Source organism: Rhizobium sp. NFACC06-2 (assembly GCF_900101425.1).
GTDB classification, from domain to species: domain Bacteria; phylum Pseudomonadota; class Alphaproteobacteria; order Rhizobiales; family Rhizobiaceae; genus Agrobacterium; species Agrobacterium leguminum.
The window spans coordinates 450,243-495,006 of sequence record NZ_FMVA01000002.1 but is presented as its reverse complement, the minus strand read 5'-3'; the positions used below and the strand labels follow the sequence as shown (position 1 = coordinate 495,006).

Sequence of the window (44,764 nt, the reverse complement as noted above, 5' to 3'; positions counted from 1 at the left end):
GGCGGTGCCGGTATTGGCGATGCGGACGGCTTTTTGTGTCGCGGCATCGAAAAGATCCAGATGTGCCTTTGAGACGTCGCATCCGATGTAAACAGGGTGTACCATGGCAAGCCTCATCCTGTGCTACGAGGTCCGCGCTCACGGCCTCCATCAACTGTTCAGGTTGGGATCATCAAGAGCGGGCGGAGGTCCAAAAGCCAGCAGGCGGTCTCTAACGACCAGGATTCCGACGGCCTTCCGCCCGCACTCTACATAGCACAAATCCAATACACAGGATTCCGGCTCAAGGCCGGAATGACGGCACTCGATATCAGCCCAGCGCCTTGAGGACCTTCGGCAGCGCCTGTTCGAACAGATCGAGCTTGTCACCCGGCCCCACGCTCACGCGAATGCAGCGGTTGAGCGGGGCGACGCCCGGCATGCGGATGAAGACGCCATGTTCCATCAGCCCATCGACGATGGCGCGGGCATAGACCCCGTCGCGGTGGCAATCGATGGTGACGAAATTGGTGGCGGAGGGGAGCGGGGAAAGGCCGTTATTGCGCGCGATTGCCGAAATGCGCTCACGGGCGTCAGAAATTTTACCAACGACTTCACGCAGATAGGCCTGATCTTTCAGGGCCGCCAAAGCGCCGGCGACCGAAATGCGCGCCATGCCGAAATGGTTGCGGATCTTGTCGAAGGCTTCGACATTGCCGAGCGTGCCGATGGCGTAACCCACGCGCGCACCCGCCAGCCCATAGGCTTTCGAGAAGGTGCGCATGCGCAGGATGTTCGGCTGGCCGATCAGCGTGTCGATCGCTGGGACGGCGCTTTCGGGCGCGGTTTCGCAATAGGCCTCATCCAGAATGAGCAGGCAGGTTTCCGGCAACGCGCGGGCAAAGGCGATCACTTCGCTCGCTTCCCACCAGCTTCCCATCGGATTGTCGGGATTGGCGAAATAAACGAGCGGCGCATTTTCCCGGATGACGAGATCGAGAAGCCCGTCAAGGTCTTCGTGATCGTCGACATAGGGTGTGGTCACGAGTTTCCCGCCAAAACCGTTCACATGGTAATTGAAGGTGGGGTAGCCGCCAAAAGAGGTGACGACAGGCGTGCCCGGCTCGACGATCAGCCGCGCGATCTCACCCAGCAGCCCATCGACGCCGCTGCCGATGGCGATATTGCCGCGTGCAACGCCATGGTGGATGGCAAGCGCTTCCTTCAGCTCATAATTTTCCGGATCGCTGTACATCCACGTCTCCGCCGCCGCATCGCGCATGGCCAGAAGCACGGAAGGGGCGGGGCCGAAGCCGCTCTCATTGGCGCCGATACGCGCTTCAACCTTCAGGCCGCGGTTGCGCTCGATGGCCTCCGGGCCGACGAAGGGAACGGTTGAGGGAAGCGAAGCGGCAAGCGGCGTGAGGCGGGAAAAGGCTGACATTGGCTGAGAGTTCCGGTACCTGTGTGTTTAAAACCCGGCTCACAATAGGTGCAAAAAAACCGGACGCAAGGCGCAGCCGGTTCCGGCACGACTGTTTTGGAACAGAATTTTACGTCCCGGCGAGGAGACGGAGAAGCCATCGGCCTGTCATGTCGGGATCATGCGTTGGTCTCGAAGCTCAGGCGTCGCACATGGTGCAGGAACTCCGCATCGATCAGCATATTGAAGCCGATCGTCACTTTTTCCTCTTCGCGGCGGATCAGCGTGCAGCCGATCTCATCGCGGATACCGAGAATTTCCAGATAGAAATTGGCCGGCATTTCCAGATCGGGACTGACATCCAGTTCCGCGCCGTAAAGGGAAATAGTCCGCACCAGGCAGCGCATGGTGTCCTTGGCGCTGAGATGATGCCCGATGAAGGTGATCTTGCCGGGCCGGTCGATCTGAAATTTCTCGTACATTTCGTCCTGGGGGACGTTCTGACGGGGATCCATATGCAAAGCCATGACAACCTCCCGGATTGCCTCTTTTGATGCCGATTTTAACGCCGCTTCCTTGCCAGGGCATGAAGGAAATCCGCGCAATTGTCTGTTCTGTGTCTCGATCTCGACCAATCTTCCCTTCGGAAGCCGATGTTTCCGCTATGGAAATGCGTTCGGCCCCATCCGGTTGCAGTCTGTGCTGATACTGCGTCACGCTTGCACGGGGCTGGTGTTGACTGGGGCCGTACTTGGCGTTACGCCTGAGCCTTGCAATATCGCTTCGCGAGGCCCGGCAGGACCGGCGCTTCGTGATTCTTCTGGGAGTGGACTGTGACGGGAAGGCTGGTAATCGTCGGGGCGGGGCAGGCCGCTTTCGCGCTGGCGTCGAAGCTTCGGGCGCTGAAGGACGAGCGCCCCATCACCATCGTCGGTTCCGAGGATGCCTATCCTTACCAGAGGCCGCCGCTCTCCAAAAAATACCTCCTCGGCGAGATGAGCTTCGACCGGCTGATGTTCCGGCCGGAGGAATGGTACGCGGAAAACAATGTCGATATCCGGCTTTCCACCTGGGTCGAGGAGATAGACCGTGCCGCCAAATCCCTGCGCATGCAGGACGGCAGCACGCTTTCCTATGACAGGCTGGTGCTGGCGACCGGGGCGGCTCCCCGCCTGCTGCCCGCCAGTATCGGCGGCGATCTGGAAGGCGTCCTGACCGTGCGCGACAAGCGCGATGCCGACCGGCTTGTGGAGGAGATGAAGCCGGGCCGCAGGCTGCTGGTGATCGGCGGCGGTTATATCGGTCTCGAAGCAGCCGCCGTCGCGCGCAAGCTCGGCCTCGAAGTGACCTTGATCGAAATGGCCGACCGCATTCTCCAGCGTGTGGCGGCGAAGGAAACCGCCGATATCATGCGCGGCATCCATCAGGCCCACGGCGTTTCCATTCGCGAAAAGACCGGTCTTGTGCGCCTTGTCGGCATGGATGGCCGGGTGGCCGCCGCCGAACTCTCCGACGGCTCGACGCTGGATGTGGATTTTGTGATTGTCGGCATCGGCGTGACGCCGAATGATCGCCTCGCTCGCGAATCGGGCCTTGATGTCGGCAATGGCATCGTGGTGGACGACCATACCCGCACCTCCGACAGCGCCATTCATGCCGTGGGCGATTGCGCGCTGCTGCCGTGGCGCGGCCAGCATGTGCGTCTCGAATCGGTACAGAATGCTGTCGATCAGGCCGAGGCGGCCGCTGCCGTGCTTACCGGGGCTGAAGCCGCCTATGATCCGAAGCCATGGTTCTGGTCGGATCAGTATGACGCCAAGCTGCAGATTGCCGGCTTCAACCTTGGTTATGACGAGACAATACTGAGGCAGGGCGCGCGTGAGGGCAGCTGGTCCGTCTGGTATTTCCGCGAGGGGCGATTCGTGGCGGTGGATGCCGTCAACGATGCCAAGGCCTATGTCGCGGGCAAGAAATTGCTCGATACCGGCGCGGAGCCGGATCGCGCCATCCTGGCGGATGCTTCCGCCGATCTGAAATTACTGCTTTCCTGAGGACATCATGCCTGCTCCCGAAAACCGTTTTAAAACCGCCATCCATGCCGGCAAGCCGCAGATCGGCCTCTGGCTCGATATGGGTGAGGCCATCACGGCGGAAATCGCCGGTACGGCGGGGTTCGACTGGCTGGTGATCGACGGCGAGCATGGGCCGAACGATCTGCGCAGCATCATCGACCAGTTGCGCGCCCTTGCCACATCGCCTGCGGAGCCCGTCGTGCGCGTGCCGGTCGGCGAAAGCTGGATAATCAAGCAGCTTCTGGATGCGGGTGCGCGCACGCTTCTGGTGCCGATGGTCGATTCGGCTGACCAGGCGAAGGATCTGGTCAGCGCCATGCATTATCCGCCGCGCGGCATTCGCGGCATGGGTGCTGCCGTTGCCCGCGCTTCCGCCTTCAACACGATAACCGACTATGCCGACAGCGCCTCGGACAGCGTCTGCCTGCTGGTGCAGGCCGAAACGCGCGCGGCGATCAACGATCTCGACAATATTCTTGCGGTGGAGGGCGTGGACGGCGTCTTCATCGGCCCGGCGGATCTGGCCGCCGATATGGGCTATCTCGGCAGGATAGACGAGCCGGAAGTGCAGGCGGTGATCGAGGCGGCCATCGTCAAGATCGTCAAGGCCGGCAAGGCCGCCGGTATTCTCACCTTCAACGAAGCCTATAATCGCCGCTATCTCGAACTCGGCGCGTCCTTCGTGGCCGTCGGCGCGGATGTGACGGAATTCGCCAGCACCCTGCGTGCGCTCTCGGCCCGTTACAAGGGCGGAGCAGCGCCCGCACCATCCCGGTCTGGCTATTAATTCAGTCGTCGTTGCTGGCGTTCAGCTTTTCCGGCGGAATGCCTTCTTCGCCGGAGGCGAGATAACCGGTGTTGATAAGCGCGGCGCGAATGATTCGCTGGATGGCCTCATCCCTGTCGACGCCGTGATCCCTCGCAAAATCCGACAGAGCCGCTTCAATATCGTCGCTGAACCGCATATCCGCCCCCATTCATCACATTTCAAACCAGTAAGAAAAGGCAAGGCAGGATAGACCCGCCTTGCCTCAATTTTAATTCGATGCCGCGATCAGCGCCAGCGATAAAGGCTGCTGTTCGACGAGTTCTGCTGCGTGCTCGCGCCAACCGCATAACCGATGGCAAAACCGAGTGCGCCAACGATCGTCAGCAGGGAAGTCGCCGTGCCGGGATTTTCCTTGACGGCTTCCACGACATTCTGGCCCTGGGCGCGGACATTATGCGCGGCCTTGCGAACGCGTCCGCGCGCCTCATCCAGAAATTCGGACGCATCCTCGCCCACGCCTTCCGCGCGGGCGGATACGGATTTGGAGAGGGACGAGATCTGCGAACGCAACTCCGCAATCTGGTTTTCGATCGTGTCTTCGACAACATTCAGTTTGGTCTGAGCCATTAGAACACCTCTTTTGTTACCGAAGGCAGAACGTGCCGACCTGCAAGAAGTTCCCGAAAGGCCCGCAAAGTTTCGCAGGAAGATGTTCAGCCAACAGGTTTTTGTGCTTCTTGGCGAAAAAGCCTTGCAATCATTTTTTTTACGCAATAATCAGGCCGCACCGGAGAGGTGGCCGAGTGGTCGAAGGCGCTCCCCTGCTAAGGGAGTATACGTCAAAAGCGTATCGTGGGTTCGAATCCCATCCTCTCCGCCACTTCGGCGCAAGACCGGAAAATTCCAGCCCCATCGTTCCCAGTACCAAGCCACCGCCGGAGCGCTTTGGCGACGGTCTCCGCATGTCGCTTGTTCTTCCGTCTGTTTCGAATTGACACGCGTGACAAATCGGCTGCTGCCGATATTGACGGGCAATCGTCAAACGCGAGGTCACGTCATCAAATCAGTTCTCACGACAAACCTGACGAGTGGCGGCGTATCGGTATCGTAACCGACATGCGGCGAGCCTTTCGAATCGTTATGCGGGGAATCGGGCGGCAAACGGCATGGGTTTTTCCATCGTTTCTTCATGCGCGCTGCGAAGGAGTGTCAGGTGCGGGGGTGTGAGGAAGCAAAAGTTTCCATCATCCTTGCCCGGCGAGGCAAGGCTTCGCCGAAAAAGCCGGTAGTTTAGAAAGACCTTGTTAACCTCGCTAACTAACGGATTTTCAAGCAATTTCTTAACGCATGGTAAAGCCGCCTGCGGCCCGGCTGCGCACTGTGTGTTGTTTCCGCAACAAACCGAAATGAAGCATATACGTAAATGCTATTTATCGGATGTTGGCGATTGCAAGCGGCGAAACCTTTTGTATTTTCACCACCAGAAGCGAGGCGGTGGATCGTTTGGCTTCTAAGAACACGGGAATGGGGCAGGGAATGCTGTCCTTCAGCGAAAGTACCCAGACCCACTTAAAAACTTTGACTGGAGGTCAACAATGAACATCAAGAGCCTTCTGATCGGCTCCGCTGCGGCTCTCGCAGCAGTATCTGGCGCTCACGCTGCCGACGCTATCGTCGCTGCTGAGCCTGAGCCCCTGGAATACGTTCGCGTTTGCGACGCTTTCGGCACCGGCTTCTTCTACATCCCCGGCACCGAAACCTGCCTGAAGTTCGACGGTTACATCCGTTTCCAGACCGACTTCGGCCGCAACAAGTCCGGCACGTCTGACTGGGATTCGTTCACCCGCGCCCAGTTCAACATCGACACCCGCACCGACACCGAACTCGGCGCTCTGCGCGGCTACATCGGCTTCCGCGGCCAGGCCGACAACGACAGCAACCGTGGCGTTGTTGTCGACCAGGCTTTCATCGAACTCGGCGGTCTGAAGGTCGGTTACTACTACAACTGGTGGGATGACGGTCTCTCCGGCGAAGTTGACGTTCTCAGCTCTAACCAGACCCGTCTGAACGCTATCCGTTACACGTACGACGCTGGCTCGTTCTACGTTGGCGTTGCAGCTGAAGAACTCGAAGCTGCTCGCGGCGGTTCCAACATCTCTGACGACTTCGTAAAGGGCGGTTTCTTTGAAGGCTCCAACAACGTTGGCGTATCCGCTATCGTTGGCGCGAAGTTCGGCGGCGTAAGCGCTAACCTGCTCGGTGGCTACGACACCGACGCTGAAGAAGGTGCAATCCGCGCTATCGTCACGGCTGACATCGGTCCGGGCACGCTTGGCCTCTCCGGCGTTTGGGCTTCTGGCGCAAACCGCTACTACGAAGAGTCCGAGTGGGCGGTTGCTGCTGAATACGCCATCAAGGCAACTGACAAGCTGACCATCACCCCCGGCTTCCAGTACTTCAACACGATCGACCTCGGCTTCGATAACGACTGGGTTGGCGATCGCGATGCATGGCGCGCTGGTGTAGCTGTTGGCTACAAGATCACCGACGGCCTCTCCACGCTCGTTTCGGTTAACTACCAGGACGTCGACGGCACCGAAGGTGTTGACACCGGCGCTGGCGACAGCTGGGTTGGTTTCGTTCGCCTTCAGCGCACGTTCTAATCTGATCTGACATTGTCAGTGATGGAAAGCCCGGCTCTCGAGCCGGGCTTTTTGTTTGAATTGCATCTTGATAGGGCAGGCATCGCCACAGCTGACGAGATCGTGGCGGCGTTCCGATTTTCCGCAGGTTTATCCTCTGAGCAGACCGCTACACATGCCCATCGATTCGCTCGGTAACGGGAGCCTTGAGTCGTCTAAGGAATCCGAATCTGCGGGTTTTTGCTTTTCGCTCAGTTTTTTCTTGCAGAGGTAGGGTCCTCTGCACATTGCAATCGTCTTTTGAACAATTTCCGGTGGCCTGATCGTGTCCAGATTCAGGTGATCTCGTGGGTTTTCTCACGGCGGATTTTTCGAGCCTCTTGTTAAGTTATTGAAAAGCATAAGTTATTAACGATTTTTTAACGAATGGGGTCCCGTCGGTTAGAATTGTAGCTATTTCGCAACAATGAAAAACTAAGGACACCTTACTGTCTTCCTTCTGTCATGATTACGATTGCCTGAGCGACCGGTTTTGGCTCTAATCAGCTTCATAAGCGGCACGCATTTCTGAAGTGCTTTCCCACCCGCTGCTTAGAAGATTAAGCGTTTGACTGGAGGTCAACCATGAACATCAAGAGCCTTCTCATCGGCTCCGCTGCAGCTCTCGCAGCAGTATCCGGCGCACAGGCCGCTGACGCTATCGTCGCTGCCGAGCCCGAGCCCCTGGAATACGTTCGCGTCTGCGACGCTTTCGGCACCGGCTTCTTCTACATCCCCGGCACCGAAACCTGCCTGAAGTTCGACGGTTACATCCGTTTCCAGACCGACTTCGGTCGCAATCAGTCTGGTACGTCTGACTGGAACTCGTTCACGCGCGCCCAGTTCAACATCGACACCCGCACCGACACCGAGCTTGGCGCTCTGCGCGGCTACATAGGTCTGCGTGGTCAGGCTGACAACGACAGCGATCGCGCTGTTCGCGTTGACCAGGCTTTCATCGAACTCGGCGGCCTGAAGGTCGGTTACATGTACACCTGGTGGGATGACGATCTCTCCGGCGAAACCGATATCCTGTCTTCGAACACGACCCGTGGCAACGCTCTGCGTTACACCTATGACGCTGGTTCGTTCTACGCAGGTATCAGCGTTGAAGAACTGGATGCCGGCCGTGGCGGCTCGAACATCTCCGGCGACTTCGTTAAGGGCGGTTCGTTTGAAGGCCCGAACAATGTTGGCGTAAGCGGTATCATCGGCGCTAAGTTCGGTGCAGTTGCTGCGAACCTGCTCGGCTCCTACGACACCGACCAGGAAAATGGTGCAATCCGCGCTATCGTAACGGCTGACATCGGTCCCGGTACTTTCGGTCTCTCTGGTGTTTGGGCTTCTGGCGCAAACTACTACTACGAAGAGTCCGAGTGGGCAGTTGCTGCTGAATACGCAATCAAGGCGACCGACAAGCTGACCATCACCCCCGGTGCTCAGTACCTCGGCACGATCGACATCGGTGCTGACAACGACTTCACTGGCGACCGTGATGCATGGCGCGCTGGTGTAACGGTTGACTACAAGATCACCCAGGGTCTGGATGCCAAGGTCGCTGTTAACTATCAGGACGTCGACGGCACCGAAGGTCTTGACACCGGCGCTGGCGACAGCTGGGTTGGTTTCGTTCGCCTTCAGCGCACGTTCTAATCTGATCTGACATTGTCAGTGATGGAAACCCCGGCAGAAATGCCGGGGTTTTTCTTTTGGATGACTAGATGGGACTGTAGGTCGTCGGACACCGCGTCGGCTTTGAAGCATCCACCAGCTGGCCTCTCGCCTATCGGCAAATCTGCCCAAGCCGTCGACCTTAGCTCCGGGACTCGTCCCAGTGATCTAATCACGTCGCATGAAATCTAAACGCCGCAAATGCTCGAGACAGGCCCGAGCATGACGGAAGAGAACTTCAGGCTTTTCAGCGGTCTGGAACGCTGGCCGGCAGGCGCTTGAATGCTCCGCTTGTCAGCCGGGGAAGCCGGCTTTACCCCGCACGCCCATGGCGCAGGTCGTCAACGATATCGGCCTGTTGTCCGAGCCTCGTCTTGTAGACCTGATAATTCTCCATCACCCGCTGCACGTAATTGCGGGTTTCGGGGAAGGGGATGCGCTCGATCCAGTCGACCACCTCGTCGATCGGCTTGCCGCGCGGGTCGCCATAGCGGGCGATCCATTCCGGCACGCGCTTCGGCCCGGCATTGTAGGCGATGAAGGTGAGGATGTAGGAACCGCCGAAACTGTCGATCTGCTCGCCGAGATAATGCGCGCCGAGCGTGGCGTTATAGCCCGCATCGGTGGTCAGCCGTGCCTGGGTATAGGGCAGGCCATGGCGTCCGGCCACGCCTTTGGCGGTTCCGGGCAGCAGTTGCAGCAGACCGCGCGCATTGGCGGCGGAGACGGCGGCCGGGTTGAAGGCGCTTTCCTGCCGGGCAATCGCGTAAGCAAGCGCCTTGCCAGAGCCGACAATATTGGCGCTGGCGGGAATGACGCCGAGCGGATAGGCCAGTGCGGCCGCATCGATGCCGCGGCTGAAAGCCGTCTTGCCGATCTGCAGCGAGACTTGATGATTGCCGTTGCCCTCCGCCCTTGCCGCCAGAATGGCAAGCTCGCCGGGACTGTCGAGCTGTTCGGCCAGCGAGCGGTAAAGGCTGTCGGCCCGCCAGCCGTAACCGGCTGCTTCCAGCCGGTCGATGGCGCGCACGGCTTCGCGGCCGGCGAAACGTTCGCGGTCGCCGCTGCTGGGGCTTGGATAGGTGACATTCAGTGTCTTGGCGCCGATTCGCGCGGCGGCAAGCTGGCCATAGAACGTGCCGGGATGAGCGGCGGCTTTGGTGAAAAAGTCGCGGGCATCCCCCGGTCCGCCGGCTTCCGCCGCCCGCCCGAGCCAATAATAGGCGCGCGACGCCGAAAGCGGCCGGTTCGAAGTCTGAAGCAGCGTGTTGAAGTGGCGTGAAGCCGTGGCCGGATCGCGCAGCGCTCTTAGCGCATACCAGCCGGCATGGAATTCCGCATCGGCGGTATCGACGGCAGAGGTGGCCGAATGATTGGCGACGATGCGATAGGCCTCGGCGAAATCGCCGAGATCGGCGACGCCGCGCGCGATGATGCGCCGCTCGTTCCACCATTCGCCCGGATTGACGAGCTTGGCCGTTTCCTTCGGGGCCTGCCTCAAAAGCACGGCGGCTTCGGAATATTTCTGCTGGTTGCGCAGGTTTTCTACCCGCGCGAAAAGATAGGCGGGGTCGCTGCGCCAGGAGGCGTCGACTTTGCCGAGCAGTGCAGTCGCAGTAGTGGATCGCTGCAACACGGCCGCCCAGGCATTGTAAAGCGACTGCGCCTTGCCGAGATCGCCGAAACGCTTCGCCTGGCTGATGCGGCTGCGATACATCAGATAATCCATGCGCGCCTTGTGGTCGGCGGGCGTCAGATAGGTGGGAAACTCGGCAAGCACACGGTCTTCCATGTCCTTGTCCATGCCTTCGCTCACCCAGAGCTGACGAATGAGATGCTGCGATTCCGCACCCTTGCCGGAGGAGGCGAGCGCCTTGGCGAGCACCACGCTGCCTTCCGCGGTTTCCGGCCGGCTATTGCCGAAGGCGGCAAGCACCTGCGATGCCGGCGGATCTTCGCGGTAAAGCGCTTTTTCGGAATTGGCGCGCAGGGTGGCAGCACCCGGCCAGCCGGAGAGCTCGCGCTGGGCTGCGGCGATTTCGGCCGAAGTGACGTCCTTCTGGCCGGAAACGGCGATTGCCCAGGTAAGGATATGGCGGTCGAGGCTGCCGGTCGGCATGGTGTTGCGCAACGCAATCGCCCGGGCCCCATCGCGGCTGGAAAGCGCGTCGAGGCCGGCCTTTAACTGGCTTGTATCGTCGGGGCGGTCGAGGCGCGGTATGGCGCCGGTGATCTCGGGCGAGGCCGGCATGAAAGCCGGAACGGTCGGCGCATTCGGCTTGACATAGGGAAGCGGTGCCGCACCTTCCGGCAGCGGCCCGGCCAATGCGTTCCAAACGGTTGCGGCAAGACCCGCCGCCATCAATCCCCAGACTGTCTTTTTCATGCCGTTCTTCATCGTGTAACGGAGTTGCCGACTTTCCTGTAATATCATTTCATTGCAGCGGGATTGCCGAAACCGGTCTGATGTCCCACCCGGAAATCTTGGGATTTCAGGCTTAATGAAATGTTAATCGCCGCCCTGCAATTCAATCAACTTTTATTCACCGTCCCGCGAGCGGCGTCTCATTTCGACGCCTGCTTTTTTTGCTTGCCGATTGCGGCCCGGAGACTGTCACACTTCCGACAATTTCGGACAAAATACCCTGCCTTTGCGCTTGTCGGCGCCAAGGGCTGGCACTAATGTGTGCCGGTTTTAACCATCGAATGCGGCCGAAGCATGAACCGGCTCGGCGCCAGGAGCTTTGCATGTTCAAGGGATCAATTCCCGCCCTCATTACCCCGTTCACGGACAATGGCGCCGTGGACGAACAGGCATTTGCCGCCCATGTGGAATGGCAGATCGCCGAAGGCAGCAACGGACTTGTGCCCGTGGGCACGACGGGGGAATCTCCAACCCTGTCCCACGACGAGCACAAACGTGTCGTCGAGCTGTGCATCGAGGTAGCGGCGAAACGGGTTCCGGTCATTGCGGGTGCTGGCTCCAACAATACCGATGAGGCGATCGAGCTTGCGCTGCACGCGCAGGAAGCCGGCGCGGATGCGCTCTTGGTGGTCACTCCCTATTACAACAAGCCGACCCAGAAGGGTCTGTTCGCGCATTTCTCAGCCGTTGCCGAAGCGGTGAAGCTGCCGATCGTCATCTACAATATCCCGCCGCGCTCGGTGGTGGATATGTCGCCGGAAACCATGGGTGCGCTGGTCAAGGCGCACAGGAACATCGTCGGCGTCAAGGATGCGACGGGCAAGATCGACCGCGTTTCCGAACAGCGCATTTCCTGCGGCAAGGATTTCATCCAGCTTTCGGGCGAGGATGGCACGGCGCTCGGTTTCAACGCCCATGGCGGCGTCGGCTGCATTTCCGTCACCGCCAATGTCGCGCCGCGCCTCTGTTCGGAGTTCCAGGCGGCGATGCTCGCCGGCGATTATGCCAAGGCGCTGGATTATCAGGATCGCCTGATGCCGCTGCACAAGGCGATCTTCATGGAGCCCGGTGTTTGCGGCACCAAATATGCACTGTCGAAGACGCGCGGCGGCAACCGCCGGGTCCGCTCGCCCTTGATGAGCACGCTGGAACCGGCAACGGAGGCGGCCATCGATGCGGCGCTGAAGCACGCCGGCCTGATGAACTGAGACAGGCCTGAAAGCGTTTAAGGCGCGCCATGAACCGCTTCGCAACAGAAGCCGTTCGGCGCGCCTTTTCTTTTCGCGGCGACAACATTAAATAGGGGTTCGAAAACCGCTCTCGGCGGTAAGCCGAAGGCGCAATAAGAAAAACAAGGGATTGAAATATCATGGCCCCCAAAGGCAGCCAGCGCGTGGTGAACAAGATCGTTGCGGAAAACCGCAAGGCTCGTTTCAACTACGAAATCATCGACACCTATGAGGCAGGGCTCGTGCTGACCGGCACCGAGGTCAAGTCGCTGCGTGAAGGCAAGGCGAATATTGCCGAATCCTACGCATCGGACGAGGGTGATGAAATCTGGCTCATCAATTCCCACCTGCCGGAATATCTGCAGGCCAACCGCTTCAATCACGAGCCGCGCCGCCGCCGCAAGCTGCTTTTGAGCAAGCGCGAGATCAACCGTCTGCGCGCCGGCATCAACCGTGAAGGCATGACGCTGGTGCCCTTGAAGATTTATTTCAACGACAGGGGCCGCGCGAAGCTGGAACTGGCGCTCGCCAAGGGCAAGAAACTGCACGACAAGCGCGAGACGGAGAAGGAACGCGACTGGAACCGGCAGAAATCGCGGTTGCTGAAGGGTGGGGCGGCCTAAGTCTCGGTGAGTTTTGCGTATAAGGCATGCCGCCTTTCGCAGCATACTCCTTCGTCATGCCGGACTTGATCCGGCATCCAGTCACAGCGCGTCTGCGCTGTGGAACGAGTCCTTTCAGCCCAAGGACTTGGGCTGGCTGGATCCCGGCTCAAGGCCGGGATGACGGGAGTGTGTTGTTGCCCGTCACGCCGCCCGATAGGTCCGCTCCACATGCGCCTTCGTCGTCGAAACGCTGAACCGGCTGACAAGCGCCGCCAGATTGGCGCTGACATCGCTCAGATTATGCGTCGCCGCATTCGTCTCTTCCACCATGGCCGCATTCTTCTGGGTCAGATTGTCCATGCTGTTGATGGCGGCATTGATTTCCTGAATGCCGACGGACTGTTCCTGCGCCGCCTTGGTCAGCGAGGCGATATGCTCCTGAATATGATCCACCTTGTTGCCGATCGTATTCAAGGATTCGCCCGTCTTGTTGACCAACGAAACACCCTGCATCACGTCTTCGGAGGACTTGGCGATCAGCGTCTTGATTTCCTTGGCGGCGGTGGCGGAGCGCTGCGCGAGTTCACGCACTTCCTGGGCGACGACGGCGAAACCCTTGCCGGCCTCGCCGGCGCGCGCGGCTTCGACACCGGCATTCAGCGCCAGAAGATTGGTCTGGAACGAAATCTCGTCGATGACGGAAATGATCTGGGTGATCTTCTGCGATGAGTCCTCGATGGCCCCCATTGCTTTCACCGCTTCCGTCACCACATCGCGCGAGCGCGCGGCTTCAACGGCCGAGCTTTCGACAATGGCCTTGGCCTCTTCGGAACGCTGCGCCGACAATTTGGAAATGGTGGTGATTTCCTCGACGGCGGCGGCGGTTTCCTCAAGGGCGGCGGCCTGCTGCTCCGTGCGGCGGGCCATGTCGTCGGTCGCGGATGTCAGTTCGCGCGTATTGCCGGAAATCTTGTTCGCCTCTTCGACGATCTGCGCAAATGCGCCGGAGAGATTGCCGACCGCCGCGTTGAAATTGGCGACCAGCCCTTCGAATTGCGGTGCGGGTTTTTCGCCGATGCTGGAGGTGAGGTCGCCATTGGCCAGCCTGTCGAGAGCGCTGTTGAGCAGTGCGAGAACGTGCTCCTGTTCCTTCTTCATCTGCGCCTGTTCGGCTTCCACCTTCTGCCGCTCGGCGGCCAGCACGTCGAGATAGACGGAGATCGAATAATCCATGTCGAGAAGGGCGGCCTTGATGGTGGCCGACAGGGCGTCCTTCACCTTTTTGGCCTTCTTTTCCATGAAAAAGCCCTTCAGTTCGGACTCGATCACCGCCTTGACGATGCCGTCGAGCATCAGGGCATAACCGCCGATGTACCATCTCGGCTCCAACCCCAGTCTCGCATGGGTGCGGCCGATGGCGGTTACGGCATCGGTATAATCCGCGTTGAATGTGCCGGAAGCGATCCTTGCCCAGTGTTTGAGTTGCATGCCCTTGGCGTGCTGCACATGCGCGTCGTTGGCGAAGAATTTCGCCGTCTCCGGTACTGAGCGAACCTTCGCGTAAAAACGATCCAGAGATGCATCGAGAGAGCCGGTGATGACGCCCTTCATGTCTGAAAGATTTTGCCGTTGCTCGTGGCCGAGCCCCAGAAAATTCAGTCTTTCGTCGAGTTGTCGGTCGGTTTTTGCTTGGCCATGCATGTCTAAACATCCTGATTTGGCACCGAAATCATATCGTTGGCGCCGTTACATCTTTTAGACACCTCTAAAATTAACCAAGTTATAATTTTGACTTATCGAATTTGATGTTTGTTAATTCTAAAAAGAATTTTTAACGCGCCGGCGTCACGCAAAACAAAAACGCGCCCGTCTGTTGGACGGACGCGTCGATGATGTCTTCGCAGCAAAAGCTGGGATCAGACCGTCTCAGGACCCTCGGCGTGCCGGGCAGGGCGCTCGTTCGGGTCACGCCCGATCTCGGCCTTTAGCGTCATCAGATCGATGAAGTGATCGGCCTGGCGGCGCAGGTCGTCGGCGATCATGGCGGGCTGCGTGGCCATGGTGGAAACCACGGAAACCTTGCGGCCCTTGCGCTGCAGCGCGTCTACCAGCGTGGTGAAATCGCCGTCGCCGGAGAAGAGCACCAGATGATCGACCGTCTCGGACTGTTCCATGGCATCGACTGCCAGTTCGATATCCATGTTGCCCTTGATCTTGCGGCGGCCGAGAGCGTCGGTGAATTCCTTCGCCGGCTTCGTCACGACCTTGTAGCCGTTATAATCCAGCCAGTCGATCAGCGGGCGGATCGAGGAATATTCCTGATCCTCGATGAGCGCGGTGTAATAATAGGCGCGCAGCAGGTATCCACGCTTTTGAAACGCCTTCAGGAGCTTGCGGTAGTCGATATCGAATCCCAGGCTTTTCGATGCTGCATAAAGATTGGCTCCGTCTATGAAGAGCGCAATTTTCTCCCGTGGATCGAACATTCCATCCCATTCCTTTTTTTGGAAAGGCCATTATCTGGCTTTTATTTCCGGTCGATAACGCAAAAAAACATGTCGTATCAACGAGCTTTGCGTATCGCCGTTGCGTTTTAAGTAAGCTACCTTCCCCCTTATTCCAAGACAATTCTTCCAGACATTTTGTTCATCAGGCGCCAAACATCGAGGATAAGGTGCCAAAAGACGCCAAAGACAGGAAAAACTTGAATTCCGCGGCCAATGGCTGTATCGGAAGCTGGAAAGCTTCGTCGCGAGAAATTCCAGGTGTTTTCCGCAAGGCACGAAGCGCAGATTCAATAGGTTAGAGCAACCCTTGTGCATCCTGAAACCGCACGGCGCTCTGATCCACGACATTACGACCCGCAAAGGACAGGCAATGGCCCGCGTCACAGTTGAAGATTGCATTGATAAAGTAGACAACCGTTTCGAGCTGGTGCTTCTCGCCAGCCACCGTGCGCGCCAGATTTCTCAAGGGTCCTCCATCACGGTTGACCGCGACAACGACAAGAACCCCGTCGTGGCGCTGCGCGAAATCGCCGACGAGACGCTGTCTCCCGACGATCTGAAGGAAGACCTGATCCATTCGCTGCAGAAGCACGTGGAAGTGGACGAGCCCGAGCCCGATCCGGTCACGCTCGCCGCCGCCGCTGCCGACAGCGAAGAAGACGATCAGCCGGAAACCGTTACTTTCGACCAGATGTCGGAAGAAGAACTGCTGGCCGGTATCGAAGGCCTTGTGCCGCCGGAAAAAAATGACGACTATTGATAGGATTTTATGATGCCTTTGGCAGGCGGCGGTTACCGTCTGTCAATAGTTGCCGTCATAATCTGATCCCTATTGATGCAGCATTGTGCGCCGACCCTCAGGTTGGCGCGCTTTCTTTTTGTGGAATATCGCATGATGCGGCAATACGAACTCGTCGAGCGGGTTCAAAAATATAAACCGGATGCGAATGAGGCCCTGCTGAACAAGGCCTATGTTTACGCCATGCAGAAACACGGCCAGCAGAAGCGGGCCAATGGCGACCCCTATATTTCGCATCCGCTCGAAGTTGCCGCGATCCTCACCGAAATGCATCTCGACGAATCGACCATCGCGGTGGCGTTGCTGCACGATACGATCGAGGACACCACCGCCACCCGCGCCGAAATCGATGAGTTGTTCGGCGAAGATATCGGCCGGCTGGTGGAGGGGCTGACCAAGCTCAAGAAGCTCGATCTCGTTACCCGCAAGGCCAAGCAGGCCGAAAACCTGCGCAAGCTGCTGCTCGCCATTTCCGACGACGTGCGCGTTCTCCTGGTGAAGCTCGCAGACCGTCTGCACAATATGCGCACCATGGAATATATGCCGGCCGACAAGCGCAGCCGCATTTCCGAAGAAACCATGGAAATCTATGCGCCGCTCGCCGGCCGCATGGGCATGCAGGATATGCGCGACGAGCTGGAGGACCTGTCCTTCCGGTATCTCAACCCGGAAGCCTATGGCACGGTGACGAACCGCCTGCAGGAACTGGAAACGCGCAATGAAGGGCTGATCAAAAAGATCGAGGACGAGCTGCGCGAGCTTCTCGTGGCGAATGGTCTGGTCGGCGCCAATGTCAAAGGGCGGCAGAAAAAACCCTATTCGGTGTTCCGCAAGATGCAGTCGAAGTCGCTTTCCTTCGAGCAGCTTTCCGATGTCTACGGTTTCCGCATTCTGGTGGATGACATTCCATCCTGCTACCGGGCGCTGGGTGTAGTGCATACGCGCTGGCGCGTCGTGCCGGGCCGCTTCAAGGATTATATCTCGACACCCAAGCAGAACGATTATCGTTCCATCCACACCACCATCGTTGGCCCGTCGCGCCAGCGTATCGAGCTGCAGATCCGCACCAAGCGCATGCATGAGATCGCCGAATTCGGTATCGCCGCCCATGCGCTTTACAAGGATGGCGAAAACGGGGAGGGCGATCTGCTCTCGCCGGAGAGCAATGCCTATTCCTGGCTGCGCCACACCATCGAATCGCTGGCCGAAGGCGACAGCCCGGAAGAATTCCTCGAGCACACCAAGCTCGAACTTTTCCAGGACCAAGTGTTCTGCTTCACGCCCAAAGGCAAGCTGATCGCCCTGCCGCGCGGCGCCACCCCCATCGATTTCGCCTATGCGGTGCACACCAATATCGGCGACACCACGGTTGGCGCGAAGATCAACGGCCGGATCATGCCGCTCGTCACCCGCCTGAACAACGGTGACGAGGTGGAGATTATCCGCTCGGGCGTGCAGGTGCCGCCTGCCGCATGGGAAGAGGTTGTAGTGACGGGCAAGGCCCGCTCTGCCATCCGCCGCGCCACCCGCATGGCCATCCGCAAACAATATTCCGGCCTCGGCTATCGCATTCTCGAGCGCACCTTCGAGCGCGCCGGCAAGGCCTTCTCCCGTGAAGCGCTAAAGCCCGTGCTGCATCGTCTGGCGCAGAAGGACGTGGAAGATGCCATCGCCGCCGTCGGCCGTGGCGAGGTTTCCTCGCTCGATGTCCTGCGCGCGGTGTTCCCGGATTATCAGGACGAACGCGTGACGGTGAAGATGACCGGCGACGATGGCTGGTTCAACATGCGCAGCGCCTCCGGCATGGTCTTCAAGATCCCCGGCAAGTCGCGCTCGGTGCTTGAGGACGATGGCGCGGCCGAAATGCTGGATGGACCGGACCCGCTGCCCATCCGTGGTCTCTCCGGCAATGTCGATGTGCATTTCGGTGCCGCTGGCGCCGTTCCGGGTGACCGCATTGTCGGCATCATGGAAAAAGGCAAGGGCATCACCATCTATCCCATTCAGGCGCCGGCGCTGCAACGCTTCGATGACGAGCCGGAACGGTGGATCGATGTGCGCTGGGATCTGGACGAGGCGAACAAGTCGCGCTTCATGGCGCGGGTGATGATCAATGCGCTGAACGAGCCGGGCACGCTCGCCTCGGTGGCGCAGTCTATCGCCACGCTCGACGTCAATATTCGCGGCCTCAACATGGTACGCATCGGCACGGATTTCTCCGAGCTGGCGCTGGATGTCGAAGTCTGGGATCTCAGGCAGCTGAACCAGCTTCTGTCGCAGCTCAAGGATCTCGATTGCGTCTCGACAGTGACGCGTGCCTTCGATTGAGGCATTTTTGATCCTTTGTAAATACTAGAAGGCCGCTGTTATGCATTGAGCGCATGGCAGCGGCCTTTTCCTGTCTCTGGTGGTGGAGGCGGTTTGCGACTATTTTCTTCTCAGAAATTGAAGAGAAGGAAACGCGGCGTGCCGGTGGATGAACACCGATGAGAAACGCCAGTTCCAAACCGAAAGGACCGAAAATCATGTTTACTCCGCTTCGCAAGATCGCCCGCGCCGTTCGTGGCAAGACCACCCAGGAACGCGAATTCGAATATCTCAGCGGCTCGGTATCGAATGTCGACCTGGAATTCCGCCAGCGCGAAATCGATCGCGGCCTGTTCCGCCGGTAATGCACTCAGCGCATGGCAGCCCATCGCCATGCGTATGAGACTCGGAGGGTGCGCGGCCGTTGTTGGCACGCTCGCCCCTGTATCCTGCAAAACTATGTGAATGCGCGCTTCAAGCGGTTGTCCCAAACTGGTTGACCAATACGCCGCAAAAAAACCCGGTTCACTCCCCTGTCGCAATAGACGACACTAAATTGGGACTGATATCGAAGGCTCGCTATTCACTGTATTCGTGACATCCCCGCGTCCGTCATGCCGGACTTGATCCGGCATCCAGCCAGCCCAAGTCCTTTGGCTGGAAAGAGTCTTCTCGCCGCGCAGACGCACGTCGGCTAGATTCCGGCTCAAGGCCGGAATGACGGACGCGGAGAATATACCTGCAAAAGAAATCGCTGCGTCATCTATGATGCTCTTGGCGCGGCCGGGGCGATGAAATAGACTGCCTCCATGCCGTTTCGCCGCCGTGAACCCGTTGGTTTTTCAGAGAAGATTCGCGACCTCTTCTGGCCGCGTACGGGTTTTTCCCGTTCGTTGCGCTATATGAAGCTGCGCCTTCTGCGGCTTTCCGCCTCTCCGCATTCGGTTGCCGCCGGTGTCGCTCTCGGTGTCGGCGTGGCGTGGACACCGTTTCTCGGCGTTCATATCATTATCGCCATGGCGCTCGGTTTTCTCATGCGCGTCAATCTCGTGGCGGCAGCGCTCGGCACCACCTTCGCCAATCCGCTGACATTTCCCTTCATCTGGGCATCCACCTGGGAGCTGGGGCACTTCATCCTCGGCCGGCAGAAGACGGAAAGCGCTGCGCATGTGGATTTCGTGGCGCTGTTCAGCCATCTCGAATTCCGGCAGATATGGACGCCGGTGCTGGAACCCATGACCATCGGCGCGCTACTTCCTGCCGTTATCAGCGCAATCATCGCCTATATCGCCGTCTATGGTCTCATCAGCGGTTTCCAGCGCCGCAAGATGGAAAATCTCGCACATCGCGCCGCCAACAAGAATGCTTCTCTGGAGATGCTGAAATGATCATTGGATTGGGCAGCGACCTGATCGATATTCGCCGCGTTGAAAAGTCGATCGAACGTTTCGGCGAGCGCTTCACCCATCGCTGTTTCACCGATATCGAGCGCGCCAAGTCCGATGGCCGCAAGAACCGCGCCGCTTCCTATGCCAAACGTTTCGCCGCCAAGGAAGCCTGTTCCAAGGCGCTGGGGACAGGCCTTGCGAACGGCGTTTTCTGGAAGGATATGGGCGTCGTCAATCTGCCGGGCGGCAAGCCGACCATGGTGTTGACCAATGGGGCAGGGGAAAGGCTGGCGGCGCTGCTGCCCGCCGGCCACCGCGCCAATATTCACCTGACGATCACGGACGATTTTCCTTACGCTCAGGCATTCGTGATTATCGAGGCGCTTCCCGTGAACGGGTAAGACCCGGTGAGGCCGCATTGGCGTCCTATTTGCGGACGTGTCACAGAAGCGCTTCCCTTCGGGCTGGAAAGGTTCTAGAGAAGTCGCAGAAATATGAAAGCGTTGCCGGCTGCGTAAAAACCGCTTGCCCGCCGCATACGCGATAAAACAACGGCCCGGCGGCTTTCGTGAAACCGAAGAAGCCGGGAAACAATCAGGCAGGTCTTTAAGTGTCGGAAAAAGCTGAAAAGAAGCAGAACGCCCTCTGGGAGAACGTCAAGGTCATCATTCAGGCGCTGCTGCTGGCCATGGTCATCCGCACTGTGCTGTTTCAGCCCTTCACGATCCCGTCCGGCTCGATGATGCCGACGCTTCTGGTTGGCGACTATCTTTTCGTCAACAAGTTCTCCTACGGCTATTCGAGATATTCGCTGCCTTTCTCGCCGAACCTGTTTTCGGGCCGCATTCTCGAATTCAGCAAGCCGAAGCGCGGCGATGTCGTGGTCTTCCGCCTGCCGCCCAATCCTGAAGTCGATTACATCAAGCGCCTCGTCGGCCTGCCTGGTGACCGTATCCAGGTGACGAACGGCGTGCTGTTCATCAACGGCCAGCCGGTGCCGAAGCAGCCCGATGGCACCTTCACTTCCGATTACCGGGCCGATCCGGGCGCCAATGTACCGGTCTTCCGCGAAACGCTCGACAATGGCGTTACCTATGACACGCTCGATCAGTCGCCTGATTCGCGCGGCGACAACACGCGTGAATTCGTGGTGCCGGAAGGCCATTATTTCATGATGGGCGACAATCGCGACAATTCGCTCGATAGCCGCTTCGACGTCGGTTTCGTACCGGAAGAAAACCTGATCGGCCGCGCCAGCGTCATCTTCTTCTCGCTGGGCAATGACACGCCGTTCAGCCTCATTTGGGAATGGCCGGCCAACATGCGTTGGGACCGCCTCTTCAAGGTTGTGGAATGAGCAAGACCAAGCCGCTTTCGGCGGACGAGATTTCCCGTCTGGAAGCGTTGATCGGATATGAGTTCAAGGAAAAGGCCCGGCTCGACCGGGCCTTGACCCATGCCAGTGCTCGCTCGGCGGCGGCCGGCAATTACGAGCGGCTGGAATTTCTAGGCGACCGTGTTCTCGGTCTCTGCGTTGCCGAATTGCTGTTCTCCACCTTCCGCAACGCCACCGAAGGCGAGCTTTCGGTTCGTCTGAACCAGCTCGTCAGCGCCGAATCCTGTGCCGCGATCGGTGACGAGATGGGCCTGCATAATTTCATCCGTACCGGCTCGGATGTGAAGAAACTGACCGGCAAGGCGATGCTGAACGTGCGCGCCGATGTCGTCGAAAGCCTGATCGCCACCATCTATCTGGATGGCGGGCTGGAAGCATCGCGCAAATTCATTCTGAAATACTGGCAGGGCCGCGCAACCAGCGTGGATGCCGGTCGGCGCGACGCCAAGACCGAATTGCAGGAATGGGCGCATGCCAGATTTGCGACCACGCCCTCTTACCGGGTTGACGATCGCTCCGGACCGGATCACGATCCCCGCTTTACGGTGACTGTCGAAATTCCCGGCGTAAAGCCGGAAACCGGTGTCGAGCGCTCCAAGCGCGCGGCCGAACAGGTGGCGGCAACAAGATTGCTGGAACGCGAAGGCGTCTGGCAGAAGACCTCCACCCGGGACTGAGCGCCCGGCGAACCGGGTGCTGAACATCGAGCGCATGACAGGCCCTTTGGCCGCATGTTGAATACCTCTGACCTTGAATGGATATCATGACCGATCACGAAAACCCCGCCATGACTGGCGAAGATGCAGCCCTTCCGACCCGCTCCGGCTTCGTGGCCCTCATCGGCCCCACAAATGCCGGCAAGTCGACGCTGGTGAACCGTCTGGTGGGCGCCAAGGTTTCGATCGTCAGCCACAAGGTGCAGACGACGCGCGCCGTGATGCGTGGCATCGCCATTCACGATAACGCCCAGATCGTTTTCATGGACACGCCCGGCATCTTCAAGCCGCGCCGCCGGCTGGACCGCGCCATGGTCACCTCCGCCTGGGGCGGCGCGAAGGATGCCGATCTCATCCTGCTGCTGATCGACAGCGAACGCGGCCTGAAGGGCGATGCGGAGACCATTCTCGAAGGTCTGAAGGATGTCCCGCAGAAGAAGATCCTCTGCCTCAACAAGATCGACCAGGTGAAGCGCGAAGACCTTCTGAAACTCGCCGCCGCCGCCAATGAGACGGTCGCCTTCGACCGCACCTTCATGATCTCGGCGACCAACGGTTCGGGCTGCGACGACCTGATGAACTATCTGGCCGCCGAACTGCCGGAAGGCCCGTGGTATTATCCGGAAGACCAGATTTCCGATCTGCCGATGCGCCAGCTCGCTGCCGAAATCACCCGCGAAAAACTGTTCCTGCGCCTGCATCAGGAGCTTCCCTACGCCTCGCATGTCGAGACCGAAAAGTGGGAAGAACGCAAGGACGGCTCCGTGCGCATCGAGCAGGTGATCTATGTCGAGCGCGACAGCCAGAAGAAGATTGCGCTCGGCAAGAACGGCGATGCGATCAAGGCCATCTCCACCGCCTCGCGCAAGGAGCTGTCGGAAATCCTCGAACAGCCGGTGCATCTCTTCCTGTTCGTCAAGGTGCGCGAGAACTGGGGCGACGACCCCGAGCGCTTCCGTGAAATGGGACTGGAGTTCCCGCGGGGCTAGTTGCCGGGCATCTCCCTCATCCCTGTGCCTGTCACAGGGATTCAGCCAGCCCAAGTCCTTGGGCTGAAAGGAGTCCTTCCCGCCGCGCAGACGCGCGTCGGCTGGATTTCTGTGACGGGCACAGGAGTGAGGAAGGAGTGCAAGGTACGCTTCACGAATCTTCACTCACCATCGGGAACCGAATAGGTTCGGGCGGGTTGTTCCAAAACAATTGGGCGCAACCTTTTTCGATGATGGATATTCATGTCGCCAAAAAAACCGAACGGAATTTCCACCACCCCGTGCCAGCAATGTCCCCTGCGCGACCTGCCGCATTTCCGGGATTTTTCCTCTTCCGAACTGGATTTCGTATCGCGTTTCAAGACGGGGGAACTTGCGGTGGAAAGCGGCTCCGTCATCCTGATGGAAGGCTCGCACAGCGCCCATCTTTACACCGTTCTGCAGGGCTGGGCTTTCCGTTACAAGACGCTTGAGGACGGCCGGCGGCAAATCCTCAACTATGTCATGCCCGGCGATCTCGTCGGTCTTCAGGGCACGGTGATGGGGGAAATGCAGCATTCGGTGGAGGCGCTGTCGCCGGTGACGCTCTGCGTCTTCGAGCGCTCCCGCCTCAACAACCTCTTCACCGATCACCCGACGCTTGCCTATGATCTCACCTGGATCGCGGCGAGCGAGGAACGCATGCTGGACAACCACCTCCTCAGCATCGGCCGCCGCACCGCGCTGGAACGCGCCGCCTATCTGATCGCGTTTCTTTATCGCAAGGCGAAAGCGGTTAACCTCATCCCCGGCGAAACACCGATCCCGGTCACCCAGCAACACGTTGCCGATACGCTCGGCCTGTCCATCGTTCACACCAACAAGACCTTGAGAAAGCTCGTCGATCGCGGTCTCATCCGCTGGACGGACAAGGGCTGTCTGGTGCTGGACGATGCCGGCTTGACCAACGTGGCGGGTTGGGAAAGCGATGAAAAGCGGCAAAGACCCTTCATCTGATCTTCCTTTGACATGTCTTTTTTAAATGACGGCGGAGCCGCAATTTGCGACTCCTGTCGTGTTATCTGACGGGAGAATCATGTCGGAGACCGTAGCTTCGAGCCGTGCGGTCCTCTTTTTTGGGAAGAAGAAAACATATGGTGCCACAACGGGTTATCATCGTTGAGGATGAATATCTGGTGGCGCTCGATGTCGAAGCGGTTCTCCAGTCCATGGGGGTGGAATCCGTCGCCATCGCCACCACGCTTGCGCAGGCGAGGCGGGCTGTCGAAGAGGAGGGCGCCGATTGCGTGCTTCTCGATGTCAGCCTCACCGACGGCAAGAGCTACGATTTCGCGCGCGGGCTGCGCGATGCGGGCATTCCCTTCGGTTTCGTCAGCGGTTATGGCGACACGACGGGTTTTCCGGAAGATCTCACGCACGCGCCGTTGCTCGGCAAACCCTTCGGGGAAAACGAAATTATCGATTTCGTTCTCAACCTCGTCGGCGTGGTTGACGGTGCCGTAAAAGAATAACGTTTTGCCGCCAGATCGGGTATGATCGGGCCTGAATCGAAATCCTGAATCGAAATTCGGACGCGTTTCATGCAGTGGCAGGAAGAGGCAATCATTCTCGGCGTCAAACGCCATGGCGAGACGAGTGTCATCGCCGAGGTGATGACCCCTTCGCGTGGCCGCCATCTGGGGCTGGTGCGTTCCGGCCGTTCCCGCAGCATGCAGCCCGTGCTACAGGCGGGCAACCGGGTGGATGTCATCTGGCGGGCGCGCCTTCACGATCATCTGGGTGAATTCCGCATCGAGCCGCTGCAATTGCGCGCCGCGCAGCTGATGGAAACGGCGACCGCCGTTTATGGCGTGCAGGCCATGGGCGCTCTGCTCAGGCTTCTGCCGGAGCGCGATCCGCACCCGCATCTCTATCAGGCGCTGGATATCATTCTCGACAATCTGCATGACCCCGTCGATGCCGGGGAATTGTTCGTGCGCTTTGAACTGGCGGTGCTGAACGAACTCGGTTTCGGGCTCGATCTTACCGAATGCGCGGCGACGGGGCTGCGCACCGACCTCATCTATGTATCGCCGAAAACGGGCAGGGCGGTGTGCCGCACGGCAGGTGCGCCCTATGCGGAGCGGATGCTGTCGCTTCCGGCTTTCTTAAGCGAAGGCCAGTCGAAGGCCGCCGATCCTGACAGCCTCGCGGCGGCTTTCCGCCTCACCGCTCATTTCCTCAACCGGCATGTCTACGATCCGCGTGGCCTCAACGAAAACGCCGCCCGCGACGGTTTCGTGCAGGCCGCGCTGAAGGCGCTTGAGCGTAGGGCGACGGATGGCAGGGGGATGCCACCCGCCCTCGATAAGGCTGTCTGACTAGGCCATTGCAGGCCTCGGAGCCGGTCGCTCCTGAATGGGCCAATGCACGATGGCCGCGAAAATCCCCATGCCGACGCCCAGCCACCAGACGAGATCATAGGAACCCAGCCTGTCGTAAAGGAAGCCGCCAAGCCAGACGCCGAGGAACGAGCCGATCTGGTGCGACAGGAACACGACGCCGCCGAGCATGCCGAGATGGCGCGTGCCGAACATGATCGCCACCAGCGCATTGGTCGGTGGCACGGTGGAAAGCCAGAGGATGCCCATGACGGCCGCAAAGATGATGACTGAAAGCGGCGATTGCGGCAGGAGCATGAAAGCGGTGACGGCAACCGAACGGGCGATATAGATATAGGCCAGCAGATAGGGTTTCGAATAACGCTGGGCGATGACGCCGGCGGCAAGCGACCCGATGATGTTGAAGAAGCCGATCAGCGCCATGGCGATGACGGCGTAGCGCGGCTCGATGCCGATATCACCGAGATAGGCCGGGAAATGCGCGGTGATGAAGGCCACCTGAAAACCGCAGACGAAAAAGCCCGTGGTCAAAAGCAGGTAGCTTTTATGGCCGAGCGCTTCTTTCAGCGCTTCGCCCGCCGTCTGCTGGAACTGCACCTGCGACTGGCTGCCGGAAGAGGAATTGCCACGCATCGGAAAGGCGAGCAGCGGCACGAGCATCATCATCGCGGCAAGCCAGACGAGGCTGTCCGACCAGCCATAGGTGGAAATCAGGCCCTGGCTGATCGGCGCGAACAGGAACATGCCGGCTGAGCCCGCCGCGGTGCCGATGCCGAAGGCGAGCGAACGCTGCTGCGGCGTGACATGGCGCGCAAAGGCCGAAAGGATGACGCTGAAGGAGCCGGCGGCAATGCCGAGCCCGACGAGAACGCCGCCGCCGAAATGCAGCCAGAAGGGCGAGGTGCCGAAGGACATGCAGATGAGGCCGGCGGCATAAAGCAGGCCGGAAAGCACCAGCACGCGGCCAGTGCCGTATTTATCGGCGATGGCGCCAAAGAAGGGCTGACCGAGCCCCCAGAAGAGGTTCTGCAGGGCCATGGCGAGACCGAAGGTGGAACGGTCCCAGCCGGTATCGGCGAGCATCGGCAGCTGGAAAAAGCCCATGGCGGAACGGGGGCCGAAGGTCATGACCGCGATCAGCGACCCGGCGGCGATAATCAGCCAGGGCATGGTCTGGCGTGTGGCTTGCGACATGAATATTCCCCCATCGCGGCGCCGCGTCCCAAAAAAATAGGGACATGGCTTGCCGCAGATTCCGCTACGATGGGATGAATATTATCTTTTGTCAGCCGGTCCCACTAGCGACTTTTCTTGACGGCCACTATTCATGGGATTGATAAGACGCTGTCAGCGCATCTTGCCTATCAGAGCCTCGTTTTTGCCGAGAATATCCTCAACGCTCTGCTGCCGCTGCTGAATATCGCCCAGGAGCGAGTCTGATTTGTCTATCGATGAGCTCAGATTCTTCTGGATTTGAAGCCAATTTATCTTTGGCGTAAAGGAATTATCCGACCCGGCGGCAGGCGTGCTGGCAAATGTTTGCACCACGGTGTTGAGTGCCGCCAGCCCCTGTTTCACTTCCTCGATGGCTTGCGTTTGCTTAGCTACGGTCGTCGCCAGTTCAATATTGGCCTTCTGGCTATTGGTCAAAATCTCCAATCCGTCCCTATTGACCTTCATGCTGGTGATGAAGGGCAGAGCGGTAAAAACGGCGCCGACAAGAGCAAGCAGGAGCCCATGTGTTTTGCCAACGGAAAAGAAGCACAGAAGCAAACCCGACACGCACATCAATATGCCTATCGTTGCTACGACGGATATATGATTATTTGAAATGACATTGAAAAAATCGACCATGGAACATCTCCTGAAAATAAACCCATGATTGATTTTTGTTATTCGAAAATCAACTTAAAACTACGGCCTCCGACTAACGCCGCTTGATCGCCCAGCCTTCCGGCCTTTCCTCGATCACCTTCGCCACATCACCGACGGACAGCCTGCCTTCGCCCCGCGGCGTCACGTTCCAGCCGAACAGCGGGCCGGGCACGCGCCGGTCGCCGGACATGCGGATGCGGCCCATGGCTTTCATGGGGGAGGGCACATCGCGGGAGCCGGTCGTCTGGTCCTGCGTGGTCATGATGCAGCGGGCGCAGGGTTTGACGAGATCGAAGCGAATGCCGCCGATCTCGATGGCCGCCCAGCGGTCCTCGGCCCATGGCTCGTCCGTATCAAGCACGATATTGGGCCGGAAGCGTTCCATGCCGACCGCGTCCTCACCATTGGCGCGCATATTGTCGTTCAGCGCGGCAAGCGAGGCGGTGGTAGTGACGAGGATCTGGTAACCGTCCGCAAAGGTGACGGGCGTTTCATTGCCGGTCCATTCCAGGCTTGCAATACGTTTCGAGGCGTCGTCGAAGAACACCAGCTTCACCTCACGCCCCAGCCATGCCGAGAGCGTCTCGTTGGTCTCACCATCGGCGATATTGGCGCTGACGATCGATTTCCACACCGCCACATCCATGCGCTCCCCGGAAGGTCTTGCGAGAACCTCGCCATTCGCTTCCCGCGAAAGCACCATGCCGCCATCGTCATGCCGGGCCAGAACCGTGGCAATTGCCGGCAATTCGCGCTGGGTGATGAAATGGCCGGTGGGATCGATGAGCATGGCGCGGCGGTCGCCCGGCAGGCCTTCTGCCGAAACAGTGCTTTCGGAGAGGGGAATGCCGCGCGCGCTTTTCAGCGGATAGATGTTTAGCTCGGTCACACGCATCTCGGGTCTCCTCAAATTTCGTCGAGAAACAGGTCCAGCACCTGTTTCAGCCGCTCATGGCGGGCCTTGGCCATCTGCCGGCCCGTCTCGGTGCGAAAGCCGTCGGCCAGCTTGAACAGCTTGGTTTCGAAATGGTCGATGGCAAAGGCGCGGTCGTCAAGCGGCCGCTCCTTCGCCAGCGGGTCGACCGGGTCGTAGAGAGCCGAACCCATGCGTCCGGCAATATAAAAGCAGCGCGCCGCTCCCACCATGCCGATGGCGTCCAGCCGGTCGGCGTCCTGAAGGATTTTCGCCTCCAGCGTCTGCGGCTCTATATTGGCGGAAAAGCTGTGGGTGGTGATGGCATGGGCGGCGGCGTCGATATCCGCCTGTTGCCAGCCGAGAGACTCGAGAATGCCCGAGGCTTTTTCCGCAGCCAGCCGTGAGGCCTGCGCGCGGAGCGGCGAGTTCTTCTCCACCGCCACGCAATCATGCAACAGCACGCTGGCGGCCAGCACGGTGCCATCGCCGCCTTCGCCCGCATGGATGCGCATGGCGTTGCGGAAGACGCGGTGAATATGGGCAAGATCATGCGAGCCGTCGCCCGTATCGGCGGCGTGCGGTATCAAATCCTGCGCAAGCGCCGCATAGGGCGCGAAAGCCTCGGCCGCGATCATGCCTGCGGCTTCCGTGTGAGGATTTTCTGGTAGAACAGGCCGATGCCGATCAGCACCGCGCCGAGACCGATGAAGGACAGGGCCCTGAGCACACCTTCTAGATTGCTCATGTCGATCAGGAAGGCCTTGGCAACCGAGATCAGCACGAAGGCGGCGGATGCAAGACGCAGGCTGCGGGCATTGAAGCGCGAGCCGAGCACGAGCAGCAACACGCCGATCAGCAGCCAGACCACCGAATAGCTATAGGTCTCGCCCTGCAGGAAGCCCTTCCAGTCGGCAATGTTCTCACCCTGCCAGAAACGGCGCACCGAAAGCGTGGCCCAGGCAAAGCCGAGTGCGGCGCCCGCCACCGCCAGCATGCTGACATAGGGCGGCGGACGTTTTCCGCGCGCATAATAGGCCAGGCCGCCATAGGCGAGCGCCGGCAACAGGTAGCCGATCAGCAGCAGGTTGAGGAACGGAATGCTGCCGGTATTTTCGCCGGTGAAATAGGGGTTGAGCGTGAAGAAATGCATCGTCAGCACATTGATGACGGCAATCACGCCGGCAATCATCGAGCCGTAGCGGAAGACGGGGCTGGGGCTCTTCAGGTCCAGCGTCATCAAGACGCCCGAGAAGCCGATGGTCAGCAGCGTGTAGATCGACTGTTCGCCAAGCGTCGGCACGCTGTCATCCAGCGTGCCGCCATTCATCGCGTGGCGGATGAGGATGGCGACGGCGAGAAGGCCCATGACGCTGGCAATTGCCTGCAGGAAGTTCTTCGCCCTGACCCCCGGCCAGTCGCGCAGCAGCCATGCCGAAGCGACAGCCAGCAGTGCGGGAATGCCGTAACCCGGCAGAAGCGCGTTGAAGACCGGCGTGGTGCCGAGGTTCTGCGGCCCGACAATGGTGGGTTCCCAGGCGATGCGGCCGAGAACGGCAACGCTCGCCACGGCCATCACCCAGGGCAGCACATCCCAGTTGCGGTAACGTGTCGCGAGCACATAAACGAAACCGATGACGGAGAGCAGCACGGTCGTCGCAAGCCCCTCCGTCAGCGTGTGCAGGCAAAGCGTAAAGGCGGCGAAGGAGCCGAGCACGAGGATGTTCAGCGGCTTGCGATAGGCTTCGTCGTTCTGCCGGTGCAGCCACTCGGCGCCTGCAAGCAACACCAGCCCAAGGCCAAGGCCATAGGCGGCGTGCAGCCAGTCACGGCCGAGATTGCCGTATTCGACAAAGCTTGCGGTTGCGAGCCAGACCGGGAAAAGTGCTGCGATACCGGCCCAGAGCTGGGCGAAATCCGCATCGTCAGCGCCTTTGCGTTTCAGGAAAGAGAAGGCGCAGAGCACGAAGACAGCCCCGAGGCCGAGCGCCATGGCGATTTCCGCCGTGTAGCCGACCGATACGGGCGGAAGGGACACGGACGTATCGTTGATAAGGCCAATGAAGTCGATGCCCTGCCGCGACATCAGCGACACGGCAGCCTGCGCACCGAGCGCTGCGATAATGGCGGGCCATACCGCATAGTGGCGGGCGGCGCCAAGGGCCGCAAGGGCGGCGATGAGCGCTGAAACGATGAGTGCCGGATGGGTGTCGATACCGCCATCGGCAAACAGGAAACCCATGGCCGGCAGGATCACGGCCATCGACACGGTGAGATTGAGAGCAAGCGACGGCCGCAGCAGAAGGCGCAGGGCGCGGATGGCGCGCCGCTCGGGAGCGGCGGTTTCGCCGGTCTCCGCAGGCGGCGTGTCGAATGTCTTTCCGGGCCAGAGGAATATGGTTCCCGCCAGCATGACGAGCAGGGCAAGCGTTGGCGGTTCGGCGCTGATCGTTTCGGAAAATCCGATATAGCCGAGCGCCCAGAGGCCGAGGCCGGCATTGGCGAGAGAGGGAACCACGGTCCAGCCCTGCCTGCGCGCCGCGGCCGCTGTTGCCAGCCAGGAGATGGTGAGGAACAGGAAGAGCGCCCAGATATTCGGCGTTTCGGTAGAAATCAGCGCCGGCGTCAGCATCGAACCGAGAAGGCCGAGACCGGCCAGCGCCTGCCCGTGCAGCAGCGAAAGCCCGATGGTGGCGAAGGCGACGAGCCCAAGCAGGCCAAAAGCCACGCCGGGGCCGATATAGCCATAAATGCCATAGGCCGCATAAACCACGCCGAACAGCGTCAAGGCGCCGGCCGCCGTCAGCACGCCCGGTATCATGGCGTTGGAATAGGTGGCGGCGATGCCCGGCACCGCCTTGCGGCGGACAGCCTCGCCGGCAAGCCCGAGGAGGAGGCCGAAAATGGCGGCGAGCGACAGCCTGACCGCCGGGCTGAGCAGCCCCGATTCGATCGAATATTTGACGAGGAAAATACCGCCGAGCGCCAGCGCCAGCCCACCGGCCCAGACGGCCCAGCGCGCGCCGAGCAGGCTTTCGAAGCTTTCCTTCGTTGCCGGTGATTCGACAGTCGTTGCGACAGGTGCGGGCTGTGCTTCTTCGCGCGCGACCTCTTCCGTGGCTGCGGCTTCTTCTGGCTCGGATGCGTATTCAGCTTGGAAGGCTGTTGCTCCCGGCGCGGTTTCGCTTTCCGTTTCCGCTGCGAAGTCTGGTTTTTCCGCGGTTTCCGCGCTCTCCGCCTGCGCCGCCACAGGAGACGTGACGCCCGCAGCCATCAGCCGCTTGAGACTGAGAACTTCCCGTTCCAGCGACTTGATTCGACTTGAATTGCGGATGCTCGCGACCAGCGTGTAGATGAAGGCCGCGACGAGGGCGAGGATAAACAGCGGGATTTCCAAACGGACTCTCCAATTACGAAGCTGTTTTTAAAGCCCTTTTGGTGAACTTATGCAAGGCCCGGTTGATGAATGGCTGGGTGGCGAGTGGGTGGCACAGGCCCGCCCGCCGTGTCAGGAAACATCCGCCAGCCAGCGCCGCGCCGCTTCGATATCGGCAACCCCGAGCTCATGCCCATCCTCAACCGTTTCCATCTCGGCTCTTGCTCCGCTCGCCGCCAGCCGGCCCTGCAATTCGTGCGCCTTGTCGAGATATTTGTCGCGTTCTCCCGCCACAAGCATGACATTGCGGCCGGAAAGATCGGACTGCGGCCATGTTTCCAGAACCGGCATCGGGCGGTAGAGCAGGGCGTCTCCGGCAAGTTCGGGATAAAGCGCGGCAAAGGCCGCGTAGAAATTTGCACCATTGGAATGGCCGATAAACCGCAGTTTCGAACGGTCGAGACCATAGGACCGTATCGCCCCCTCCACGAAGGCGGCGAATGCTTCCGTTTCCGAGACGATATCCTTCTGGTCGAAGCTGAAATCGGGATTGCGGCGGAACCAGCGGGCGATGTCCTCCTCCGTGCTGCGGCCGCGCACGCCGAGAAGCGTGGCGCGCGGCGCTGCCCGGTGCGCGAGCGGCATCAGGCTCGTTTCGCTGCCGCCGGAACCGTGCAGCAGGATGATGGTGCTGCCATCCGGCTCCTCGGGCGTATAGAAACGGTGCACGAAGGGCAGGTCGCGATAGACGATGCGCTCTTCGCCCGGCATTGCAAACTGTGGCAGGGCGACACGCACATCCGCCTCGTCCTTCATGAAGAGCGGCGGGATGAACAGTTTTTCCCCGAGCGATTCCAACGGTTCGTCCACCGTCATGCCCGGCCCGTCGGTCGCCATTTCGATCAGCACGCCGCCCGGTTCGCGGACATAGAGCGAGTGGAAATATTTGCGGTCATGGGCATTGGTGGTGCTGGAATTCAGCGATTTCAGCCCCGTATGAACCGCGTTCAGCTCGTCCATGTCCTTGGCCCGGAAGGCAATATGGTCGACGGTGCCGGTGCCCGGCGCGCTGGACCAGAAGCCGGTGGCGTCGCGCACGTCGATAATGTCGCCGCTTTCGGAAACGAGCCGGCGGATTGCGCCTGCCTGGCTTTCCTGCCGGTAACCGAAATGTTTCTCCAGAAACGCCACGGTTTCTTCCGGCACTTCGCTCAGCACCGTCGCGCCATAGATGCGGCGAATGGCGTCCTGCGCGGAAATATCGTCCGTCACATGCGGCGTGGCATCGGCAAAGGCGTGGGTGCCGACCAGCTTGACGATCAGGCCGTCAGGATCCTTCAGCCGGATGACCGGAGCGCCGAACTCATCGGAGGGGCCTTCCGCCCGGATGCCGAATTTCAGCGCCCGCGTCAGCCAGAAGCCGATGGCGGCGGGATCGATGGCCACGGAAATCTCCAGCGTCTGGCCATAACCGACACGGCCCTGGCCGCCATCTTCCCAGACGAGAAAGGTGAGAAGGGAGCCGGGCGAGGCGATATCGTCGCCATAAAGCAGGTGCAGCTGCATGGCGTCTTCGAAACCGGCCGTGCGCTTGGCCAGCCTCAGGCCCAGAAAGCCGGCGTAAAAATCCACATTCGCCTGCACTTTGCGGGTAATCATGGTGATGTGGTGTATGCCCAGTGCAGAATTCATCTTGCCGTCCCGCTGTTTCGCCTGCTGTTCGTGGCCCTATTTGTCGCACGCTGCCCCTGATCCGCAACCCCGGCAAATGAGAACGCTGTGTTCTCTGCGTGAACGATCCCGCTTTCGCTTCGTTGCATGCGCGATGGGCAAAATGCCGGCTTTTTGCCTGCCTTGTGCGCGTTTGTGCATATAAAATAAGCATACAAAATAACGGCTATTTTGTATGCAATTTTATCTTGCCTTGAGGGTTGGAATTGGGTCTTATGCAACCAATCCAACAAAACTATCAGGGGGAATAGATGATTTTAACGCGCAGGTTGTTGACCAGGGCTCTGGCCATTGCCGCCATCGGTGTAGCCGCTGGTTTTTCGCTGCCGGTCGTAGAGGTGCGGGCCGAAACGCCGGTGAAATTCACGCTCGACTGGAAGTTCGAAGGCCCCGCCGCCGGTTTCCTGCTGGCGCTCGACAAGGGTTACTTCAAGGCTGAAGGTCTCGATGTCACCATCGATAGCGGCAACGGCTCGGTGGAAGCCATTCCGCGCGTGGCGACCGGCGCCTACCAGATGGGCTTCGGCGACATCAACTCGGTGATGAAGTTCCTCGACGAGGATCCGAGCCAGAAGATCAAGGCCGTTTATATGGTCTATGAGCGCCCGACTTTTGCCGTGGTGGGCCGCAAGTCGCTCGGTGTCACCGGCGATCCGAAGTCGCTGGAAGGCAAGAAGCTCGGCGCGCCGCCGCCGGATGGCGCGTTTGCGCAATGGCCCGCCTTCAAGCAGGTGGCGGGTCTCGATGACAGCAAGATCAAGATCGAATCGATCGGTTTTCCGGTGCGTGAGCCCATGCTCGCCAAGGGCGATGTCGACGCCGTTTTCGGCTTTGCCTTTTCGGTGATCCTCAACCTCAAGAAGCAGGGCATCGCCGATGACGATATATCGACCATCCTGATGGCCGAGCACGGCTTGAATCTCTATGGCAATGCGGTGCTGGTAAACACTGATTTCGCAGAGAAAAACCCGGATGCCGTGAAGGGCTTCCTGAAAGCGCTGGCCAAGGGCTTCGCCGATTCCGTCAAGAACCCCGAAGAGGGCGTGGCGGCCGTGCTCAAGCGCAACGAGACGCTCGACAGCGCCATCGAGCTTGAACGCCTTAACATGGCCAACAGCATGAATATCAAGACGCCCTATGTGGTGGAAAACGGCATGGGCGGCGTCGATCCGGCCCGGCTTTCCGCCTCCATCGAGACGCTGAAAGTTTCTCTCGGCCTGAAGGGCAACGTCAAGGCGGAGCAGGTCTTCGATGCGACCTACCTGCCGGCCAAGGAAGAACGCATGCTTCCGTAATGGACGAAGTGAGCGGGTGCGGCATGCTTCTTCTCCCCGCCGGGGAGAAGTCCGCGGCAGCGGGATGAGGGGGCAAGCTCTCGGTCTATCGCTGGCGCTGCCCCCTCATCCGACCCTTCGGGCCACCGTCTCCCCGGCGGGGAGAAGAAACAAGCCGCAACGCTGCAGGGTTCAACCGCCCGATCAGCAACTTAAAACGGGAACAGCAATGTCACATCTCGTGGAAATAGACAGTGTGGACATGCGCTATGGCGGCTCCGCCGGCACGCTGGCCGTATCCGGCTTGAATCTCACGGTCGACAAGGGTGAATTCGCGGCCGTGGTCGGACCCTCCGGCTGCGGCAAGTCGACCCTGATGAAGCTGGTGACAGGGCTGCACATTCCGCAGAAGGGCAATGTCATCGTTGCCGGGCGGCAGGTCACGGAGCCGGTTTCCATCGTCGGCATGGCGTTTCAGAACCCGACGATGCTGCCGTGGCGCACCACGCTTGAGAACATCCTGCTGCCGCTGGAGATCGTCGAGAAACATCGTCGACGCCTGCGCGCCCACAAGGCGGAGTATGTCGCGAAAGCCGAGCGCCTTCTGGAAATCGTCGGCCTGAAGGGGTTCGGTTCGAAGTATCCGTGGCAGCTTTCCGGTGGCATGCAGCAGCGCGCCAATCTTTGCCGGGCCCTGATCCACGAACCGGAACTGCTGATGCTGGACGAGCCTTTCGGTGCGCTCGATGCCTTCACCCGCGAGGAATTGTGGTGCGTCATCCGCGACCTGCACGCCGCGCAGCGCGTCACCATCATCCTCGTGACCCATGATCTGCGCGAGGCGACATTTCTGGCCGACAAGATTTTCGTGATGAGCGCAAGGCCGGGCCGGGTGTTGGCGGAACACCGCGTGCCGTTTGCCCGCCCGCGCCAGCTCGATATCATGTATGACAAGGGTTTCAACGACATGGTGCAGGAACTGCATGGCGAGATCGCGCAGGCGAGGGTGGCGGCATGAGCGCGATCATGGAAGGCACCGTCGCGGCCGAGCCGCGCAAGCCGCTGATTGCCCGCGTCAACTGGGTGAAAGCCGCCCCCTGGCTTTATACGCTGGCGCTTTTCGTGTTGTGGGAACTGTTGGTCTACGCGCTGAAAATGCCGCCCACCATTCTGCCGTCACCGGTAAGGGTCGGACAGGCCATTGTGCAATATTGGTCGCCGATCTGGAAGAACTCGCTGCAGACGCTTTATACCACGACGCTGGGTTTCGCCATTGCGGTGGCCGCCGGTCTCGCCATCGGCCTTTTCATCGGCTGGTCCAAAACCATTTATGCCGGGCTTTATCCGCTGATGATCGGCTTCAACGCCATCCCGAAAGTGGCGCTGGTGCCGATCCTCGTCATCTGGTTCGGCATCGGCACGGTGCCCGCCGTGTTGACCGCCTTCCTGATCTCTTTCTTCCCCATCGTCGTCAACGTCGCGACCGGGCTTGCCACCATAGAGCCGGAAACGGAAGATGTGCTGCGGGCGCTTGGCGCAAAGAAGATGGACATCATGCTGAAGGTCGGCATTCCGCGCTCCATGCCCTATTTCTTCGGCTCGCTGAAAATCGCCATCACGCTCGCCTTTGTCGGCTCGGTCGTGTCGGAAACAGTCGCCTCCAATTACGGCCTCGGCAACATGATGAGTTCGGCGCAGAGCCAGTTCAATGTGCCGCTCGTCTTTGCCGGCCTGCTGATGCTCGCGGTGGAAGGCATCGTCATGTATGCGATCATGGCCTGGCTTGAAAAGCGCATGACCGGCTGGGCGCATCGCTCCACCATGGGGCAATAAGGAATGCGGCACGGGCATGAAGACTATGCCCGTGCCGGAATGTCGTGCGAAGTTAATGCGCCGCCATTTCTTCCACGATATCGCCGCCGTCCATCAGGAACGGGTAGTAGGTCGGCCAATTGGTCACTTCGTCCAGCAATGCCTTGCGGTCGTTGCCCCAGTAGAGATGGTAATGGCCGGCCTTGACCGGGGCGATGGAGTGGTCGCTGAACTGGATGAATTGCGGTGCGGCCTCATCGCCGCCGGTTTTCTTGAAGATGTAGCGGACACCGCGATTGCCCTTCTTGTAGGTCAGGATTTCATGGCCATCGCTGACATAGGTGCCTTCAGCGGGTTTGCCGTCCTTATAAAACGCCACGCTGTCGCTCTTGATGACGATGCGGTTCACATCGGTCTTGTAACCGATCTCGTAATAGGCGCGGTACTCCGCCGCCGTCTTGTCGCCATGCGCCGCCTTTTCGGCCATGACGGAATCGAGCGAGCCGTTCAGCAGATAGGGATAGACCGACTGCCAGTCGCCTTCCCAGTCGGAAAGCGTGCGCGCCTTCACCTGCGCATCCTCGAAATAACCCTTGTAAATCTGCTTTTCAGCCTCGGTCATCTGGTGGCCGTGATCGTGCCCATGGTCGTGGCTGTGGGCTGCGGATTTGTCGCCACCGGCAGCCATTGCCGCTGTCGCCGCCAGCAGCATGGAACCAAGTGCGACGGCGCCGGTGACGCGGGTGAGTATCTTCTGCATTGTTTCGGCCCTCTCATATCGACAAAGATAGTTACGTAATAACATTACGTATCGACCTATAGAGGCCGCATTCGCGGGATGCAAGTGCGCACTGCAACGTGGCGCAACGAAAAAGCGCGGTGGCTGTTGCAGCCACCGCGCTTGAAAAGAGAGGGAGACGTGAGGTCTCAGGCCGGCTGGGCGCTCACTTCCGCCTTGCGCTCGTCGAAGGCGAGTTTCATGGCTTTCGTCACATCGCGGGTCGTCGCGAAATAAGTGTCGCTGCGCACCCAGTAGCGCAATTTGACGGTGGCACTGTCGGCGCTGACCGAATCGACGAAGGTGACGGGGGCGGGATCCAGCAAAACCCGGCTCTCCGAACGCACGACTTTCATCAGCATATCCTGCGCGGCCGCCAGATCCTCATCATTCTTGACTGTCAGGCTGAGTTCGTGACGGCGCGAGGGAAAGCGGCTGTAATTGGTGATGGGCACGTTCCAGAGCGTGGAGTTGGGCGCGAGACGGTAAAGTCCGTCGCTTGTCTTCAGCTCGGTCGCAAACAGCCCGATCTCGATCACCGTGCCGCTGACCGTGCTGGTCTCGATATATTCGCCGACGCGGAAGGGGCGCAGCACCAGAAGCATGATGCCGGCGGCAATATTCTGCAGCGTGCCCTGCAACGCAAGGCCGATGGCCAGACCGGCGGCGCCAAGGGCGGCAAGAATGGAGGCCGTCTGCACCCCGAACTGGCCAAGCACCATGACCAGCACCAGAATGAGAACCACGTAGCGGATGGCGCCGGCGAAGAAACCGGCGAGTGTCGCATCGAAACCGCGAATGCGCGACAGGCCCTGAAAAGCCCAGCGTTGCAGGAAAGTGGCGGCCAGCCAGCCGACGATCAGCAGCAGAAGCGCACCGACGACCGAGAAGGAATATTGCACCGCAAGCGCGCTTGCCTGCTGCAACGCCGCCTGCGATGCGACGATGATATCCGTTGCCTGTTGTTCCATGAATTATCCTGTGATTTTCATTGCTCTTCAGGGTTGGTAACGACTGGACGCCGTGAGGGTTCCGACAAAACGGCCTCAGTTGCCAAGCGGCAGCACGAAGGGCACGTTACCATCCGTATCCGCGCCTCTGCCGATTTTTTTGATCGCCGCCACCAGCCGGCCCTCGCGCCCGAGCAGACAGTCGCCGATGGCGATGATGCGGGCATTGGGCGTGGCATAGGGCGAGACGGCGCGCAGGCGCAGCGCAAGTTCCATCTCATCCTGGTCCGGATAAAGGCTGAGCGCGGCGATGACGGCGGCGGCGGGTGAGCGGGAGACGCCCATCCAGCAATGGATGAGCAGCGGCGCGGACTGGTCCCATTGCCGGGTGAAATCGATCAGCTTCAGCACATGCGCATCGTCAGGCGCGATGAGATCGGCGGTGCCCTTGAATGCGATGTCGTTCATGGCGAGCGTCAGATGCCGGTCTGCCGCAATGACGGCGGGGCGGTGAAAGGACTGCTCTTTGGCGATCAGCGTCACCATTTCGCGGGCCTTGTGTTTGACGGCCATCTCCGCGATCCGCGATAGCGGCGATACGACAATGGCCGTCATGGCGCGCTCCCCGTCTTGACCGCACGCAGCGCCTCGATCGCCTCGAAACGGTCGATGAACAGCTTCTGCGCTTCGGTTGAGGGCAGGGGCGTCATGTCGAACATGTCGCGGGTGATGCCGCGCGGCAGGCCGAAGAATTTCTGCGCCTCGGCGGTGGAAAACCCGGCAAGCTCCGTCGCCTCGAAAAAGGCGGCGACCGTATCGGCCTTCTTGATGCGATCCTTCAAGTCGCGCGACGCATGCGGCGGCAGGCCGAAACGCAGATGCACGGCGGCTTCCAGCCGTTTTTCCACGGTCTTGTAACCGCCGCCGACCACGGATTTGAACGGCGAGATCATGTCGCCGATGACATATTCCGGCGCGTCGTGCAGAAGCGCCATCTGCATGTCGTCAGGCGTCGCGCCCGCGCACATGCGGCAGAAGATGGTCTCGACGATGAGGCAATGCTGGGCGACGGAAAAGGCGTGGTCGCCGCGCGTCTGGCCGTTCCAGCGGGCGACACGGGCAAGGCCATGGGCGATATCGGCGATTTCCACATCGAGCGGCGAAGGGTCGAGCAGATCGAGCCGCCGGCCGGACAGCATGCGCTGCCAGGCGCGCGGGCTTTTTGCGGGCGCCACTCTCAGTCCTCCGCCCGCGCCGCCGGATCGGCCGCCGGGAAGGAGAGGCCGCTCCAGACCGGTAGGGCCACGGTCACCGGAACAGTCTCCGCCAGAAGCGGCGTGCCGGATGCGAGCGCATCGGCAATGCGGTCGATCCGAACGATGGCAAGCGCCCTGTTGTCGCAAACGGTTCCGAGCGCGCCGACCGGTTTTCCATCGGCGGTAATCTCCGTCCCACTGGCGGCAAGCGCGCCTTCGGCCGAAACGGTGACGACGCGGCGTCTTGCCGTGCCGCGATGTTTCATGCGCGAGACGACTTCCTGACCGACAAAGCAGCCCTTCTTAAAGGAAACGCCGTCATTCACATCCATCAGCACATCGTGGGGAAAAGCATCCTGCAACACATAGTCCCGGCCGGATTCGGCAATGCCATGCTCGATACGGAGCGCATCATAGGCCGCGATGTCGCCGGATGCGGACGCGCCCGGTATACGGTAAAGATCGATGCCAGCTTTGCCGAAACGACCATCCCGAATGCCTGCCGTCGGCGCAGTCTCGTTCCAGAAAACACTCACGCCTTCGACAGCCTCGGCTTTGAGGTCGACCGGTGCACGCAGCTTGTACATGGTCAGGCGGCGCAGCAGCGCGTCCTGTTCGGCAGCGCCCGTCTCGATCAGATAATCCCCGCCATCGCGCCAGATCATGAAATCGAACAGGATCTTGCCCTGCGGCGTCAGAAGGGCTGCGGCCCGTGCTTCGCCTTCCGGCAGGTTTTCAACGTCTGCGGTGATAAGGTTGTTCAGAAATTCCTCGGCGCCGGTGCCGGAAACCCGGATCAGGCGGCGGTCGGCAAGAAGGGCGGAAGGCATGGCGTCACCGTTCGGTTCGTCGAGACTCTGTGATCTCCGGCAAAAGCAGATGCGCTTTGCCGGAATGCACATTCCGCACAGTTAGGATTTTTGCCAGAGAACGGCAAGCACCGCGATGCGATCAATCGCCGGCGGTGAAGAACTTCCACTTGCCGTCGGGCGAAATGCCGACCCGGTAGAAGCTGTAATTGCCATATTCCTGCATGTCCGCCAGATCGCCCGCGGTGATGATGCGCAGAAGCTCCACCTTTTCCGGCGCAGTCAGCGTATTCAGCGGCTTTCCGGCGAAATAGGGGAAAACATAGGCTTCGTCAGGCGTGCCGGCATCGATATGGGCATATCCGGTCGACAGCAGGTCGATGATGATCGCCAGCACTTCCAGACCGTCAGGATCGCCGGAATAGCTTTTCAGCGCCGCAATCGGGTCTTCGCCGTCATTGCCGTCGATGCGGAATTCTTTCTGGCCGGCGGCGATGAAGGGCCGCAGCTTTTCGATATCGCCGGAGGCGGCGGCTTCGATGATCTGCTGGCGCAGCTTGCGCACGGGTTCCGGCGCCTTGGAAATGTCGTGCTCGATCACAACGGACATTTCCGGCGTGTTGTCGGGCTTGGAGGATTGCTGGTTCGACTGGTTGGCGGAACGGTCCACCAGAGGGTCGGGCAGGGGAATGCCTTCCGAATCGCCTTCGATCTCGTCCGGCTCCGCGGGCTGGGCCTGCTGCGGCTCACCGCCATTCTCAGCCTTCGGCTCGCTTTCGGTGTTCTGCGCCGGCTTCAGCTCGGAAAGGGCAAAGGCGCGGTCTGGCATGCCAATCGGCCCGGCGGTCAGGGCAAGCAGGATGGACAGCAGGGCGGAAGAGCGCAAAAGCCCCTTGCTCAGGCAAGACATGATAGACCCCGGCTTTACTGTATTACCCGCTGCGGCGAAAATTCGCCCTGAAGCATGCGCTGGCGCAGCGATTCCAGCATTGCTTCAGCGCCGGCCTCGCCATGGATACGGATGGTTTCGCGCATGGCCAGAGCGATGGCGGCATCGGCGATGATCTCCGGCTCGATGCCGTCGGCCATGCCGTCAGCCCATGCCTCGTTCTGGTGTTCCAGAGCGACCTGCATCTTTTCATGCACGATCATATCGTCGATTTCGTTACGGCTTGTCTGCATCTTTCATCCTCGACAGGGCGGGCAAGTCCTTACCACCCTGTTAACAACACTAGCAGCCTTTTATCAAAACGGCACGGCCTGCGGCGAAAAGAGGTTAATAATCCTCTAATTTCCGAACCGGGACGCGATTTCCTGCGCGAGTGTTGCCCCTTCGTTACGGTAGTTCTCTTCTGCCATGATGGCGGCGCGTGTGCAACTGGTGTGGATGGCCGCAAAGGAGCGGTATCCACGGTTGAATGCAGCCGTCATGCGCTGACGTCGTTCAGGTTCGTTGGCCGTGTCCGCAGCCAGAAGATCGCTCATCGATCTGCGCCAGTCCTCCGGTCCGGAAGAAGGGCACAGGGTTCTGAGATATTGCACCGCGCCCAGTATCTCCGACAGCCGTGCGAGCTTGTCGTCATAAGGAGCGGGCTTGGGCGGCGCGGCTTCCGCCGGACGCACCTCGGAACCGGGTTTTGAAGGCTGCGCATAAGCGACGCCCTGCTGCCCGGCGGTGGCAAGCATTGTCAGAAAAAGAGACAGGAAGATGGTTGGCCGTATCAAAATTCTATTCTGCCCCACACATACTCGTGAACTATTGGCTCGTGAACTGTTGGCTCGCGACCATCCGGCGGGCGGATCGGCCCTAGATAATAGCGATTCTGGCTGGCTGGCAATCATGCAAGCAGGCGCTCGGCGCATTCGACGACGCTTTCCGGCACCGGCAGAAGGCGGATTTCCGCCAATGTGTACCAGCCCGCATCCGCCGCATCGTCACCCACAGTCACGAGCGGATCGGCGTCGGTTTCCACGGTGAAAACCGACAGGAAATAATGGCTCGTCAGCAGGCCTGCCGCATCTCGCGAGGGAAGATCGTATGTCGCGAAAAGCTGCGGCCGGCGAGCGACGATGCCGGTTTCTTCCTGCAATTCGCGCAGCGCCGTTTCGGCCGGCGTTTCGCCGTCTTCGCCGCGACCGCCCGGAAAGGCGAACATGTCCTTCGAAGGCGGGTTGATGCGGCGCACGAGAAGCAGCCGGTCGCCGTTCCTGACAATGGCGGAGGAGGCGGGGCGGGGCTTGATACGGAGGGTCATGAATGGTTTCGCTTGTTTCGGCCGTTGCCGGCCTGTCTATAGTGGTACGTGGCTCGGAAAAATCGATTCCGGTTTCCGTGCCGATGCTTATAGTCCGGAACTGGCGCGATTGTGCATGTTAAAGACGGTGGAATGAAGGTCTATCTTATCTATGTTCTGGCGGCTCTTGCCGAAATTGCCGGTTGTTTTTCCTTCTGGGCCTGGCTGAAACTCGGCAAGACCGGGTGGATATTGCTGCCTGGCATGGTGGCGCTGGCCGCTTTCGCGTGGCTTCTGACGCTGGTGCCGACAGAGGCGGCGGGCAGGGCCTATGCCGCCTATGGCGGGATTTACATTGCCGCTTCGCTCTTCTGGCTCTGGGGCGTGGAAGGCCATGCGCCGGACCGGTGGGATATTGCCGGCGGCGCCGTCTGCCTTGCCGGCACCGCCATCATCCTGTTCGGGCCAAGGGGTTGAGGAGAAAAGCATGTGCGGACGTTTCGTGCTGAAGGCGACGCCGGAAGAGATCGCCGATTATCTCGATCTGATCGGCCTTGAGGATTTTCCCGCCCGTTTCAACATCGCGCCGACGCAGCCCATTCTGGTCGTGATGGAGGGGGAGCGGCAGGAGCGCGGCAGCAACCTGCCCAATCGCCGGGCCGTGCTGGTCCGCTGGGGTTTTCTGCCGGGCTGGGTGAAGGATCCGAAGGATTTTCCACTGCTTATCAACGCCCGTTCGGAAACCGCCATCGGCAAGGCCTCCTTCCGCGCCGCCATGCGCCATCGCCGTGTGCTGGTGCCCGCCACCGGCTTTTACGAATGGCGACGCCCGCCGAAGGAGGAGGGCGGCAAACCGCAGCCCTATTTCATCCGCCCGAAAAGCGGCGGCATCGTCGCCTTCGCCGGTCTTATGGAAACCTGGTCTTCCGCCGATGGCTCGGAGGTCGATACCGGTGCGATCCTCACCACCGCCGCCAATGCCGCGATTGGCCGTATTCACGACCGCATGCCTGTTGTCATCGCGCCCGAGGATTTCAGCCGCTGGCTGGATTGCAAGACCCAGGAGCCGCGCGAGGTCGCCGATCTGATGCGGCCGGTTCAGGATGATTTTTTCGAGATGATCCCGGTATCGGACAAGGTGAACAAGGTCGCCAATGTCGGCGCGGATCTCATCGAACCGGTGCCGGAAAGCGCGCCGCTGGCGAAGATCAAGCCGGCGAAGGACGAAGGGCAGATGTCATTGTTTTGACGGCACCCGAGAAAATCAGCCGTTCCGCCCGATCTTCTGCAGGCCTTCCTGGATCATGATGTCGGAATAAACGCGGTTGCGGCCATTCGCCTTGGCGAGATAGAGCAGCTGGTCCGCTGCATTCAGCTGGTTGTCGAAGGGCTCGCCCTTTTCGATCTCCACGACGCCGAGCGAAATCGTCAGGGCGAGGCTGCTGCCGCTCAGCTGCCGGCCGTTCTTTTCCACCTGTCCGCGCAACTCCTCGCAGAACTGATAGGCGGCGCGCGCATCCAGCCCGCGCAGGAACACGGCAAATTCCTCGCCGCCGAGGCGCGCGGGAATATGGCGTTGCTCGCCGCACATGTCATGCAGCAGTTCGGCCAGCTTTTTCAGCGCCCTGTCGCCGGCGTCGTGGCCCAGCGTGTCGTTGATCTTCTTGAAATGGTCGATGTCGAGAATGGCGACGGCGCCGCTCTCGTCATTGCCATTGATGACATCCATCAGTGCCCGCGTGCGCTCGAAGAAGGAGCGGCGGTTCGGCAGGCCGGTGAGGTGGTCGCGTTCGGCCAGTTCGCGCAGGCGTTTGAGCTGCTTCAACGTCTCGATATTGTTATCGATGCGGCACTGCAATTCTTCCGGCACGAAGGGGCGATAGACGAAATCCGAGGCGCCCGCCTTGAGAAAACTTGCCGAAAGCAGCCGGTCTGTGGAGGAGGATATGCCGATCACCCGCAGGTCTTCGGATGAGCGGCTGTCGCGGATGCGGCGCGTCAGCTCATAGCCGTCCATATCAGGCATATGGTAGTCGGTGATGACGAGCTGGATCGTCGGATCCTGCGACAGTATTTCCAGCGCCTGCTTGCCCGAATGGGCCTCGCTGACCCGAAAATTCTGCCGCTCCAGTATTTCCACGAGACCGGAACGCGCCGTGCGCACATCATCGACCACCAGGACAGAAAAAAGCTTGTTGCTCAAAATCCGCTGGACGGTTCGAACCACCGCATCGACGGTGCGATGGCCGTCCTTGACTATGTAATCGATGATCTTCTTCTCGGCATAGCGCTTGCGCGCCTCCTCATCCACCGTGGCGGTGAAAACGATGGCCGGCACCTTGCGCTCGGATAGAAGTGCGAGAATCTCGCCCTTCGGTGCATCGGGCAGGTTGAGGCCCGTCAACGCCAGCGTGAAATT

The 44,764-nt window shown here is 60.1% G+C and carries 45 protein-coding genes and 1 tRNA gene (1 of these 46 running past the window's edge); 23 read left to right on the top strand and 23 right to left on the bottom strand.

All coding sequences use genetic code 11. The features are described 5' to 3' along the window. Positions 1 to 310: 310 nt before the first annotated feature. Positions 311 to 1,423, bottom strand: coding sequence for a pyridoxal phosphate-dependent aminotransferase (locus F3H58_RS06850; RefSeq protein WP_149741630.1), 1,113 nt, complete (start codon positions 1,421 to 1,423; stop codon positions 311 to 313). A gap of 158 nt (positions 1,424 to 1,581) precedes the next feature. Then, complete coding sequence (locus F3H58_RS06845) at positions 1,582 to 1,929, bottom strand: hypothetical protein (RefSeq protein ID WP_035240153.1); 348 nt, start codon at positions 1,927 to 1,929, stop codon at positions 1,582 to 1,584. 306 nt (positions 1,930 to 2,235) lie between these two features. On the opposite strand from F3H58_RS06845, the gene F3H58_RS06840 reads away from it, so the two are divergent. Both F3H58_RS06840 and F3H58_RS06835 read left to right on the top strand, forming a co-directional pair. Continuing rightward, positions 2,236 to 3,453, top strand: a complete 1,218-nt coding sequence (locus F3H58_RS06840) for an NAD(P)/FAD-dependent oxidoreductase (protein WP_149741629.1) — start codon at positions 2,236 to 2,238, stop codon at positions 3,451 to 3,453. 7 nt (positions 3,454 to 3,460) lie between these two features. Next, a complete protein-coding gene (locus F3H58_RS06835; RefSeq protein WP_149741628.1) occupies positions 3,461 to 4,261 on the top strand; it encodes an aldolase/citrate lyase family protein in 801 nt (266 codons plus the stop codon). A 1-nt stretch (position 4,262) separates the two neighbouring features. Here the strand turns inward: F3H58_RS06835 and F3H58_RS27150 are convergent, their stop codons facing one another. Next, on the bottom strand, positions 4,263 to 4,439 hold the full coding sequence (locus tag F3H58_RS27150) for a hypothetical protein (protein WP_188128807.1): 177 nt from the start codon (positions 4,437 to 4,439) through the stop codon (positions 4,263 to 4,265). An 89-nt stretch (positions 4,440 to 4,528) separates the two neighbouring features. Then, complete coding sequence (locus tag F3H58_RS06830) at positions 4,529 to 4,870, bottom strand: hypothetical protein (protein ID WP_149741627.1); 342 nt, start codon at positions 4,868 to 4,870, stop codon at positions 4,529 to 4,531. Between the two features lie 162 nt (positions 4,871 to 5,032). Between F3H58_RS06830 and F3H58_RS06825 the strand changes: the two genes are divergently transcribed. The 3 genes from F3H58_RS06825 (at position 5,033) to F3H58_RS06810 (ending at position 8,577) form a co-directional block, all read left to right on the top strand. After that, positions 5,033 to 5,123: transfer RNA gene (locus F3H58_RS06825), tRNA-Ser, on the top strand. A gap of 715 nt (positions 5,124 to 5,838) precedes the next feature. Beyond that, entirely contained in the window at positions 5,839 to 6,906 is a 1,068-nt protein-coding gene (locus tag F3H58_RS06815) for a porin (RefSeq protein WP_149741626.1), read from the top strand. 603 nt (positions 6,907 to 7,509) lie between these two features. Beyond that, positions 7,510 to 8,577 carry a porin gene (locus F3H58_RS06810; RefSeq protein ID WP_149741625.1) on the top strand — a complete coding sequence of 356 codons (1,068 nt, stop codon included), beginning with the start codon at positions 7,510 to 7,512 and terminating at the stop codon, positions 8,575 to 8,577. Between the two features lie 331 nt (positions 8,578 to 8,908). On the opposite strand, the gene F3H58_RS06805 is transcribed toward F3H58_RS06810, so the two are convergent. Next, complete coding sequence (locus F3H58_RS06805) at positions 8,909 to 10,981, bottom strand: lytic transglycosylase domain-containing protein (RefSeq protein WP_188128806.1); 2,073 nt, start codon at positions 10,979 to 10,981, stop codon at positions 8,909 to 8,911. Positions 10,982 to 11,343: 362 nt separating this feature from the next. On the opposite strand from F3H58_RS06805, the gene dapA reads away from it, so the two are divergent. Continuing rightward, the gene (gene dapA, locus F3H58_RS06795; RefSeq protein WP_003524121.1) at positions 11,344 to 12,228 is read left to right on the top strand and encodes a 4-hydroxy-tetrahydrodipicolinate synthase; all 885 of its coding nucleotides are present in this window, start codon (positions 11,344 to 11,346) and stop codon (positions 12,226 to 12,228) included. Positions 12,229 to 12,389: 161 nt separating this feature from the next. Continuing rightward, on the top strand, positions 12,390 to 12,872 hold the full coding sequence (gene smpB, locus F3H58_RS06790) for an SsrA-binding protein SmpB (RefSeq protein WP_078054125.1): 483 nt from the start codon (positions 12,390 to 12,392) through the stop codon (positions 12,870 to 12,872). 183 nt (positions 12,873 to 13,055) lie between these two features. Here smpB and F3H58_RS06785 read toward each other — a convergent pair whose 3' ends face one another. Both F3H58_RS06785 and F3H58_RS06780 read right to left on the bottom strand, forming a co-directional pair. Continuing rightward, positions 13,056 to 14,555 carry a globin-coupled sensor protein gene (locus F3H58_RS06785; protein WP_149741624.1) on the bottom strand — a complete coding sequence of 500 codons (1,500 nt, stop codon included), beginning with the start codon at positions 14,553 to 14,555 and terminating at the stop codon, positions 13,056 to 13,058. Between the two features lie 215 nt (positions 14,556 to 14,770). Beyond that, complete coding sequence (locus tag F3H58_RS06780) at positions 14,771 to 15,340, bottom strand: LabA-like NYN domain-containing protein (protein WP_004440903.1); 570 nt, start codon at positions 15,338 to 15,340, stop codon at positions 14,771 to 14,773. A 391-nt stretch (positions 15,341 to 15,731) separates the two neighbouring features. On the opposite strand from F3H58_RS06780, the gene rpoZ reads away from it, so the two are divergent. The 11 genes from rpoZ to recO all read left to right on the top strand — a co-directional run bounded on the left by rpoZ (position 15,732) and on the right by recO (position 25,316). After that, positions 15,732 to 16,121 (top strand): DNA-directed RNA polymerase subunit omega, encoded by a 390-nt coding sequence (rpoZ, locus tag F3H58_RS06775; protein WP_003521126.1) that lies wholly within the window; start codon positions 15,732 to 15,734, stop codon positions 16,119 to 16,121. A 132-nt stretch (positions 16,122 to 16,253) separates the two neighbouring features. After that, the gene (locus F3H58_RS06770; RefSeq protein ID WP_065654813.1) at positions 16,254 to 18,488 is read left to right on the top strand and encodes a RelA/SpoT family protein; all 2,235 of its coding nucleotides are present in this window, start codon (positions 16,254 to 16,256) and stop codon (positions 18,486 to 18,488) included. Between the two features lie 197 nt (positions 18,489 to 18,685). After that, on the top strand, positions 18,686 to 18,832 hold the full coding sequence (locus F3H58_RS06760; RefSeq protein WP_003496944.1) for a hypothetical protein: 147 nt from the start codon (positions 18,686 to 18,688) through the stop codon (positions 18,830 to 18,832). A gap of 444 nt (positions 18,833 to 19,276) precedes the next feature. Further along, entirely contained in the window at positions 19,277 to 19,855 is a 579-nt protein-coding gene (locus F3H58_RS06755; RefSeq protein ID WP_078054123.1) for a DUF2062 domain-containing protein, read from the top strand. Further along, positions 19,852 to 20,256: a holo-ACP synthase gene (acpS, locus tag F3H58_RS06750; protein ID WP_003521129.1), complete on the top strand. Its 405-nt coding sequence runs from the start codon at positions 19,852 to 19,854 to the stop codon at positions 20,254 to 20,256. The genes F3H58_RS06755 and acpS overlap by 4 nt, the downstream gene beginning before the upstream one ends. A gap of 209 nt (positions 20,257 to 20,465) precedes the next feature. After that, on the top strand, positions 20,466 to 21,212 hold the full coding sequence (gene lepB / locus F3H58_RS06745) for a signal peptidase I (RefSeq protein WP_149741622.1): 747 nt from the start codon (positions 20,466 to 20,468) through the stop codon (positions 21,210 to 21,212). Further along, complete coding sequence (rnc, locus tag F3H58_RS06740) at positions 21,209 to 21,928, top strand: ribonuclease III (RefSeq protein ID WP_149741621.1); 720 nt, start codon at positions 21,209 to 21,211, stop codon at positions 21,926 to 21,928. The genes lepB and rnc overlap by 4 nt, the downstream gene beginning before the upstream one ends. Positions 21,929 to 22,005: 77 nt before the next feature. Beyond that, positions 22,006 to 22,956 carry a GTPase Era gene (gene era / locus F3H58_RS06735; RefSeq protein WP_162934056.1) on the top strand — a complete coding sequence of 317 codons (951 nt, stop codon included), beginning with the start codon at positions 22,006 to 22,008 and terminating at the stop codon, positions 22,954 to 22,956. A gap of 243 nt (positions 22,957 to 23,199) precedes the next feature. Then, positions 23,200 to 23,952 (top strand): Crp/Fnr family transcriptional regulator, encoded by a 753-nt coding sequence (locus F3H58_RS06730; protein WP_065654134.1) that lies wholly within the window; start codon positions 23,200 to 23,202, stop codon positions 23,950 to 23,952. A gap of 137 nt (positions 23,953 to 24,089) precedes the next feature. Then, positions 24,090 to 24,467, top strand: a complete 378-nt coding sequence (locus F3H58_RS06725; protein ID WP_149741620.1) for a response regulator — start codon at positions 24,090 to 24,092, stop codon at positions 24,465 to 24,467. Between the two features lie 69 nt (positions 24,468 to 24,536). After that, positions 24,537 to 25,316: a DNA repair protein RecO gene (recO, locus tag F3H58_RS06720; RefSeq protein WP_149741619.1), complete on the top strand. Its 780-nt coding sequence runs from the start codon at positions 24,537 to 24,539 to the stop codon at positions 25,314 to 25,316. On the opposite strand, the gene F3H58_RS06715 is transcribed toward recO, so the two are convergent. The 6 genes from F3H58_RS06715 to F3H58_RS06690 all read right to left on the bottom strand — a co-directional run bounded on the left by F3H58_RS06715 (position 25,317) and on the right by F3H58_RS06690 (position 33,193). After that, a complete protein-coding gene (locus F3H58_RS06715; RefSeq protein ID WP_188128805.1) occupies positions 25,317 to 26,531 on the bottom strand; it encodes an MFS transporter in 1,215 nt (404 codons plus the stop codon). It lies immediately after the preceding gene. Between the two features lie 153 nt (positions 26,532 to 26,684). Beyond that, the gene (locus F3H58_RS06710) at positions 26,685 to 27,191 is read right to left on the bottom strand and encodes a hypothetical protein (protein ID WP_078054121.1); all 507 of its coding nucleotides are present in this window, start codon (positions 27,189 to 27,191) and stop codon (positions 26,685 to 26,687) included. Between the two features lie 73 nt (positions 27,192 to 27,264). Then, positions 27,265 to 28,107: an MOSC domain-containing protein gene (locus F3H58_RS06705; protein ID WP_149741617.1), complete on the bottom strand. Its 843-nt coding sequence runs from the start codon at positions 28,105 to 28,107 to the stop codon at positions 27,265 to 27,267. Between the two features lie 11 nt (positions 28,108 to 28,118). Further along, positions 28,119 to 28,763 (bottom strand): HD domain-containing protein, encoded by a 645-nt coding sequence (locus F3H58_RS06700; RefSeq protein WP_080856174.1) that lies wholly within the window; start codon positions 28,761 to 28,763, stop codon positions 28,119 to 28,121. Continuing rightward, positions 28,760 to 31,522, bottom strand: coding sequence for a DUF2339 domain-containing protein (locus F3H58_RS06695; protein ID WP_188128804.1), 2,763 nt, complete (start codon positions 31,520 to 31,522; stop codon positions 28,760 to 28,762). Before F3H58_RS06695 ends, F3H58_RS06700 begins: the two co-directional genes overlap by 4 nt. A 111-nt stretch (positions 31,523 to 31,633) precedes the next feature. Then, positions 31,634 to 33,193 carry a VOC family protein gene (locus F3H58_RS06690; RefSeq protein ID WP_149741616.1) on the bottom strand — a complete coding sequence of 520 codons (1,560 nt, stop codon included), beginning with the start codon at positions 33,191 to 33,193 and terminating at the stop codon, positions 31,634 to 31,636. Between the two features lie 290 nt (positions 33,194 to 33,483). On the opposite strand from F3H58_RS06690, the gene F3H58_RS06685 reads away from it, so the two are divergent. From F3H58_RS06685 to F3H58_RS06675, 3 genes are all read left to right on the top strand, one after another. Then, complete coding sequence (locus F3H58_RS06685) at positions 33,484 to 34,527, top strand: ABC transporter substrate-binding protein (protein ID WP_149741615.1); 1,044 nt, start codon at positions 33,484 to 33,486, stop codon at positions 34,525 to 34,527. Positions 34,528 to 34,735: 208 nt separating this feature from the next. Then, on the top strand, positions 34,736 to 35,524 hold the full coding sequence (locus F3H58_RS06680) for an ABC transporter ATP-binding protein (protein WP_003520663.1): 789 nt from the start codon (positions 34,736 to 34,738) through the stop codon (positions 35,522 to 35,524). Then, on the top strand, positions 35,521 to 36,339 hold the full coding sequence (locus tag F3H58_RS06675) for an ABC transporter permease (RefSeq protein ID WP_003520664.1): 819 nt from the start codon (positions 35,521 to 35,523) through the stop codon (positions 36,337 to 36,339). The genes F3H58_RS06680 and F3H58_RS06675 overlap by 4 nt, the downstream gene beginning before the upstream one ends. Positions 36,340 to 36,391: 52 nt before the next feature. Here F3H58_RS06675 and F3H58_RS06670 read toward each other — a convergent pair whose 3' ends face one another. The 9 genes from F3H58_RS06670 to F3H58_RS06630 all read right to left on the bottom strand — a co-directional run bounded on the left by F3H58_RS06670 (position 36,392) and on the right by F3H58_RS06630 (position 42,366). Beyond that, positions 36,392 to 37,078 (bottom strand): metal-binding protein ZinT, encoded by a 687-nt coding sequence (locus tag F3H58_RS06670; protein WP_142844795.1) that lies wholly within the window; start codon positions 37,076 to 37,078, stop codon positions 36,392 to 36,394. 167 nt (positions 37,079 to 37,245) lie between these two features. Beyond that, on the bottom strand, positions 37,246 to 38,067 hold the full coding sequence (locus F3H58_RS06665; protein WP_065654121.1) for a mechanosensitive ion channel family protein: 822 nt from the start codon (positions 38,065 to 38,067) through the stop codon (positions 37,246 to 37,248). Between the two features lie 75 nt (positions 38,068 to 38,142). Continuing rightward, a complete protein-coding gene (locus tag F3H58_RS06660) occupies positions 38,143 to 38,661 on the bottom strand; it encodes a tyrosine phosphatase family protein (protein ID WP_149741614.1) in 519 nt (172 codons plus the stop codon). Next, positions 38,658 to 39,281, bottom strand: coding sequence for a YfbR-like 5'-deoxynucleotidase (locus tag F3H58_RS06655; protein WP_188128803.1), 624 nt, complete (start codon positions 39,279 to 39,281; stop codon positions 38,658 to 38,660). The genes F3H58_RS06660 and F3H58_RS06655 overlap by 4 nt, the downstream gene beginning before the upstream one ends. A gap of 2 nt (positions 39,282 to 39,283) precedes the next feature. After that, positions 39,284 to 40,132, bottom strand: coding sequence for a CAF17-like 4Fe-4S cluster assembly/insertion protein YgfZ (gene ygfZ / locus F3H58_RS06650; RefSeq protein ID WP_149741613.1), 849 nt, complete (start codon positions 40,130 to 40,132; stop codon positions 39,284 to 39,286). Between the two features lie 121 nt (positions 40,133 to 40,253). Then, complete coding sequence (locus F3H58_RS06645; protein WP_149741612.1) at positions 40,254 to 41,021, bottom strand: hypothetical protein; 768 nt, start codon at positions 41,019 to 41,021, stop codon at positions 40,254 to 40,256. 14 nt (positions 41,022 to 41,035) lie between these two features. Next, positions 41,036 to 41,293 (bottom strand): hypothetical protein, encoded by a 258-nt coding sequence (locus F3H58_RS06640; RefSeq protein ID WP_003501987.1) that lies wholly within the window; start codon positions 41,291 to 41,293, stop codon positions 41,036 to 41,038. 105 nt (positions 41,294 to 41,398) lie between these two features. Then, entirely contained in the window at positions 41,399 to 41,836 is a 438-nt protein-coding gene (locus F3H58_RS06635) for a TIGR02301 family protein (protein ID WP_059752361.1), read from the bottom strand. A 113-nt stretch (positions 41,837 to 41,949) separates the two neighbouring features. Further along, positions 41,950 to 42,366: an NUDIX hydrolase gene (locus tag F3H58_RS06630; protein ID WP_149741611.1), complete on the bottom strand. Its 417-nt coding sequence runs from the start codon at positions 42,364 to 42,366 to the stop codon at positions 41,950 to 41,952. A gap of 132 nt (positions 42,367 to 42,498) precedes the next feature. Between F3H58_RS06630 and F3H58_RS06625 the strand changes: the two genes are divergently transcribed. After that, positions 42,499 to 42,822 carry a YnfA family protein gene (locus tag F3H58_RS06625; RefSeq protein ID WP_149741610.1) on the top strand — a complete coding sequence of 108 codons (324 nt, stop codon included), beginning with the start codon at positions 42,499 to 42,501 and terminating at the stop codon, positions 42,820 to 42,822. A 10-nt stretch (positions 42,823 to 42,832) separates the two neighbouring features. Next, positions 42,833 to 43,594 carry an SOS response-associated peptidase gene (locus F3H58_RS06620; RefSeq protein WP_020811514.1) on the top strand — a complete coding sequence of 254 codons (762 nt, stop codon included), beginning with the start codon at positions 42,833 to 42,835 and terminating at the stop codon, positions 43,592 to 43,594. A gap of 15 nt (positions 43,595 to 43,609) precedes the next feature. Here F3H58_RS06620 and F3H58_RS06615 read toward each other — a convergent pair whose 3' ends face one another. Continuing rightward, positions 43,610 to 44,764, bottom strand: the 3' portion of a protein-coding gene (locus tag F3H58_RS06615) for a GGDEF domain-containing response regulator (protein WP_020811513.1). 138 nt of this gene lie beyond the right edge of the window; only the last 1,155 of its 1,293 coding nucleotides appear in the window; the start codon falls outside the window, past its right edge; the stop codon is at positions 43,610 to 43,612.

What these genes read in the sequence shown, in the direction of transcription:
- F3H58_RS06850 (WP_149741630.1), bottom strand. Translation starts at nt 1,423, where the DNA reads ATGTCAGCCTTTTCCCGCCTCACGCCGCTTGCCGCTTCGCTTCCCTCA.
- F3H58_RS06845 (WP_035240153.1), bottom strand. Translation starts at nt 1,929, where the DNA reads ATGGCTTTGCATATGGATCCCCGTCAGAACGTCCCCCAGGACGAAATG.
- F3H58_RS06835 (WP_149741628.1), top strand. Translation starts at nt 3,461, where the DNA reads ATGCCTGCTCCCGAAAACCGTTTTAAAACCGCCATCCATGCCGGCAAG.
- F3H58_RS27150 (WP_188128807.1), bottom strand. Translation starts at nt 4,439, where the DNA reads ATGCGGTTCAGCGACGATATTGAAGCGGCTCTGTCGGATTTTGCGAGG.
- F3H58_RS06830 (WP_149741627.1), bottom strand. Translation starts at nt 4,870, where the DNA reads ATGGCTCAGACCAAACTGAATGTTGTCGAAGACACGATCGAAAACCAG.
- F3H58_RS06815 (WP_149741626.1), top strand. Translation starts at nt 5,839, where the DNA reads ATGAACATCAAGAGCCTTCTGATCGGCTCCGCTGCGGCTCTCGCAGCA.
- F3H58_RS06810 (WP_149741625.1), top strand. Translation starts at nt 7,510, where the DNA reads ATGAACATCAAGAGCCTTCTCATCGGCTCCGCTGCAGCTCTCGCAGCA.
- F3H58_RS06805 (WP_188128806.1), bottom strand. Translation starts at nt 10,981, where the DNA reads ATGAAAAAGACAGTCTGGGGATTGATGGCGGCGGGTCTTGCCGCAACC.
- dapA (WP_003524121.1), top strand. Translation starts at nt 11,344, where the DNA reads ATGTTCAAGGGATCAATTCCCGCCCTCATTACCCCGTTCACGGACAAT.
- smpB (WP_078054125.1), top strand. Translation starts at nt 12,390, where the DNA reads ATGGCCCCCAAAGGCAGCCAGCGCGTGGTGAACAAGATCGTTGCGGAA.
- F3H58_RS06785 (WP_149741624.1), bottom strand. Translation starts at nt 14,555, where the DNA reads ATGCATGGCCAAGCAAAAACCGACCGACAACTCGACGAAAGACTGAAT.
- F3H58_RS06780 (WP_004440903.1), bottom strand. Translation starts at nt 15,340, where the DNA reads ATGTTCGATCCACGGGAGAAAATTGCGCTCTTCATAGACGGAGCCAAT.
- rpoZ (WP_003521126.1), top strand. Translation starts at nt 15,732, where the DNA reads ATGGCCCGCGTCACAGTTGAAGATTGCATTGATAAAGTAGACAACCGT.
- F3H58_RS06770 (WP_065654813.1), top strand. Translation starts at nt 16,254, where the DNA reads ATGATGCGGCAATACGAACTCGTCGAGCGGGTTCAAAAATATAAACCG.
- F3H58_RS06760 (WP_003496944.1), top strand. Translation starts at nt 18,686, where the DNA reads ATGTTTACTCCGCTTCGCAAGATCGCCCGCGCCGTTCGTGGCAAGACC.
- F3H58_RS06755 (WP_078054123.1), top strand. Translation starts at nt 19,277, where the DNA reads ATGCCGTTTCGCCGCCGTGAACCCGTTGGTTTTTCAGAGAAGATTCGC.
- acpS (WP_003521129.1), top strand. Translation starts at nt 19,852, where the DNA reads ATGATCATTGGATTGGGCAGCGACCTGATCGATATTCGCCGCGTTGAA.
- rnc (WP_149741621.1), top strand. Translation starts at nt 21,209, where the DNA reads ATGAGCAAGACCAAGCCGCTTTCGGCGGACGAGATTTCCCGTCTGGAA.
- era (WP_162934056.1), top strand. Translation starts at nt 22,006, where the DNA reads ATGGATATCATGACCGATCACGAAAACCCCGCCATGACTGGCGAAGAT.
- F3H58_RS06730 (WP_065654134.1), top strand. Translation starts at nt 23,200, where the DNA reads ATGTCGCCAAAAAAACCGAACGGAATTTCCACCACCCCGTGCCAGCAA.
- F3H58_RS06725 (WP_149741620.1), top strand. Translation starts at nt 24,090, where the DNA reads ATGGTGCCACAACGGGTTATCATCGTTGAGGATGAATATCTGGTGGCG.
- recO (WP_149741619.1), top strand. Translation starts at nt 24,537, where the DNA reads ATGCAGTGGCAGGAAGAGGCAATCATTCTCGGCGTCAAACGCCATGGC.
- F3H58_RS06715 (WP_188128805.1), bottom strand. Translation starts at nt 26,531, where the DNA reads ATGTCGCAAGCCACACGCCAGACCATGCCCTGGCTGATTATCGCCGCC.
- F3H58_RS06710 (WP_078054121.1), bottom strand. Translation starts at nt 27,191, where the DNA reads ATGGTCGATTTTTTCAATGTCATTTCAAATAATCATATATCCGTCGTA.
- F3H58_RS06705 (WP_149741617.1), bottom strand. Translation starts at nt 28,107, where the DNA reads ATGCGTGTGACCGAGCTAAACATCTATCCGCTGAAAAGCGCGCGCGGC.
- F3H58_RS06700 (WP_080856174.1), bottom strand. Translation starts at nt 28,763, where the DNA reads ATGATCGCGGCCGAGGCTTTCGCGCCCTATGCGGCGCTTGCGCAGGAT.
- F3H58_RS06690 (WP_149741616.1), bottom strand. Translation starts at nt 33,193, where the DNA reads ATGAATTCTGCACTGGGCATACACCACATCACCATGATTACCCGCAAA.
- F3H58_RS06685 (WP_149741615.1), top strand. Translation starts at nt 33,484, where the DNA reads ATGATTTTAACGCGCAGGTTGTTGACCAGGGCTCTGGCCATTGCCGCC.
- F3H58_RS06680 (WP_003520663.1), top strand. Translation starts at nt 34,736, where the DNA reads ATGTCACATCTCGTGGAAATAGACAGTGTGGACATGCGCTATGGCGGC.
- F3H58_RS06675 (WP_003520664.1), top strand. Translation starts at nt 35,521, where the DNA reads ATGAGCGCGATCATGGAAGGCACCGTCGCGGCCGAGCCGCGCAAGCCG.
- F3H58_RS06670 (WP_142844795.1), bottom strand. Translation starts at nt 37,078, where the DNA reads ATGCAGAAGATACTCACCCGCGTCACCGGCGCCGTCGCACTTGGTTCC.
- F3H58_RS06665 (WP_065654121.1), bottom strand. Translation starts at nt 38,067, where the DNA reads ATGGAACAACAGGCAACGGATATCATCGTCGCATCGCAGGCGGCGTTG.
- F3H58_RS06660 (WP_149741614.1), bottom strand. Translation starts at nt 38,661, where the DNA reads ATGACGGCCATTGTCGTATCGCCGCTATCGCGGATCGCGGAGATGGCC.
- ygfZ (WP_149741613.1), bottom strand. Translation starts at nt 40,132, where the DNA reads ATGCCTTCCGCCCTTCTTGCCGACCGCCGCCTGATCCGGGTTTCCGGC.
- F3H58_RS06645 (WP_149741612.1), bottom strand. Translation starts at nt 41,021, where the DNA reads ATGTCTTGCCTGAGCAAGGGGCTTTTGCGCTCTTCCGCCCTGCTGTCC.
- F3H58_RS06640 (WP_003501987.1), bottom strand. Translation starts at nt 41,293, where the DNA reads ATGCAGACAAGCCGTAACGAAATCGACGATATGATCGTGCATGAAAAG.
- F3H58_RS06630 (WP_149741611.1), bottom strand. Translation starts at nt 42,366, where the DNA reads ATGACCCTCCGTATCAAGCCCCGCCCCGCCTCCTCCGCCATTGTCAGG.
- F3H58_RS06625 (WP_149741610.1), top strand. Translation starts at nt 42,499, where the DNA reads ATGAAGGTCTATCTTATCTATGTTCTGGCGGCTCTTGCCGAAATTGCC.
- F3H58_RS06620 (WP_020811514.1), top strand. Translation starts at nt 42,833, where the DNA reads ATGTGCGGACGTTTCGTGCTGAAGGCGACGCCGGAAGAGATCGCCGAT.